The organism is Streptomyces sp. NPDC048442, from assembly GCF_040651475.1.
In the GTDB taxonomy this organism is placed as follows: Bacteria; Actinomycetota; Actinomycetes; order Streptomycetales; family Streptomycetaceae; genus Streptomyces.
This window is the reverse complement of sequence record NZ_JBEZKB010000029.1, coordinates 57,019-109,963: the sequence shown is the minus strand read 5'-3', so window position 1 is coordinate 109,963 and position 52,945 is coordinate 57,019. Positions and strand designations below refer to the sequence as shown.

Genomic DNA, 52,945 nt, shown 5'->3' with positions numbered 1-52,945 from the left:
GTGAGCTGGGGCGCCACGGCATCCAGGAGTTCCAAGAGGTCAAGTCCCTCCAGCTGCCCGCGTGACGCGCCCCTCCCCCTCGTCCCCCTCCCCCCTCGCCCCCTTCTCCCCAGGAGTGCGTACCGCCATGGCGAACTCCCGGACCGCGGCGGGCCTGCCGTGACGGACTCCTGGATCCCGGCGCACCTGCGCCGTCGCGCGCGGACCGCGCTCGTCGTCGTCGTACTCATCGCCGCCGGACGCGCGATCTCCGACGGCGGATACCCGCACGACCCCGGCCGTGCCTCCGCCCCTGGCGCCTACGCCGGAGCCCTCGGCCCGGACGCGCCGCCGCCGGCGCCCTCGCTGCCGTCCGCCGTTCCGGCCCGCCTGAAGATCCCGGCGATCGACGTGGACGCGCCGCTGACCGGGCTGGGCCGGGACGCGGACAACACGCTCGTACCGCCGCCGCCCGACGACGCGAACCTGGCCGGCTGGGACCGTGGCGGTGTCGCCCCCGGCAGCACCGGCACCGCGGTCGTCGCCGGTCACTACGACACCAGCCACGGGCCCGCGGCCTTCTACGGCCTGCACGCGCTCGAACCGGGCAGCGAGGTGCGGGTGGCGCGGGCGGACGGCCGCACCGCCGTCTTCACCGTCGGCGCGGTCGAGGAGTACGAGAAGGAGGAGTTCCCCAGCGAGAAGGTCTACCGGCACTCCGCCCGCGCGGAGCTGCGGCTGATCACCTGCGGCGGCTCGTTCTCCAAGGACGGGGGCTATTCGGCGAACACGGTCGTGTACGCGTACCTCACCGGGGTGGTCAGGACCCGGCCGTGACCACGATCCCCGCCAGGCCAGTACCGCCGGCCCAGTACCGGCGGCCCAGTACCGGCGGCCCAGTACCGGCGGTCCGCGGCGCGTACGGCCTGAGGCGCGTACGCCTGAAGTGCGGACCGCCGGTACGACGGGCGGATCGGGAAGTTGCAGCCCTTACGGCAGTGCGTGCACGTGCGGGCCGACCGCGTTCGACCAGGCGTTGCCCGCCGTGGCGTCCCAGTTGGTGGACCAGGTCATCGCGCCGCGCAGGCCCGGGTAGGTCTTCGTGGGCTTGAAGGTGCCGCAGCCGGTGCCCTTGGTGAGGCAGTCCAGGGCGTTGTTGACGATGGCCGGGGACACGTAGCCGCTGCCCGCGCCGCGGGTGGAGGCGGGGACGCCGAGGCCGACCTGGGACGGGTCGAGGCCGCCTTCCAGCTGGATGCAGGCGAGCGCGGTGAGGAAGTCCACCGAGCCCTGGCTGTAGACCTTGCCGTCGCAGCCGAGCATCGAACCGCTGTTGTAGTACTGCATGTTGACGACCGTGAGGATGTCCTTCACGGCGAGTGCCGACTTGAAGTACTCGGTGCCGGTGGACTGCATGTCGATGGTCTGCGGAGCCATGGTGAGGACCATGTTCGGCCCGGCCTTCGCGGACAGCTGGTGCAGGGCCTTCGACAGGTAGGTGGAGTTGATGCCGTGTTCGAGGTCGATGTCGACGCCGTTGAAGCCGTACTCCTGCATCAGCTGGTACGCGCTGTTGGCGAAGGCGGTCGCGGAGGCGTCGCTGTTGATGGTGACGTTGCCCTTCTCGCCGCCCACCGAGATGATCACCGACTTGCCGGCCGCCTTCTTCGCCGCGATGTCCGCCTTGAAGTCGGCGACATTGGCGTAGCCCACCGCCGGGTCGAGGTTGAAGACGATCTGGCCGGGGGTGGCCGTGGAGTCCGCGAAGGACACGGCGATGATGTCGTACGGGGACTGCACGTCGCGGAGCTTCTGGACGGTCGCGCCGTTGTTGAAGTTCTGCCAGTAGCCGGTCAGGGCGTGCTTGGGGACGTCGGGGTTCGGGCCGGGGCCCGTGCCGCCCTTGGACGTACGGCCGCTCACGACCGCCGACTTGGGGGATTCGCCTGCGGCGTTCACCGCGGTGACCTGGAAGTCGTAGGAGGTGTCGGCGGTCAGTCCGGAGACGGTGGCCGAGGTGCCGGTGGCCGACTGGAGCTTCGTTCCACCACGGTAGATGTGGTACGAGGTGGCGCCGGAGACTCCGGACCAGGCCAGGGCGAGGGAGGACGGGGTCGGCGATCCGACGGTCAGTCCGGTGGGGGCGGCCGGGATGCCGGGCTCGGGGTCGGTGCCGCCGCCACCGTCGGGGCCGAAGACGGAGACGTCGTCGACGTAGTAGGCGGCCTGGCCGTACCAGCCGTGGGTGTAGACGGTGACGGACTTGGTGTTCGGTCCTGCCTTGAAGGTGGTGGACAGCTGCTTCCAGGCGGTGGAGCCCGGCGACCAGGTCGACACGTCGGTGGCGCCGGTGCCGCTCGCGCCCAGGTAGGCGTACCCGCCCTGGGTCCAGGCGGACAGGGTGTACGTCGCGCCCGGTTTGACGGCGACGCTCTGCGTACAGCGGGCGTGGTCCTGGCCGGCCGGGGTGCCCTTGAGGGCGGACGTGCCGCCATGCACGGGCGAGTCGACCGAAGTACCGGCGGTACAGGTCCAGTTGGCGAGTCCGGACTCGAATCCGGCGTTCTTCGCCACGTTCACGTCGGCGGCCTGGTCGGCGCCCAGTGCGGTGGGTGCGGCTGCCATGCCGACGGCGGCGAGGGCTGCTGCGGTCAGCACGGCCGCGAGGGCCGGGCGACGTCTTGCGGGCAGGCGTTGGCGGTCCACGTGCTGCCTCCGGGGAGAGGAGTGGGGGCGGGGATGGGGGTGGGGACGGGGTGGGGGCGGGGTGGGGAGACGGTGGCCACCGTTGGGGGTACAAGCTGGTCCAGACCATTTGAGTTGTCAAGACCTCTGGCAGCAAAGGCGATCCCCGCTCCCGGATTCTCAGGCCTTCAGGTGGGCCAGTACCGCGTGCACCGCCCGGTGTACGGCTTCGCGTGATGCGTCGGTGCGGTCGAGGGACTCGAAGCCGTGGTGTCCTTCCGGTACGTCGACCACCTCGACGTGCGCACCGCACTCCTTGGCCGCGCCGAGGAACTCCTCGACCGTGGCGGCGATTTCGGGCGTCTCAAGCCCGACCCTGGTGAGCACGACGGGCAGGCTGCCCGCACCGGCGACCGCCTGCGCCGGGTGGAAGCGGCTGCCGGTCAGCCCCCAGTTCGGCATCGGCGCCAGGATCGGGTACGTGGCCGCCAGGCAGCGCAGCCACGACGGGGGCGAGGCCAGCCACTCGGCCGTGATCGGGCCACTGCCGGAGAAGAACCAGAGCGCGACCCGGTCCGCGTCCACCCTCGGGTCGGCCCGTACGAGTTCCACGGCGGCGGCGATGTCCGCGGCGGCGCGCGGATAGTCCGTGACGTCGTGCAGCCGGTGGTCGACGGTGACGCCCACCACCCCTTCGGCGGCCGCGTACCGGGCGTACCCCATGAGGCTTGGCCACTCGCGCGGGGTCGGCTGCACCCCGGCGGGCACCGGGCCGCCGTGCACGACGACCACTGCGGGCAACTCGCCTGACCCGTCAGCCAGTTCGGGCACGTACAGGTCGATGTTCCCGGTCCGCTCGCGGGGGATGTCGGGGAGGTCCAGCAGGAACGGCTCCAGGTGCGGGGGCGTTCCGACGGCGTCGGCCGGCTTCAGTCGGCGCCCCTCGCCCGCCGCGGCCTGCCGCAGGACCTCCGCCAGTTCGGCGGGGCAGGACAGCATCGGCCAGTGCCCGGTGGGGAGTTCGAAGAAGCTCACCGAAGGGTCGGCCAGGGCCTGCATGGCGGGGTCGCCGAGGCCCACCACCATCTGGAGCATGTCGATGCTCGCACCGTTGCTGGTGCACAGCACCCCGGTGGTGGGCACCGCGGCACCCGCTCCGGTCAGCTTCAGCGGCTGGAGCAGGGTGGCCAGCGGCTGCGGTGCGGCGAGCGAGGTGAGCCGGTCCAGTGCGGCGCCGGAGAGTCCTTCGACACTCCCCCAGCGCGACCACTCGTCACGCGCCGGTGCTGCCAACTCACCCTCCATTGCGTCCACTTCGGCCCACTCGGCGAGCTGTGCGCGCAGCGACTGGTCGGGCAGTGCGGCCAGGGCCGGGACGCCGTCCTGCGGCATGCCGGAGTCCAGGTAGACGACCCGGGTGAGGTGCTCGGCGCGGCGGTCGGCGGCACCGACCGCCGGGTGGATGCCGTAGTCGTGGCCGACCAGCACGATCTCCCGGTCGCCACCCACCCCGTCCGCCGTCGCGCGGACCGAGTCGATGACCGCGAGTACGTCCGCGATGTGCGTCTCCAGGTCGACGCCCGCTGCCGTACGGCCGGCCGTGCCGGTGAGGGCCACCGTGTGCACCTCAGCACCCGCCGCGGTCAGCCGAGCGGCCGTGGCCTCCCACACGTGTCCGCCGGTGAACATGCCCGACACCAGGATGAATGCAGTCATGGGGCCCTCCTCAGTACGTCGTCGCCGGGGCCGGTCCGTATCTTCCGGCCCCGTTCGCCGCAGGGTAGAAACTCCTCCAGGGGGAGGTTCAAGCGTTCCCCCGTATCCTGGCGCCAACGGGCCATGGCGAATCCGAGCCCGGACGGCATCGGGGGGTGCGGGTGTTCTCGTCGTACGACGGTTTGTGCAGCATCGGTGAGCTCGCCGAGCATGCGGGCGTCACCGTCAAGACCGTCCGCTTCTACTCCGAGCGCGGGCTACTGCCGGAGGCCTCCCGCAGCTCGGGCGGGCACCGCCGCTACGCCCCCGACGCACTGGACCGGCTGCGGCTGATCCGCTCGCTGCGCACCCTCGACCTGCCGGTGCGCGAAGTGCACCGCATCCTCGACGAGGACGAGGCCGGCGAGGACGGGGCCGACGCGGCGAGTGGCGCGGGCAGTGTGCTGGAGGACGCCGTCGCGGGGCAGTTGCGCGAACTGGGCTCGCAGCTCAAGGCGTTGCGCTGGCGGGAGGCCGGGCTGCGGCTGGTGCAGGAGTGCCCGCCCGGGGAACGGGCCGACCGGCTGCGGCTGGTCGGCGCGGTGACCGCCCCGCCGACCACGGACTCGCTGGCCCGGTTCTGGCGCGGCTGGCTGCCGGCCCGGATGCCGGCCGGGGCGGCCTCCGCGTTCCTGGAGGTGGCGGTCCCGCAGCCGCCCGACGACCCGCAACCGGCCCAGGTGCTCGCCTTCGCCCGGCTCCACGCCTTCGCGACGAGCCCGTGCACCGGCGCCGAGCAGCCCCAGCCCGCCGCACACCGGGCCGCGGGGGCCGGCGGGGCGGCCGTACTGTACGCGGCGCTGGCCGAGGCGTACGAACTGGCGGGCGCGCACATGCGGCGGGGGCGGGAGCCGTCCGGGGGCGAGGCGCTGGACAGCTTCGTGGACGCGTACGCGCGCGCGTACGGCAGCCGGGACACGCCGGAGTTCCGCCGGATGCTGGCCGGTCAGCTCGCGGCCGATCCCCGTATCGACTGGTACTGGGAGCTGGCCTCCCAGGTGGTCACCCCGCCGGGCGACCGTCCGGCACCGACCCCGGGGTCGGCACACGACTGGCTGTGCGCGGCCCTGGACGGACTGGCAACCGGGAACGGCGGGGCCCCTGGGGTGAACCGCATCCCAGGGGCCCCGCCCGACGCTCCGGACTAGTCCGTGCCGAATTCCATCGCGGCGCGGTCCAGCATCTCGTCGTCGCCGGAGACCTCGCCGCGCGAGGCGATGGCCTCGGCGCCGCCCTCCGGCATGTTGCCGATCAGCCCGGTGGCGGCGGCCTGGGCGGCGCCGATGGCGGGGTTGGAGGTGCCGATCAGGCCGAGGCTCGCGTACTGCTCCAGCTTGGCGCGGGAGTCGGCGATGTCGAGGTTGCGCATGGTGAGCTGGCCGATCCGGTCGACCGGGCCGAACGCGGAGTCCTCGGTGCGCTCCATGGACAGCTTGTCCGGGTGGTAACTGAACGCCGGGCCCGTGGTGTTGAGGATCGAGTAGTCCTCGCCGCGCCGCAGCCGCAGCGTCACCTCGCCGGTGACGGCGGCGCCGACCCAGCGCTGGAGGGACTCGCGGACCATCAGCGCCTGCGGGTCGAGCCAGCGGCCCTCGTACATGAGGCGGCCGAGGCGCCGGCCCTCGTTGTGGTACTGGGCGACGGTGTCCTCGTTGTGGATGGCGTTGACGAGGCGTTCGTACACGATGTGCAGCAGGGCCATGCCGGGGGCCTCGTAGATGCCGCGGCTCTTGGCCTCGATGATCCGGTTCTCGATCTGGTCCGACATGCCCAGGCCATGCCGGCCGCCGATGGCGTTGGCCTCCATGACGAGGTCGACGGGGGAGCCGAACTCCTTGCCGTTGATCGTCACCGGGCGGCCCTGGTCGAAGCCGATCGTGACGTCCTCGGTGGCGATCTCGACGGACGGGTCCCAGTGCCGTACGCCCATGATCGGCTCGACGGTCTCGACGCCGGTGTCCAGGTGCTCCAGTGTCTTGGCCTCGTGGGTGGCGCCCCAGATGTTGGCGTCGGTGGAGTACGCCTTCTCCGTGGAGTCGCGGTAGGGCAGCTCGTGGGCGAGCAGCCACTCCGACATCTCCTTGCGGCCGCCGAGCTCGGTCACGAAGTCGGCGTCCAGCCAGGGCTTGTAGATCCGCAGGTGCGGGTTGGCGAGCAGCCCGTAGCGGTAGAACCGCTCGATGTCGTTGCCCTTGAAGGTCGACCCGTCGCCCCAGATCTGGACGTTGTCCTCCAGCATCGCCCGCACCAGGAGGGTGCCGGTGACGGCCCGGCCGAGCGGCGTGGTGTTGAAGTACGCCCGCCCGCCCGAGCGGATGTGGAACGCGCCGCAGGTGAGGGCCGCGAGCCCCTCCTCGACCAGGGCCGCACGGCAGTCGACCAGGCGTGCGATCTCCGCGCCGTACGCCTGCGCACGGCCCGGCACCGACTCGATGTCGGGCTCGTCGTACTGGCCGATGTCGGCGGTGTAGGTGCACGGAACGGCACCCTTGTCGCGCATCCACGCGACGGCGACGGAGGTATCGAGACCGCCCGAGAAGGCGATGCCGACGCGCTCGCCGGCGGGGAGGGAGGTGAGGACCTTAGACATAGGAAGATTATGCATGACGTCGCATGGTCATGCAAAGTCGGAGCCGGGTGCCGTGCCCGTGGCGGGCCAACCGTTCATGGAGCGGGTGGCCTGGCCCGTGCTGGCACGATGCCCCCATGGACACTCTCTACTCCCCCGACCGGCTCGTCCGCGCCGCCAAGGCCACCGCGAGCGCCGGACTCGATGCCCTGTTGATCAGTCCCGGTGCGGATCTGCACTATCTGACGGGGTACGAGGCGCACCCCCTGGAGCGGCTCACCTGTCTCGTCGTTCCCGCGGCGGGAGACGCCTTCCTCGTGGTTCCGGAGCTGGAGCGGGCCGCCGCGCTCGCCTCTCCGGTCGCGGGCCTCGGCATCGAGGTCGTCGGGTGGGGCGAGACCGAGGACCCGTACGCGCTGGTCGCCGCCCGGCTGCCGGACCGTACTGCCGCCGTCGCCGTGGACAACCACATGTGGGCCGAGAAGGCCTTCGCCTTCCGTGCCGCACTGCCCGGCGCCCGCCAGGAGCTGGCCGGGCAGGTGCTGGGTGCGCTGCGGATCCGCAAGGTCCCGGCGGAGGTCGAGGCGTTGCGGCGGGCCGGGGCCGCCATCGACCGGGTGCACTCCCGGATGGGCGAGTGGCTGCGGGCCGGGCGTACCGAGCGCGAGGTCGGCCGGGACATCGCCGCGGCGATCGTCGACGAGGGGCACGTCCGGGTGGACTTCGTCATCGTCGGCTCCGGGCCGAACAGCGCCAGTCCGCACCACGAGCTGTCCGACCGGGCGATCGAGCCCGGCGACCCGGTCGTGGTCGACATCGGCGGCACCACGGCGGACGGCTACTGCTCGGACTCCACGCGCACGTACGTGATCGGCGAGGCGACGCCGGAGTACCTGCGCCTGTACGAAGTGCTGCTGGCCGCCCAGCAGGCCCAGACGGACGCGGTGCGGCCGGGTCTCACGTCCGGTGAACTCGACGCGGTCGGGCGGGACTTGATCACCGAGGCGGGGTTCGGCCCGTACTTCATCCATCGCACCGGGCACGGCATCGGCCTTGAGACGCACGAGGAGCCCTACATCCTGGCCGGTTCCGCGCAGGAACTGGAGCCCGGCATGGCCTTCTCCGTGGAGCCGGGCATCTATCTGGACGGCCGGTACGGGGCGCGGATCGAGGACATCGTGGTGTGCACGGAGGACGGGGGTGAGCGGCTCAATCTGACGAGCCGTGCACTTACGGTGCTGTGAGACCCGGCCCGTTCTGTCACGGGTTCTGTCACGGGCCTACGCGCGGGTCGAACCTGTTAACGGGGTACAAACGGAATGTCTCCTTGTCACCACGCAATCTGCACACCAAACCCTGCCCAACGGCCGATGTCTAGACCAACTCCCTGTTCAGGGGCGGTTATCACTCAATCTTTGGCAGGTTTTGGCTCTGTCATCAGAGGTTAATACGATGGCAAAGTGAGAGACACGGCAGTCGTCCAGGCTGTTTGCCGGGGCGGCGCGGAATCCGCTGCCAACAGCGGCCTCCGCGCCGCCCCCTCGCGACCATCGACCCGACCACACCGCGTCCCGGCCCCACGCCGAGCGGCGCAGGAGGCAGGCCACCTTGAAGTCTCTGATCGACAACGCCCGTTCTTTCGCCGCCACTCACGTGGCGGACCCCCGGAACGCAGCGGCCTTCCGGGCCCTCGGGGCCGGGCAGTCGCCCGAAGCCCTGTTCATCACCTGTTCCGACTCGCGCGTCGTACCGGCCCTGATCACCGGGGCGCGTCCCGGCGAGCTCTTCGAACTCCGTACGGCGGGCAATGTCGTACCGCGCTACCCCACCGAATGCCGCACCCGCCCCCCGCAGGGCGAGGCGGCCACCATCGAGTACGCGGTGCGGGTGCTCGGCGTCCGCGACATCGTGGTGTGCGGGCACTCGCACTGCGGCGCGGTCGGCGCGCTCGTACGGGGCGATGACCTGTCGGACGTACCGGCCGTACGCGACTGGCTGGAGCACTCCGTCGCCCCGGACGCCGCCGTCCGCTCCGTCGCACCCGCCATGCCCGACGTGGCCGAAGCCGTGCAGGCACACGTGCTCGCGCAGGTGGCGAGGCTGCACGCCTACCCCTGCGTACGGGAGCGCATAGCCGACGGCACCCTCACCCTGCACGCCTGGTACTACGAGGTCCACACGGGGACCGTCACCACGCACCGGCCGGTCTCGCCCGAAATCCAGGGCGAGCCTCAAGTCGCAGGCGTGCGGCCTGCGTTCGGTCCGCTGTGAGAGCCGCCGCGCACCACCGACCGGTCGGCTCTCCAGGACAGGACCCCCACCCTCATGCCTCCTCGCTCCGCACTCCCCTCCTTCCGCTCCTTCCGCTCTTTCCGCTCCTTCCGCGAACCCTTCCGCGCGCTGCGTGAACCCGGCGTCCTGCGCCAGGATCTGCTCGCCTCGCTCGTCGTCTTCCTGGTCGCCCTGCCGCTGTGCGTCGGCGTGGCGGTCGCCTCCGGCGTCCCGGCCGAACTCGGTCTGGTCACCGGCATCGTCGGCGGACTCGTCGTCGGCTGCCTGCCGGGCAGCGCCCTCCAGGTGAGCGGGCCCGCCGCCGGACTGACCGTGCTCGTCTTCGAGGCGGTGCGGGAGTTCGGGCTCGGCATGCTCGGTGCGATCGTGCTGCTCACCGGTGTGCTGCAGATCGCCCTCGGACTGCTGCGCTGCGGGCGGTGGTTCCGTGCCATCTCGGTCTCCGTCGTACAGGGCATGCTGGCCGGCATCGGGCTCATACTGATCCTCGGGCAGCTCTACGGAATGACCGGGGCCGAGCAGCCGCGCTCCGGCCTCGGCAAGATCGCCGGACTGCCCGCACTCGCCGTCGACACCTTCACCGACCCCGCCGCGCTGACCGCCGCGGGCATCGGGCTCGGCACCATAGCCGTACTCGTGCTGTGGCCGAAGCTGCCCGCGTCCGTGCGGCGGGTGCCGGCGCCGCTGGCCGCCGTCGCCCTCGCCACCGCGGTGGCCGCCGGGCTGCGGCTCGACGTGGCGAACGTGACCGTACGGGGGCTGATCGGGGCGATACAGCCGCCGGGGCTCGGCGACCTGGCCGCACTGGGCAGTGTCGCGGTGCTCGGCACCGTGCTGGCGTTCACCCTGATCGCGTCCGCGGAGTCGCTGTTCAGCGCGGCCGCCGTGGACCGCATGCACGACGGTCCGCGTACGCACTACGACAAGGAACTCGTCGCGCAGGGCGTCGGGAACACGGTGTGCGGCGTGCTCGGGGCGCTGCCGATGACCGCGGTCATCGTCCGCAGCTCCGCCAACGTCCAGGCGGGCGCCCGCACTCCGCTCTCGCGGATCGTGCACGGCGGCTGGCTGCTGCTGTTCGCCGTACTGCTGCCGGCCGCGCTCGGCATCATCCCGCTCGCCGCACTCGCGGGCGTCCTCGTGCACGCGGGCTTCAAGCTGCTGCCGGTGAAGGACATCGTCCCGCTCGTACGCACCCACCGGGGCGAGGCCCTGGTGCTGGTCACCACCGCGGTCGCCATCGTGGTGACCAACATGTTCGAGGGGGTACTGATCGGGCTGGGGCTCGCGGTGGCCAAGTCCGCCTGGGAAACCTCCCAAGCACAGGTGAACGTACGGGAGTTGACCGGCGGTCGGCTGATCGTCACCCTGACCGGCAACGCCACCTTCCTGCGCCTCCCCCGCATCCTGGAGACACTGGAGGCCCTGCCCAAGGACCGGCCCATAGACCTGGACCTGACCTCCGTGCACCACCTGGACCACGCCTGCCGCACGACGCTGGAGAACTGGGCGATACGGCACAACGACAGCGGGACGGAGGCGGTACGGATGAGGACGTGTCCGGTGGAGGCGGCGCCGCCCGGCTCGGCGTGACCACGCGGGCCGGGCGCAGCGACTTCACCCTTCGTTCGGCTCCACCGCCTTCGACACCTCGGCCAGCAGGGTTTCCGGGTCGGTGCCCCAGCGGGAGCTGACCACCAGGTCGCGGGCCGGATCGACCCAGAGGAGGTGGGCGCCGCCGTTGCCGCGGGCGCAGCGGCCGGTGGCGGGGGCGGTGGGCCAGACCGTGCGGTCGTCGTTGAGCCACCAGGACAGCCCGTACTGGGGTTTGACCGCGCACGGGGTCCACAATTCCTCGATCCAGCGGGCGGAGACGACCTGCCGGTCGCCCCACCGGCCGCCGCGCAGGCACAGTTGGCCGAGACGGGCCAGGTCGAGGGCGCTGATCCACAGGCCGCCGCCCCAGTGCGCACCGCCGGAGACCACGGGGGCGCGGCTCCCGTCGAGGTCCACGAAGGAATTGCGGTAGCCGTGCCAGGACCAGGCGGCCGACGCCCCGACCGGGGTCATGATCCGGTCCTGGAGGAGCTCGGGCAGCGGGCGGCGGACGAGCGCGGTCAGGGCGAGCGCGGCGAGATTGACGCGTACGTCGTTGTAGGCCCAGCCCTCCCCCGGCGGGCCGCCGGCCGACTCGGTGCCCTCCCGGGTGCTCTGCGCGTCGACGGAGGTCGGCTTGGACCAGAGTTCGCCCTCCCACTGGCTGGTCTGGTCCAGCAGGTGGCGCCAGGTGATCGCGCGCCCGTGCGCACCCTCGAACTGGGGCAGGTCGACAACGGCGGACACCGGTTCGTCGAGGTGCAGCAGCCCGTCGTCGTACGCGGTCCCGGCGACCAGCGACAGCACGCTCTTCGTCGCGCTGTACGCCATCTCCTCGCGGGCCGGGTCGCCCCACGACGCGACGACCGTCCCGCGCCGTACGACGACGCCGCTCGGGTCCTTCCCGCCCAACAGCGGCCCCAGGACGCCCCGGTGGGTGTCGTCGGCGACCTGGGCGGCGAGGTAGCCGGCCATGTCCTCGATGCCGGGGACCGGTCGCGCGAACTGTTCGCGGGCGGCACGGGCCAGCGCTTGCGGGTCCACGCCTTCCCACGGATCAGCCGGGGCGGGGCTGCCGTCGAGGAGCTGATCCGTGGTGTGCATGGTGCTGTTCCTCCGAAATCGCCGGGGTCGTACGCCATGGTGATCATCCCCTGGCGCCGCTCGGCGCGACAGAGCCGCCACAGAGCCGCGACAGAGCCCTGAATCTGTCCGAATTCGCCGTCGCGCCGGGCACACACGTTCTACGATGCTTCGCATGCTGCGTCGCCGAGTACTGCAACTGGCCGTTGTCCCCGCCGTCGCTCTCACCGGAGTGGCCCAAAAGAGTGCGCTGGCCGCCCCGGCCGGGAAGGAGCAACCGCCTTCCGGACAGCGGCAGTTGCTGCTGTACAACCACGCTTACGGCGTGTTCGACCGAGCCACCGCCGACGCCGTCGAGCACTCCGCCTATCTGCGCGAGTTCGCCAACTTCCAGGTCCGTACGACCACGGGCTCCGGCGGCGAGACCTGGACCGGCCGCTATCTGCTGGGCCGGGAGACCTACCTCGAAGTCTTCGGGGTGGGCGACGTGCCGGGCCAGGACGGCACTCTCGGCGCCGGCGGGATGGGCGTCTCGGTCGAACGGAGCGGCGAGCTGGCGGAGGTGATCCGGCGGATGCGGGAGCTGGGCATCGAGCACCCGGTCGAGTTCGCCCAGACGCGCGACTTCGGCGACGGGATCCCGGTGCCGTGGTTCGACGCCGTGTTCACCACCGACGCCTACGACGCCTTCGGGGCCTGGGGGATGGAGAACCGGCAGGAGTACTTCGCCGACCCGCGCAGCAAGACCGAGCCCGCCAGCTACCCCGGCGACGTGGGCCGCGAGCGCGTGCTGGCCGACACCTACCAGGACCGGCTGATGCGCGACGTGACCTCCATCCGCCTCGCGGTCACCGCACGCGACCTCGCCAATACGGTGCCGCTGCTGAAGGCGGGCGGGTTCGCCGTACGAGACGTGGCGGGCGACGGCATCGTCGCGCAGGGCGGCGGCACCACCATCCGGCTCGACGCCGTGCCACGGGAGCGGGCGGGGCTGCGGCAGGTCGGGATGGCGCTCAACCGGCCCGTCAAGCAGCGCCACGAAGAACGCCTCGGCAACTCGACGCTGACCGTCGGCCCCGGCCTCCGCGCGGTGTGGAACTTCGACAGCCCGAAGCCCTGAACAGCCCGGGACACACTTCTGCTCCCTGAATCTCCCGCCGCCCACTTCCCGCGTACGGACGGGGCCGTCATCCTGTCCCTGTGACCGAGGACTCGAGAACCGGCCCCTCCACCGGCCCCCCGAACGACGCCTTCCACTGGGAGATGTTCCGCAACCCCCACCCCCGGCAGCGCGACTGGAGCGACGGCGTCGTCGTGACGGGGATGCACCTGATCGGCGTGGGCGCGGCCTGCGTCGCCGCCCCGCTCATCGGGCTGGCCCTGGGCACCATTTTCGCGGTCTTCTGGGGGAGCCTCCTGATACCGCCGTGGCTGCGCGACAGGCGCTCCGTCGTCTCGGTCGACATCCGGCCGGGCCCGCCGGCGGTCCTGGTGCTGCGGCAGCGTCGCGGCACCGAGACCACGCGCCCGCTCTCCTCGGTGACGGAGATGCGGCCGCTCACCGTCGGCTACCGGTCGACGGACAGCAGGGGCGACAGCATCCTGGAGCTACGGGTGGGCCGCAGGACCTACCGCACCCGGGCGGCCTACAACCCGCCGGCGAACGACGTCCAACTCCTGGCCGACGCACTGCGCCTGGCCTGCCCGCAGATCGTGGCCGGCAGGCACGAGAACAAGACGACCTGGGTGACGGACGCCGGGTAGGCCCGGCGCCACCACGATCGCCCACCTCCCACCTCCCACCTCCCGTCTACTGCCGCGCTGACCGTGGTGCGACGTGGAAGTCGAAGGCGACGGTCCCCGGGTCGACCGCCGTCACCCCGCCGTCGACGGTGAGCACCGCCCCGTTGACGAACGAGGCTGCGGGCGAGAGCAGCCACGCGACGGCCTCGGCGACCTCCTCCGGTTCGCCGGGCCGGCCTGCGGGGACGAGCCGGGTCGCCTCCTCGTACGCGGCGTCCGCCGCCGTACGTCCGTCGCTCCCGGCCCCTCCGGTCAGCCCCGCCTCGTCGGCGAAGCGCGCCATCCGCCGGTCCGCCATGTCGGTACGCACCCAGCTCGGGCACACGGTGTTGGCCCGCACTCCGCGCGCCCCGTAGTCGACGGCCACCGAACGGCACAGCTGGAGCAGCGCGGCCTTGGACGTGGCGTACACCGCGTTGCCGACACCGTTGCGCAGTGCGGAGACCGAGGCGACGGCGACGACGGATCCGCGTGCTTCGAGCAGGTGCGGGAGCGCGGCGCGCAGCAGCAGGAAGGGTCCTGTGAGGTTGGTGCGCATCACCAACTCCCAGTCGTCGAGGGAGATTTCACCCACGCCGCCACCCCGCCCGATGCCCGCGTTGAGGACGATCCCGTCGATCCGGCCGTACGCGGCGACGGTGGCCTCCACCAGTCCCCGTACGGCTTCGGGGTCGCCGGTGTCGGCCGGGTGGGCCAGGGCCCCGGTCTCCTCGGCGACGGCGTGCAGCGGTTTGGGGCGCCGCCCCGACACGACGACCTGGTGCCCGCCGGCGCTCAGCAGCCGGGCGGTGGCGGCCCCGATGCCCGTCCCGCCGCCGGTGACGATGACAACTCGCTGAGCGGACATGGCAGTTGATCCTCCGAGGACGGCCCGGTGGCCGGTGGTGGGGTGAAATGCGGTGATGCGGTGATGCGGCGATGTCGATCGTATGCGAGGCCCGGCTAACGGACCGAGGCGCCCCGTACGGCGCCGAGTTCGGGCGGCAGCACCGGCGGGTTGCCCTGCGTCCAGGCGATGTGCAGGTCCGCGCGGCTCAGCCGCCAGCCCGCGGCGGTGCGGACGAGTGCGTTGTCGGTGCGGCCTGCGGAGAGGAACAACTCCCCGTCGGAAGCCAGGACATGGGTGCTGAGCTGGTTGCCGTGCAGGGTGGCCCGGTCGCCCTTGACCTCGATCACGTAGTTCGAGCCGAAGTGCACGGTGCGGGTGAAGAGCCGCATCGCCGTCGCCAGGTTCGTACGGACCGCGGCGGCCCCGCGCACCTCTCCTGCGGGCGTCGCGGTGCTCGCGTCCGCCGTGAAGAAGGAGGCGGCCCAGCGCGCGTCGTACTCCTGGCCGGGGTCGTCGAGGGAGCGCAGGTAGCGGTCGAAGAGGTCGGTGATCTCGGCCCGGTCGGTCAGGGAACGGATCTCGGTGTGCGGTGCGTCGCTGTTCATGAGCAGGATCCTGGGTCCTCAAGCGCGCTTGAGGTCAAGCGCCTCGTCCCGCCCGGTTACCTGTGAGTTCCGCACGGTCGGATGGTGACAGCTGTGACTGTCCGGCCCCTGCGGCCGCGTGACAGATTCGGTCCGTCAGCAGGTCGGAGAGCAGCCGAAGGAGAGCGCGTGAACAAGGGGTATGCCGTGTTCTGCGACGCGGATCGGCACTTCTACGACGCGCCGCACCGGATGAGCGCCGAGGCGCAGGGCGGCAGGGGCGCCCTGTACACGGCGGCCACGCTTCCGGTGCCCGAGGGCTGGCAGCGGCACCGGTCGGGGGACTGGCTCGCGCTGCGGCCCGTGGAGAGCCGGCTGCCCTACCAGGGCTGGAAGATCCACGTGTCGGCCACGCTGGACAACGCGGAGTCGGTCCTTGAGCAGGTCATGGCGTACTGCGTGCCGCGCTCCATCGCCTTCAAGTTCGTACCGAGCCGGTACCTGCTGCACAACCGCAACGCCAAGTACGCGGACCGCGCGGCCAGCGGCAAGTTCATCACCGTCTATCCGGCCGACGACGAGGAGTGCCGTACCGTCGCCGCCGACCTGGACGCGGCCCTTGCCGGATCGCAGGGGCCGTACGTCCTGAGCGACCTGCGCTGGGGCGCGGGTCCGGTGTACCTGCGGTACGGCAGCTTCACCCTGCGGAACTGCTACGACGAGAACGGCGAACTGCAGCCGGCCCTGGAGAACGCCGAGGGGGTGCTCGTGCCCGACGTGCGCGGGCCCGCCTTCCGCATACCGGAGTGGATCGAGGCGCCCGAGTGGCTGCGGCCGCACCTGGACGCGCGGGCCGCCGCGACCGTCGCGGACCTGCCGTACGTGATCGAGCAGGCGCTGCACTTCTCCAACGGCGGCGGGGTGTACGTCGGGAAGGACCGCAGGACCGGGGCCAAGGTGGTCCTCAAGGAGGCCAGGCCGCACGCGGGGCTCGCGGCCGACGGGGCGGACGCGGTGGCCCGGCTGAAGCGCGAACAGGACGCGCTGGAGCGGCTGTCCGGGCTCGGCTGCACGCCCGAGGTGCTGGACTCCTTCGTGCTGGGCGACCACCACTTCCTGGTCCTGGAGTTCGTCGAGGGCAAGCCGCTCAACTCCTTCTTCGCCCGCCGCCATCCGCTGATCGAGGCCGATCCGGGGCCCGAGCGGCTCGCCGAGTACACGGCGTGGGCGCTGCGCATCCACGCGCTGGTGACGGAGGCGGTGGCCGCGGTCCACTCGCGCGGGGTGGTCTTCAACGACCTGCACCTGTTCAACATCATGGTGTCCGAGGACGAGTCGTCCGTGGTGCTGCTCGACTTCGAGGCCGCCGCGCCGGCCGTCGAGAACCGGCGGCAGACCGTCGCCAACCCGGCGTTCGTGGCACCCGCCGACCGGCGCGGCTTCGACGTCGACCGGTACGCGCTGGCCTGTCTGCGGCTCTCTCTGTTCATACCGCTGACCAGCCTGCTCGTACTGGACCGTGCGAAGTCGGCCCATCTGGCCACGATCGCGGCCCGGCAGTTCCCGGTCGCGGAATCCTTTCTGCGGGAGGCGGTCGAGGAGATACTGCGCGATCCGTCGGCGGAACGGCCCGTCCCCGGCTCGTACGCGAAGGCAGGCGCGGAACCGTATCTCCCCGTCGCCCCCGGCGACTGGCCGGACAGCCGCGACTCCCTCGCGGGCGCGATCCTGGCCTCTGCGACGCCCGGCCGCGAGGACCGGTGTTTCCCCGGCGACATCGCCCAGTTCGCCACCGCCGGCGGCGGCCAGAGCTTCGGGTACGGCACGGCCGGGGTGCTGTACGCGCTGGCCGAGAGCGGTGCCGGTCGCTCCGCGGCGGGCGAGGAGTGGCTGCTGGCCCGTACGAAAGAGCCGGAGTCCGGTACTCCGCTCGGCTTCTACGACGGCCTGGCGGGCGTCGCCTGGACGCTGGACCGGCTCGGCCACCGCGCCCGCGCCCTGGAACTGGCCGAACTCGCCCTCGCCCAGCCGTGGGAGGTCCTCTCCCCCGATCTGCACAGCGGCCTTGCCGGCCTCGGCCTCGCTCTCGACGCGCTCGGCACGGCGACCGGCGAGCGCGCCCTGCACGACGCGGCGCTGCGCTGCGCCGACCTGATCGCCCGGCCGCACGACGGCACACCCGGCGGGAAGGCGCAGCGCGCCGGGCTCCTGTACGGGGCTTCCGGGCGCGCCCTCCTCTTCCTGCGGCTGTACGAACGCACCGACGACGCCGCCCTGCTCGATCTGGCCGCCGACGCGCTGCGCCGTGACCTCGGCCGGTGCGTGCGCAGTGCGAGCGGCACCCTCCAGGTCGACGAGGGCTGGCGCACGATGCCGTACCTCGGAGCGGGCAGCGTCGGCATCGGGATGGTCCTCGACGACCTCCTCGCGCACCGCCCCGACCCCGGCGGCCGGGACGGCGACTTCGAGCGGGCGCGCCGGGACATCGTGGCCGCCGCGCAGGCCACCTTCTACGCGCAGCCCGGACTGTTCCGGGGCGCCGCCGGCATGGTGCTCCACCTGAGCCGCACGACGACCGGCGGACCCGGCACCCGGCCCGCCGACGTACGGCGCCAGATCGACGCGCTCGCCTGGCACGCCGTGCCCCACCAGGGCCGGCTCGCCTTCCCCGGCGAGCAGATGATGCGCCTTTCCATGGACCTGGCGACCGGCACCGCCGGTTGCCTGCTGGCACTCGCCGCCGCCTCCGGTCTGCCGACCGTCGAGGACCGGCCCGCGCAGCTGCCCTTCCTGCCGCCGCTCCGGCGGCCCACGAACCGGTCCCGTCAAGGGGCCGTACCGCAAGAACACCGTCCCCAATGAGAGGAAACACCATGAGCATTCTCGACCTGCAGTCGCTGGAAACCCCGAAGGAAGAGGCCACGGGCGGCGGCGGTGGCGGCAGCCGCGCGAGCCTGCTGCTCTGTGGCGACAGCAGCCTGAGCCTCACCACCTGTAACTGACGCAGGCTCGTCAGTAGTGCGGGCCCCGGGCGGAACACCTCGCCCGGGGCCTGCACTACGTGGGGCTCGGAGCACGTGGGGCTCGGAGCACGCAGGGCCCGGCACCGCGTAGAGCCCGGACCACGCAGGGCCCGGACCACGTAGAGCCCGGACCACGCAGGGCCCGGACCACGCAGCGCCCGGACCACACGCACATACGTACGTACGAGGGAGTGGGACGCCGCCCGTGACGACCCTGACACGCAAGCACCTGTCCTCCCCTGCCGACCGGCTGCTGCTGGCCGTGGCCCGGCGCAACAAGGGGCGCGCGGCAGGTGTGTTCACCGCTTCCGCGCTCTCCGCCGGGGCGGCCGTCGCGCTGCCCGCCGTCGTCGGGCGCACCCTGGACCTGCTGCTCTCGCGCGACCCCGCGGCCACGGACTGGCTCGTGCTCTGTGCCGTTCTGGTGTGCGCCGAGGTGCTGCTGGAAGCCGCCGAAGCCCTCTTCACCGGGACCGCGCAGGCCCGGTCGACCGCGTGGCTGCGGGGCCTCGGCATGGCGCGGCTGCTCGGTTCGGCCCCCAGGGACGCCGCCCGCTTCTCCCCCGGCGACACCGCCACCCGGCTGTCGGCCAACGCGACCGAGGCCGGTGCCGCACCGGGTGCCGCGGCCGGTCTGGCCGCGGCGCTGATCGCCCCGGTCGGCGGTCTCGTCGCGCTGGCCCTCGTCGATCCCTGGTGCGCGCTGGCGTTCGCGGCGGGCCTGCCCCTGCTGCTGCTGGTGCTGCGTGCCTTCGCCGTCGGGTCGTCCGACAGCATCGCCCGCTACCAGCAGGTCCAGTCCACCCTCGCGTCGCTGCTGACCGAGGCGCTGGCCGGGGCGCGCAGTATCGCCGCCGCGGGCACCGTGGACCGCGAGCGCGCCCGAATCCTGGCTCCGCTGCCCGAACTGGGCGTCCAGGGACGCCGGATGTGGGTCGTGCACGGTCGCGCCGTGGCGCGCAGCGGTGTCCTGCTCCCGCTCCTGACGACCGCCGTCGTGCTGGTCGGCGGCCTGGGCGTGGTCGCCGGGCGGATGACCGTCGGCGAGCTCCTCGCCGCGTCCCGGTACGCGGCGCTCGCCGCCGGGGTCGGAGCGGTGGCGGGCCTCCTCGGCACGCTGGTGCGCAGCCGCAGCGCCGCCCACCGGGTGGCCGAGGTACTGGCGCTGCCCGGCCTCGCGCACGGTGCGTACGGGCTTCCGCCCGGCGGCCCCGGCACCCTCGAACTGCGCGGGGTCGATGTCGTGCAGGACGGAAAGTTCCTGCTGCGCGGGGTGTCGCTGGTGCTCCCCGGCGGTACGACCACGGCCGTGGTCGGCCGCAGCGGGGCGGGCAAGTCGACCCTGGCCGCGGTCGCGGGGCGGCTGTGCGACCCGGACGCGGGGACCGTACTGCTGGACGGAGTGCCGCTGCGTGACGTCGGGGCGCGGGAGTTGCGCCGCGAGGTGGGGTACGCGTTCGAGCGCCCGGCACTCTTCGGGGACACCCTCGGGGACGCACTCGCCTCGGGTGCGCGCACGGCGTCGCCCGCCGAGGTGCGGGCGGCGGCCGGAGCGGCGGGCGCCGACGACTTCGTACGGCTGCTGCCGCAGGGGTACGACACCGCGCCGGGCGACGCGCCGTTGTCCGGCGGGGAGTTCCAACGCCTGGGCCTGGCAAGGGCGTTCGCGCACGCGGGCCGGCTCCTCGTACTCGACGACGCGACCTCCAGCCTGGACACGGCAACAGAGCGTCGCGTCGAGGAGGCACTCGCCCGCGACGTCGGCCCCGGCACCCGTCTGTGCGTCGCGCACCGGCTGTCCTCGGCCGTCCGCGCGGATCTGGTCGTCTGGCTGGACGAGGGGCGGGTACGGGCGGTGGGACCGCACCGGCAACTGTGGCAACAGCGGTCCTACCGCTCGGTCTTCGCCGCCGCCGAGGGCGGACCGGAGGGCCGGGAATGAGCGCAGGGAAGGCCGCCGGACACGGTCGAAATGGTTCCGCCCGCGCCGGGCTGCGGCGGGACGGAAGACGATTCTTCGCCCGGCGGAAGGCGGTGCTGGTACGGATCACCGCGTGGTCGCTGGTGGAGTCGGCGCAGACGTTCCTTGGCGGCTACTGCCTCGCGCAGGCCCTCGACCGTGGCTTCCTGGCGGGGAAGCCGGGCACGGGCACGGCATGGCTGTCTCTCGCCGCGCTCGCGATCCTCGCTGGCGGACCGGTCGCCCGCGGCGTCTTCACCCAACTGGCAGCCCTGGTCGAGCCGTTCAGAGACGCACTGGTACGACGCGCGGTGGACCAGGCCCTGCACGGGGCCGTGACCGGCCGGGACGGGGCGGGGCCCAGCCGGGGTGCCAACGGGTCCGGCAGCGCGGTCTCGCGGGTCGCCCAACAGAGCGAGATCGCCCGGGACAGCTTCGCCGGGCTGGTGCTCACGGCGCGGTCGTTCGTGTTCACGGCGGTGGGCGCGCTCGCCGGACTGTTCGCGCTGGCACCGGAGTTGCTGGTGGTCACGACCCCGCCCCTGGTGCTGGGGATCGGTCTCTTCCTGGCGACGCTGCGACCGATGGCCGCCGCGCAGCGGGCCTTTCTGGACGCGGAGGAGGAGTTCACCGACCGTACACGCGCGGCGGGTGCCGGCCTGCGCGACGTGGTGGCCTGCGGAGTACAGGCCGAGGTGGGCATGCGCACCGCGGCGGCGGCGCGGGCCGCGGAACGTGCGTCGGGGGTACTGGCACGCTGGTCCGCGGTGCGGGTACTCGCGCTCGGAGTAGCTGGCCAACTCCCCCCAGTGCTCCTCCTGTTGGCCGTCCCGTGGCTACTGGACCGAGGCCTCACCGCGGGCGCACTGACGGGTGCGCTCACCTACCTCGTACAGTCGCTGCTCCCTGCCCTGCACACGCTGATGACGGCCCTGGGCGCGGCGGGCACCCGACTACTGGTGGTCCTGGACAGGTTCACGCACGCCGGAGAGCCGGACGGGCCCCCTGCCGGGGATGCAGACAGCCGGAGCGGAACAACGGGCGACACCCGCGACCCGAGCGACGTGGCGGTCGACGCCGGCGACCCAAGCAGCACGGCCAACGGCGCGCGTGCCGTGAGCGACGCGGCGAACAACGCAGGCACCCCGATCGCCGTGGCTGCCGGCGCCGGCCACCCGAGCAACGTGGCCAGCGGCACCGGCTGCCCTAGCCGCGCGGCCGACCGCGCAGTCAGGCCGAGCGGCGTGGTCGACGGCACCGGCGGCTCCGGCGGCACCGGCGGCACCCGCAGTCCGAGCTGCACCGCCCACGATGCAGGCAGCCCGCGCCGCGTGGCCGATGGTGCTGGTGGCCCCGCAGTGGTGCCGTCTCCTCGGTCGGCTCTGCCCGTCCGCCCGGCCCTCCGGCCGGCCCCGGCGGCCCCGCCGCGCGCGGTGGCCGGTGTCGAGGCGTCTCCCGCCGCCGAGTTGCGCGGTGTCAGCCTTGCGTACGGGCCCGGCGCCCGGCCCGTACTGGACGGCCTCCATCTGACCATCGGGCCCCGGGAGCACCTCGCGGTGGTGGGGCCCAGTGGCATCGGCAAGTCCACGCTGACCAACGTCCTCGCGGGGCTGCTGCCCCCCGACCGGGGCTCCGTCCTCCTCGGCGGCCGGTGCGTCCGGGGGCGTACCCCTGCGGCGCTGGCGCGGCTGCGTGCGCTCGTACCCCAAGAGGCGTACGTCTTCACCGCGAGCGTCCGCGACAACCTCGCCCACCTCCGCCCCGGCGTGAGCGACGCCGAGGTCACGGAGGCGGCCGCCGCGCTGCACCTGGGGCCCTTGATCGCCCGGCTCGGCGGCCTGGACGCCCTCCTCGCCCCCGGCGAACTCTCTCAAGGGGAAAGGCAGTTGCTGACCCTTGCCCGTGCCCATCTGTCGCCCGCCCCGCTCCTCGTACTGGACGAGGCGACCTGCCACCTGGACCAGGAGTCGGAGGACCGGGTCGAACGGGCCCTGGCCGCACGGCCGGGGGCGCTGGTCGTGGTGGCGCACCGGATGTCCTCCGCACTGCGCGCGGACCGGGTGCTCGTACTGGACGGCATCCGGGCGGACTGCGGGACGCACGCGGAACTGCTGGAACGCTCCGCCCTCTACCGGGACCTGACGGGCCACTGGCACGACAGCGGGACGCACCGGGCCACCGCCACCGACGGCACGGCGGCGGCGTCCTGAACGGGCCGGCGCCCCCGGCAGCCCCGCTCACACCCAGCCCGCGCCGTGCGCGATGCGTATCGCGTCGACCCGGTTGCGGGCGCCGGTCTTGCGGATGGACGCCGCCAGGTAATTGCGCACGGTTCCCCGGGACAGGTGCAGAGCCAGCGCGATCTCGCCGACGCAGGCGCCTTCGGCGGCGATGGACAGCACGGTCAACTCCCGCGGGGTCAGGGGAATCTCCGTGGCGCGCAGGAGACCGACGGCCAGTGACGCGTCGACGTACCGCTCTCCTTTCGCGACCGCGTGGATTCCCTCGACTAATCGCCCCGGCGAGCCCTCCTTGTCGACGTACCCGAGCGCACCCGCGTCGAAGGCACGGCGCAGCACACCGGGCCGGTGGGCGGTGGCCAGCACCAGTAACCCGGCGCCTCCCGTCCCGCCGGGACAACCGGGCCGGCCCGGCACGAGGTCCCCCGACGCCAGGTCCTCCGCATCGGCCACCCGGACCTCGGCCGGGTCCGGGCCCTCCACGACGGGCCCCGACGGACAGCACGACACGTCGAGGTCCGCTTCGACACGCAGCAGAGCCACCAGGGCGGAGCGGAAGAGACCTGCCCCGTGGGCGACTTGGACATGTATCACGCTGCACTCCTTCAACAGGGGACCCGGAGAGCTCCTCCACACCAGGGAGGCTCCGGGACCCCAGGGGGTTTCGGGTGGATACCGCAACACCAGTTCCCATGAAGCGGAGGAAGGAACGCTCTGCCACCCACCGCGGGAAGCACAGGGGGCTCATTGCCCCTTACCGTGCGCCATCATGCGCCCCAGACAGGTGTACGAAGAAGTGGGAGGCGACCGGCTTCACGATCGTCGACCTCGGCACACAGAAGGACGCAAACGACGCGCTCTGACACTGGGAGCGGGCCGAGCGGGTGAGCGGGCCGAGCGGGTGAGCGGGTGAGCGGGTGAGCGGCCGACCGGGCCGCAAGTCCCGCCCGCTCGGGCCCAACGGTCCGTCCGGATCGCGGCCCGCGTCACTAGCGTGGACATCATGGATCAACAGCGCATTCTGGACCTCGACCGTGAGCAGCTCGCCGCCCTGCGCGGCAGCGCCCTGACCCGTGCGGTGGCCGCCGCCGAAGGCCGGACGATGATCGCCGAGGTCTTCGCCGAACGCGCCGCACTCTCCCCGCACCCCGACGGGCGCGGGGTGCACAACGCGGAGCTGATGGCCGCGTTCGGTGCGGACATCGTCATCCTCAACCTGATCGAGCGGGCCTGGGACGGCGAGCGGCTCACGCTCCCCGGCCTCGGCACGTTCCGTTCGTTCGCCGACCTGGCCGGCGCGATCGGCTGCCCGGTCGGCGTCAACCTGGAGCCCGGCGACGTACCGGAGATCCGGCGGGCGGCGCCCGAGCACGCGAAGCGGCTCGTCGACATGGGTGCGGCGCTGCTGTGCATCACCGCGAACCCGGGGACGGGCGGCTCGTACGACGCGATGGCGCGCGTCACCGGGGAGGTGCGGGCGGGAGTGGGCGCGGACGCGGCCGTGTGGTCGGGGAAGATGCACCACGCCGGGCACCCGGAGCGGGTCACCACCGCCCGCCTGACCGCACTGGTCGACGCGGGCGCGGACGGCGTGGTCATGCCGCTCCCCGGCACGCTGCCCGGGGTGACCAGGGAGCTGGCCGCCGAGGCGGTGGCGGCGGTGCAGGACGCCGGGGCCGTCGTCATGGGCGCGATCGGCACCAGCCAGGAGGGCGCGCACGTCAATGTGGTGCCGCAGCTCGCCCTCAACGCGAAGGAGGCGGGCTTCGACGCACACCACTTCGGCGACTCGTACATCCCGGGAATGTGCGACCCGGAGGTCATGGACGCCTACTCGGTGGCGATCCGCGGCCGGCGGCACACCTGGAACAGGATGGCGCTGTCGGGGCGCCGGGCCGTCTGATCCGCCTTCTCGATCACACAGAGCCCGGCTCGGGCGCTACTTGCCCAACTCCTCTGCCCTGGCCGCGCGTCGGGCGTACACCTCGTCCTGGGACTCGGCCATCTCACGGAGGGCCGTCTTCCGTTCCCGCTGGGCGAGCCGGTCCAGATAGAGGTGGCCGTGCAGATGGTCCGTCTCGTGCTGCAGGCACCGGGCGAAGTAGCCCCTGCCCTCGATCACCAGGGGGTTGCCGTCCTTGTCACTGCCTCGTACGACAGCGCGGTCCGGGCGGGACACCACACGGTAGGGCCCGGGAACGGACAGGCACCCTTCCGGTTCGTCGACCAGCCTGCGGTCCTCGGCCGGCACGTCGTCCAGGACGGGGTTGGCGATGTGCCCGACGTGCCGCACTCCCCACTCGTCCGTGATGTCCCACACGAACAGCTGCAGGTCCACGTCGATCTGGTTGGCGGCGAGTCCCGCGCCGTCCGCCACCTGGTTCGTGGCGAACATGTCGTCGATGAGCCGCGAGAGTTCCGGCGTCCCGAACCGGGTGACCTCCCGGCACCGGCGCCGCAGGATCTCTTCGCCGACGACGGTGATGCGGCGCACCGTACCCCGCTCGACCTCGGGCGCGAACCTCGGGAAGGAATCGACGAGTTCACCCTGCACGCGTACAGCCATGGCCTGCTCACACCTTCTACTTGACCGAATGCTTTGCAAAGTAGCACCCTTTGCAAATGAGCGACGAGAGTACCCCTGCAGCTGTCCCCGAAGCTCCCTCCGCAACTGCCCAAGGGGCCTTCACGGGAGCGCCTTTGCACCGCGCCCGGCGACTTCTCCCGGACCATCCCGTGCGCGTGGCCCTGCTGGACCTGCTCGCCGAGGTCGGCACCGTCACGTCCACAGAGGCGGCCGCCCGTCTCGGCCACAGCTCGGGTCTCTGCTCGTTCCACCTGCGTCAGCTCGCCCGGCACGGCCTCATCGAGGAAGTGCCGCACACGGGCGGGCGGGCACGGCCGTGGCGGCTCCGCTGGGAGTCGTCCGGGGGGCCCGGCCAGGAAGCGGCGGCCGGTTTCAGCGCGCTCGCCCGGGGTCTTGAGGACGAGAGTTACCGGCACTGGCTGACCCACAGGGACCAGGCTCCGGCCGAGTGGCAGCAGGACGAGTCCTTCTCCGCCGTGGTCCACCTCACCCCGGCGGAGACGGCCGAACTCGCCGCCTCCGTCCGCCTCCTGCTGGCCGGCTACCGCGAACGGGACCGCCTGCCCGGCACGCGCCCCGCGGGAGCCGTGCCCGTGGCCGCGGTCGCCAGGCTGTTCCCCCTGCTGCCCGAGAACCCCGCACACCGATGAGCGAGCAGACGAGCGGGCAGACGAGCGAGAGCCTGACCGTGGGGCGGACCGCGGCCCTCGTCGGGGTCAGTGTGAAAACGCTGCACCACTGGGACGCGATCGGTCTGGTGCTGCCGAGCGGGCGCACTCCCGCCGGGTACCGGGTGTACTCGGGCGAGGACGTCGCCCGCCTGCACCGGGTGCTCGTGTACCGGGAACTCGGGCTGCCCCTCACCGAGATCGGCCGCATCCTCGACGACCCGGCCACCCCGGTCCGCCACCATCTGCGCAGACAGCGCTCGGAGCTGCTTGACCGGATCTCCCGGCTGCAGGAGATGGTCGGCGCCGTCGACAGCATGCTGGAGGCCTCGCGCACCGGTATGCGGTTGACCATCCAGGAACAGGCCGAGCTCTTCGGCGACGACTGGCAGCCCGGATGGGTCGAGGAGGCGGAGGAGCGCTGGGGCGACACCGCGCAGTGGGCGCAGTACGCGGAGCGCGCCGCCGGGATGACACCGCAGGACTGGCAGCGGGTCGCGGCGTCGACCGAGGCCCTGGAGGCCGACCTCGCCGCTGCCGGGCGCGCCGGTGTCGCCCCCGGGTCCGACCCCGCGAACGCCCTCGCCGAACGGCACCGCGCGCAGCTCTCCACGTACTTCGACTGCACTCATTCGATGCATGTGTGCATCGGCCGGAGGTTCGTCGACGAGCCCGGGTACTCGGACCACTACGACGGGCTCGCGCCGGGACTGACCGGCTGGCTGCGCGACGTGATCTTCGCGAACGCCGAGGCCCACGGCGTGACCCCGGAGTCCGCTGTCTGGGAATGAGCTGTCTGGGAGTGAACTGTCTGGGAGTGAGCTCGCCGGCCCGGCCTCTCCACAGCCGCACCCTCACCGACCCGCCGCACCCCTGATGACCTGCGGAGACGTAGCGACCTCAGGCCGGGTTGCAGGCCAGGTGCACCACGTCCGGCGCACCCCGCGCCACCACCACTTCCTCGGTCCGCACGGCCTCGAACCCGGCGTCCCGCAGCGCCTGTTCGAAACGCGCCGAGGGCTGCGCGGACCACACGGCGAGGACGCCGCCGGGGTTCAGCCGGGCGCGGCAGGCGGCGAGGCCGACGGGGGCGTAGAGACTGCGGTTGTCGTCCGTGACGGTCCAGTCGGGCCCGTTGTCGATGTCCAGACACAGCACGTCGTACGTCGGCGCCCCGTACGCCTCCCGCACGGGCGCGCACAGATGGGCCACCAGGTCCGTACACAGCACGGACACCCGCGGATCGGCCAGCGCGGCACCGGAAATGCCGCCCAGCGGCCCGGCTCTGTGCCAGTCGACGATCGCCTCTTCCCGCTCGACGACGGTGATCGCTCCCCAGTGCTCCTGCGCGGCGGCGTGCGCGAGGGAGAATCCGACGCCGAGTCCGCCGATCAGCAGCGAGGGCCGCCCCGGCCCGTGCACACCGGCGGCCGCGTGAGCGGCATGGGCGGCGTCGACGAGCAACCGCTCGGAACGGCCGTCCGAAGTGTCCATCAGGAAGCAGCCGTTCACGATGATCTCGTACGTCGCCTCTCCACGCCGGCGCAGCACGACCTCACCGTGCGCACCTTCCCGGCGGTCGAGCGGAACGGGAGCTTCAGTGGGGGCTGACATGAGCAACTCCTCTCCGTGACCGAACGGCCCGGTCACTCACCGGCTCAACGACGCCCCGCCGCAAGGGGTTCCAGTACGCCTTCCCGGGCCGCCCCCGCCCCTTCCGCCCAGCGCGCCACCGGCCCCATGGCGTACGACACCACCAGGAACAGCACACCGAGGAGCACCCACCCCAGCACCCCCGCCCCCATCAGCAGCGTGGTGAGCACGAGCGGGCCGAGGGTGCGGGCCACGGGCACCCCGGTGCCGAAGAAGCCCTGGTACTCGCCGGTCCGGCCGGGCGGTGCGAAGTCGAAGCCGAGCTGCCAGGAGCCGGCCGACTGGAGCATCTCGGCGACGACCAGGAGCACGGAGCCGGCCAGCAGGGCGGCGAGCGCGACCCCTGTCGGGGCTGCGCCGGACAGGGCGAAGACCGCGCACGTGGCGAGCATGAGCGCCCCCGAGCGGCGCAGCGCGCGGACGGCCGTGGCCGGGTCGCGGACCGTGCGGGCGGTACGGACCTGGAAGAGCATCACCGCACCCGTATTGAGGACGAACAGCGCGGAGACCAACCAGGCGGGGGCCTGCGTGCGTTCGGTGATCCACAGCGGCAGGCCGAGGCTGAGCAGCGGCATCCGCAGCAGCAGCACCGTATTGAGGAGCGTGAGGACGGTGTACGGGCGGTCCCGCAGCACTTCGAGCTTCGCACCCGGCAGCGCGGGGGCCGGGGGCACGGCGGGCAGCCGGAGCAGGACGAGGGCGCAGAGCAGGAAGCTGAGGGCGTCGACGGCGAAGACCGCCTGGTAGGCGGTACGGGTGCCTGCGGCGAGGGCGAGTCCGCCGAGTGCGGCGCCGAGCGCCAGGCCGGCGTTGAGCGTCGACTGGAGGTGGGCGAGGGCGCCGGTGCGCTCCTCCTTGGCGACCAGTCCCGCCAGAAGCGCCTGCCGGGCGGCGGCGAGGCCGGACTGTGCGGTGGCGTAGAGGCAGGCGGCCGCGACGAACGGCAGGAAGTCCCGTACGACGAGGAACGACGCGACGGCGGCCGCGGTCGCCAGCGCGAGCAGCACCGCCGTGCCGCGCGGCCCGCGCCGGTCCGCGAGCCGCCCGAGCGGCACCCCGACGACCGAGCCGACCGCCCAGGCCACGGCGAGCCCGAGGCCGATCCGGGCGGGGGCGAGGCCGACGACCTGGGTGAAGTAGAGGGCGGAGGTGACGTAGAACGCGCCGTCGCCGACGGAATTGCTCAACTGGGCGAGGGAGAGGGTCCGTTGGGGCCCGGCGGGCGGCAGAAGGTTCGACATGCCCTCGACAGTAGGCGGCCACTGGCCCTCCTCACTGGGACAATCAAGGGCCATTCCAGTGGGCCACTTCACGCATGGAACGGCCACCGCCCCGCCCGGCCAACGATCACCGTCCCGCCCGGCCAAAGACCCCTGAGCACCGGAAACGGACCGCCTGCAGAGCCCCCTGCATGATCAAAACATCCGAGGGTTAGCATATGAGCGCCGCCTAGCTCGAAAGAGAAGCCCTGTGACTGTCAACGACGACTCGTTCACCAACTGGAAGAACCGCGAGGAAATCGCGGAGTCGATGATCCCCATCATCGGGAAGCTGCACCGGGAGCGTGATGTCACGGTCCTGATCCACAGCCGCTCCTTGGTGAACAAGTCGGTGGTCAGCATCCTGAAGACCCACCGATTCGCCCGCCAGATCGCCGGCGCGGAGCTCTCGATCACCGAGACGCTGCCCTTCCTCCAGGCGCTCACCACGCTCGACCTCGGCCCGTCGCAGATCGACATCGGTCTCCTGGCCGAGGCGTACCGGGCCGACGACGGCGGTCTCTCGGTGGAGGAATTCACCGCCGAGGCCGTCTCCGGCGCCACGGGCGAGAACAAGATCGAGCGCAACGAGTCCCGCGACGTCGTGCTCTACGGTTTCGGCCGCATCGGCCGCCTGCTGGCCCGGCTGCTCATCGAGAAGGCCGGCTCCGGCAACGGTCTGCGACTGCGCGCCATCGTCGTCCGCAAGGGTGCGGGCCAGGACATCGTGAAGCGCGCCTCGCTGCTGCGGCGCGACTCGATCCACGGCCAGTTCCAGGGCACGATCACCGTCGACGAGACGAACGACACGATCATCGCCAACGGCAACACGATCAAGATGATCTACTCCGACGACCCGACCAAGGTCGACTACACGGAGTACGGCATCAAGGACGCCATCCTGATCGACAACACCGGCCGCTGGCGCGACCGCGAGGGCCTCTCCAAGCACCTGCGCCCCGGCATCGCCAAGGTCGTACTGACCGCCCCGGGCAAGGGCGACGTCCCGAACATCGTGCACGGTGTCAACCACGACACGATCAAGCCGGACGAGCAGATCCTGTCCTGCGCGTCCTGCACCACGAACGCGATCGTGCCGCCGCTGAAGGCGATGGCCGACGAGTACGGCGTCCTGCGCGGCCACGTGGAGACCGTCCACTCGTTCACGAACGACCAGAACCTGCTGGACAACTACCACGGCTCCGACCGCCGCGGCCGCAGCGCCCCGCTCAACATGGTCATCACGGAGACGGGCGCCGCCTCCGCCGTCGCCAAGGCACTGCCCGACCTGGACGCCCGCATCACCGGCAGTTCGATCCGCGTCCCGGTCCCGAACGTCTCGATCGCGATCCTCAACCTGCGCCTGGCCCGCGAGACCACCCGCGAGGAGGTCGTCGACCACCTCCGCGACATCTCGCTGAACTCGCCGCTCAAGCGCCAGATCGACTTCACCAGCGCACCCGACGCGGTCTCCAGCGACTTCATCGGCTCGCGCCACTCGTCGATCATCGACGCGGGCGCGCTCAAGGTCGAGGGCGACGACGCGATCCTCTACCTCTGGTACGACAACGAGTTCGGCTACTCCTGCCAGGTCATCCGCGTGGTCCAGCACGTCTCCGGCGTCGAGTACCCGACGTACCCGGCCCCGGTGGTCTGACCTCAGATCCGCAGTTCCCCTGACCACGGCTACGTTCGGCAGCGGTCCTCCGGGGCTCCTTCGATCGCCGCGATTGTGCACCGCCCGCTCTCCGTACCGTCTCCAGCACGGCGGTACGGAGAGCGGGCGGTACCCGTTTGCACGTGCTCCATTGATCAGAAATGGTTCGTGAGGACGCGGCCCCTGGTCGGGGACTGATCGGTGCCCCAACAGAGCGCCCGGCAAACGGAATTGCGCTTTGCCGAGCGGGGCTGGATCACCATGGGGCACGCTGGGCACAGAGCCTCCCGCCGGGAGGCCGGGAGGGAGCTGCGCACATGGCATATCTCGTGGAACTTCCGCTCAGCAGGCCCGGCGGACAGCCGGGGGAGACGGTCAAAGTGGCGATCGAGGAGCAGCCGGGGGACGGTCTGGTCCAGGTCGCCCGGCCCGGTCAGGTGGTGGCACGCGCCACCCGCTCCCTGGGTGAACTGCTCTCCGGCGTACGGCCGGTGGCCGAGAACTTCGTGGACACCTTCAGCGGGATGGCGCGTGGACCCGATGAGATCACCCTTGAGTTCGGACTCTCGTTGTCCGCCGAGGCCGATGTGGTGATCAGCAGCACCTCGGCCCAGGCCAACTTCGCAGTACGGCTGACGTGGGACCGCCGTGCTCCGCAAGACGGGGCACCGGACGGGCCTCCCGGCGCCCCCGGCGGACAAGTGAGGGTGCCGACGCCCGTCGCCCCCGCGTGAACGTCGCCGGTCGGCAGGCGGACAGTACGGGGCCGGGGCCGGCCGGGCTGACCGCTGCGCTGCTGCGGATTGTCGACGCCCACGGCAGCCCCCGCGGCGTAGGATTCCTCGTCACCGACGATCTCGCCTTCACCTGCGCCCATGTCGTCTCCGCCGCGCTCGGCCTGACGGCCGGCAGCCGGCCGCCCGCTGCGGCCGAGGTCACTGTCGACCTGCCGCTGGCCCGTGTTCCCGCAGCCCCCCAGCCCGCGGACTCCGATGCGCCTGCCGCCTCCTGCCCGCTGCCCCGGACCCAGGTGAAAGCCCGTATCGCGCATTGGGTGCCCGCGCACGACGCCGGTGCGGGAGACATCGCGGTACTGCGGCTGTTGTCGCCGTTACCGGGGGCGCGAGCGGTTCGTCTTGTCGAGGCGGGCGACCCCTGGGGGCATGCGGCGCGGGCCTTCGGGTTCCCCGTCGGGCGGCCGGGCGGTGTATGGCACTCGGGCGTGCTGCGCGACCGGCAGGCCAACGGATGGGTGCAGGCCGACCTTGCGTCAAGTGGTGGCTACCGGGTCACCGGCGGGTTCAGCGGCGGCCCCGTGTGGGACGACCAACTCGGCGGCGTGGTCGGCATGATCACCGTGGCCGAAACGGGTGATCCCCCGGCCAGCTACCTGATCCCGACCGGTACGTTGCTCGCGGCCCGGCCCGAACTGCGGGCGCTCACCCTGCCGCCGTCGCCGTTCCGGGGCCTGGCCGCCTTCCGCGAGGCCGACGTCGGCCTCTTCTACGGGCGGACGGCGGAGAGCGCGGAGCTGGTGGAGCAGGTCCTCAGTCAGCAGTGGACCTGTCTGGTCGGCCCTTCGGGCTGCGGCAAGTCCTCGCTCGCGTTGGCCGGAGCCGTACCGCAGCTGCGTGCCGAGGGTTTCGCGGTGGCGGTACTGCGGCCCTCCGCCGGGAGCAGCCCCGCCGCGGCGCTCGCCGCCGCTCTGCTGCCGTTACTGGAACCGGGCTTCTCCGAGAGCGCCCGGCTCGCCATCCTTCCGAACATCACCGCCCTCCTCACCGGCGGCACCTTGTCCGATGTCGTCGCCCGGGTCCTCCACCGCCAGGAACGCGACCGCCTGCTGATCGTCGTCGACCAGTTGGAGGAGGCGTTCGGGCCCACTACCGAGGCCGCGGACGTACTGGGCGCTCTGCTCTTCACCGACCGGCTCCCGGAACCCGTGCACGTCCTGACCACCCTGCGCGCCGACTTCCTCGAACCGGTCCTCGCCCACCCGGCGGCGGGGCCCTCCCTGCGCCGCTGCCTGTACGCACTCGGCCCGCTGGAACCCGGGCAGTTGCGGGAGGTCGTCGCGGCCCCGATCGACGCGGTACCCGGCGTCGGATACGAGTCCGGGCTCGTCGAACGCATTCTCACCGACACCGGCGACGCTCCGGGTGCCCTCCCCCTGCTCGGTTTCACTCTCGACCAGCTCTGGCTGCGGCAGACCGGCGGCCTGATCACCCACCGGGCGTACGGGCAACTCGGCGGCGTCACCGGCGCCCTCGGCCGGCACGCCGACCGGGCCTGGACCACGCGGGTGCCCGCGGCGGACGCGGCCGCGGGCCGGCGTCTGCTCACGGCACTGATCCGGGTGCCGCTCGGTTCGACCGCGGCCACCCGCCGTACGGCACTGCGCCCCGAACTCGACGACGTCCAGTGGAGCATCGCGCAACGGCTCGCGGCCACCCGGCTGTTGGTGACCGGCAACAGCCCCGAGGGAACCGAAACGGTGGAGCTCGCCCATGAAGCTCTGCTCAGCGGCTGGGAACTGCTGGCCGCTCAGGTGGCCGAGGACCGGGCGTTCCTCGTCTGGCGGGAGGCGCTCCGGCACGATCTGGACCGCTGGGAGAGCGGCGGGCGGGCCGTCGACCTGCTGCCGGGCCCCGCCGCGCTGGACACCGCCGCCCCCTGGCTGCGCGATCGGCCCGCCGACCTCAGCGCCGCGGAACGCGCCTACCTCGGCGAAGGAAGCGCGCACCAGCGCTCCCGCACCCGCAAGCGGCGCACGTTGCGGTCGGGCATCGCCGGCATCGCTGTCGTCGTGCTCGTCCTCGGTTCGCTCTTCGGCTACTACCGGCAGGTCAGTATCACCCGCTCCGAGGAGTCCTCCTCCCGCGAGCTCGCCCGGTACTCATCCGACCAGGCCGAGAGCGATCCCGTGCTGTCGGCACAACTCGCGCTTGCCGCCTACCGCAGGTCCCACACTCGCGAGGCGCGGGACGCACTGCTGCGGGCATACCTGGCGAACAGCTTCTCCGACCGCGTCCTGACCGGGCCCCAGGACGCCCCCATCGGGGCCTCGTCCACGACCAGCATCCTCACGGGCGACGCGGGTGCCATCCGGACCAGCCTCAACGGTGATGTGCTGGTCGCCAACTCCGGCGGCGGCCGGGCCACGGCCTTCACGCACGCCACCAGTGGCCGCGTACGCAGCCAGCGCATGGACGCGGGCGTGCAAGTCGCGCAGCCGCTGGTCTCCGGCGACGGAAGGAAGGCCGGGTTCCTCGCCCTGAACGGTGGCCTGATCTGGTACGACGTGCGCTCGGGCACCGAGGGGCCGCTGCTCGGGTCCACGCCGCACCGGCTGAAGCCGGTACCCGGGGCGATCGGCAAGACCGGCCTGTACGACGGCTACCGCGCGGTGATGTCGCAGGACGGCCGTTTCGCCGCCGCCCTCGGCAGGGAGGAGCTGCTCTGGTGGGACCTGAACGCCAGGGGCGGCTCCAGTGCCAGCGGCCGGGTGGCCCTCACCCACGACGTGGCCCATGACATGCAGTTCGCACCCGGCGGCGGCAGCCTGCTCATCCGGGTCTCCCGGCCGTTCGAGGCCGATTACGCCACAGGGGTGCTGGCAGTCGACCGCATCACGGGCAGGACCCGGATGGTCGTGGACGGCAAGGACATCAAGGGGGCGCAGATCTCCGGGGACGGCTCGGCCGTGGTGGCCTGTACGGAGCTCGGCAACAGCAGCAGCGACGGCGTCACCATCTGGCGGCAGCCCGTCACGGACGGGCCGACCAGGAACAGACCGCCTGGCTACACGGAGAAGGAACTCAGGTGCGACGCGATGCAGAGTGTCGACACCACAGGCCGCCACGTCGCGCTCAAGGAGAACGGCTGGACCAATCTGATCGATCTGGACCGCCGCACCATCGCGGCCAGTACGGGGCAGTCCCGCTCGGGAGCCTCGCTGAGTGCGTATCCGCTGCTCGGCACCGTCGGCGGCAGGCCCGCATTGATCGCCGTGGGGAAGAACCGCGTGGTCTACTCCCGGCTCGCCCCGCACAACCGCGTCATTCCGACCCGCACCGTGGAACTCACCGGCGACGGCAGCAAGGTGATCGTCGTGCTCTCGGACGGTTCACGTATCGGGATCGTGCCCGTCGGCGCCTCCGAGCCCACGGTCCGGGTCCACCGCCCCAAGCCGTACTGGCCGCCGAAGAGCGGCGACTTCATCACGTTGGACCGCGCGGAGAAGAATCTGGCGGAACGGGTCGGCAGCAACCGAGTCATGATCCGGACGATCGCCACGCTCCGGCCGGTGCACGAGATCACCACAGCTCCCCTGCCGACCGGCTTCAGCGGCGACCTCACCTACTTCTTCGACGGGTCGGGGAACCTGGTCACGGTCTCCGGCACGGTGATCCAGCGCTGGGAGACGGCCAGCGGAAGGCAGTTGGCACGCTACGACGCCAAAGTCCTGCATCCGTCCGGAGGACAGAGCTCACCGGGGCTGATGGTGGCGAACCACCCCGAGCCGGGCCGGGTCGCGGTCACCGTATGGGGCGAGCCGACGGTACGCGTCATCAACCTGGCCGAGGGCCGCACGGAATCCACGCTGGCCACGGGCACGGACACCAACACCGTGGCATTCGGCAAGGGCGGCCGGTACTTCGGACTGCTGCGCAGGGGCGGTGCGGTGGAGCTGTGGCGCCACGATCCGCTGAGGAAGGTGATGGGCCCCGTGGGGCTGGGGGACGACAACTCACAATTCGCGATCGCCTTCCCCAGCGAGACGTCGTTTCTCCTTGCCAGTCATGGCTTGGTACACCTCTACCGGCTCGGGGAACCAGCCAGGGAGCAGGACGTCTACAACCTCGGGTCGCCGCCCTCCAGATCCAGCCCGTACAGGTTCAAGGCCGTCTCGCGAGACGGCCGGACCGTGCTGTACACCGACGGCGGAGGCAACAGCGCCCCTCTCCGGCTGGACCCCGACGTATGGCGCCAAGCGCTGTGCAGCGCCATCGGTTACCGCGAGTTGACCGCCGAGGAGCGCGAGGGGCTGCCGGTCGAGGTGCCGGGCGAGCCTCTCTGTCCGGAGCCGGGGCCACGTACCGGAGAGCCGGATCCTGGCCGACCGGAACTGATGGGTTGAGCGATCTTGAGGACCATGACAGTGAACATCGGTACGGGGCGGGCGAGTTGATGCATACGGGATCGGCAGACACGGCGCCCGCCGAGAGCGGCGTGGGATTCGGGGACTTCTACCGGGCGCATGCGGCGCCGCTCGTCGCACTGTTGCTCCTGCGGGGCACCGACCTGGTGGAGGCGGTGCGCCTGGCCCAGGACGCGATGACCGTGGCGCGGCGCTGGACGGAGCTGCTCGGCACAAGTGCCGGGGTCGATGCTCAGGGGCTGCGGGCATGGACGCTCCGGATGGCGGCAGCCGGTGGGACGGGGGCGACCACCGCGCCGAGCCCCCTCCTGGGGGCAGGTGCCGAGAGTCTGCCCCTGCATGCACGTACCGCAGCAGTACATGCCCCGGTTGGGGAGCTGAATGAGCGTCAGCTCGACGTACTCGCCTGCAGGTTGACCGGCTGCCCACCCGGAGCGATCGGGTACGAGCTGGGGCTCTCGATGCCCAAGGTGCACCGGACTCTGCGCCATATCGGCAAGCTGCTCGGGGCGGGGCCACAAGAGGGCGAGCGGGACGACTGCTTCGTGGGTCTGCTGGCCGAGCTGGTGGCCGCACTGGATCCCGTACTCGATCTGGAGGCCGGGCTCGACCAGGTGAACGGTGAGACCGGAGCATCCACCGAACTCCCGCCGCTGATGGCGGACTTCGGACCGATCCCTGTGCCGCCGTACGGTGTGCCCCTGCTGCACACCTTCGCCGAGCCCGTCCCTTCCGGTGTACGGGCGTACGCCGCCGATCTCGCGGTGCGCGACGCTCCGTACCGTGACGCCGAACGGGAGCGGTTTCCCGTGGCGGAGCTGGCGGCGGTGCGGCTCGGGGCGGTGTTCGCCCTCCAGGTGGAGCGGTTCCGGCGGGAGTCCGAGCTGTCCGGGTTCCGTACCACCCGCGACGACTTCACGATGCCGGACGCCCATGCCTTCGCGCGGGCACTGGCGCAGGACGCCCTGCGCGCCGCACCGATGTTCGACGCCGTGAAGAACCTCGACGTACCGCGCCGGGCCGGTTTCCTGGCGAAGGGCCTCGCCCATGACGACCCTTACACGATCGAGGTGTCCTACGACGGCATCGAGCTGTCCTCCGCACTGGCCCAATTCCGGCGCGCGGCGCTGGAGTTGGCGCTCCGCGCAATGCGGCGCCCCGGTGTGGACACCCGGCACGAGGCTGAGGGGCCCCTCGCCGACACCCTGCGGAACTCCTTGCTCGACACCCACCGGATGCTCCACCAGCTCGACGCCCTGGGCTCCGACCTCTCCCTCGCCGAGTCGACCCTGCCGGACGGCTACTACGTCGACATGAACCGGGACTTCGATCTCCACCAGGCCTTCCACGCGGACCTGGCCCTTGGCATCGAGGCCGCTTTCCGGGCGGGATAGGCTCACCGGCACGCTCCCGGCGCCTTCTGATGCCTCCCCTCCAGGCACCGGCGGCCTGACGGGATCCGGGGCCGTTCCGTTCCCTCGTCGGTCCGTGGCAAATTCCACTTCCCGATCACGTCCGACGCGTCGTTCGCACCTCATCGGCTGCGATACGTTCGGGCGATGCGTCCCTCTATATCCCCGCAGGTCCGGCGCGGGTTCGTGGCCCTGACCGCGACTGCGGTCAGCGCCTTCGCCGGGGTCTCCCCCGCCCTCGCGAGCACGCACCACATGCCGGCGCCGGCCGCCCCGGCGACCACTGCACCGGACGCCGGAGGGACGAAGGGCAAAATGCCGCCCGCGCAGATGTCGACTGTCGGCGGCGAGCGGCTGGGCAGGCCGGGCCCGCAGGTCGGCGCGGGGGCGCCCGCACTGCCCGCGAAGCTCTCCGCGCTGTCGTGGATCGTCTCGGACGCCGACACCGGGGACGTCCTCGCGGCGTCGAACGCCCACTGGGCGCTCCCGCCTGCCAGCACCCTGAAGATGCTCTTCGCCGACACCGTGCTGCCCGCCCTGCCGCACGGCACCAGCCACAAGGTCACCGACGCCGACCTGTCGGGAATGGGCTCGGGAAGCAGCGCGGTCGGCATCGTGCCGGGGCAGCAGTACAAGGTGGCGGACCTGTGGCGCGGAGTGTTCCTGCGCTCGGGCAACGACGCCGTGCATGTGCTCGCCGCGATGAACGGCGGAGTCCCGAAGACCGTCACCGACATGCAGAAGCGGGCCGTGGAGCTGGGCGCGAAGGACACCCACGTCCTCAGCCCCGACGGTTACGACGCCCCGGGGCAGGTCTCGTCGGCGTACGACCTGACGCTGTTCCTGCGCGAAGGGCTGAAGAACAAGGATTTCAAGGAGTACTGCTCCACGGCCGACGCCAAGTTCCCCGGCGGCCCGCAGACCAAGGGCAAGCCGTTCGGCATCTCCAACACCAACCGGATGCTGTCCGGGCTCGGCGGGGTCACCAAGTACCCCGGTCTGATCGGCGGCAAGAACGGTTACACCACCCATGCGGGCAACACCCTCGCCGAGGCCGCCCAGCGCGACGGCCGTACGCTCCTGGTCACGGTGATGAACCCGCAGGAGCAGAAGCACGACGAGGTCTACAACGAGATGCGCCAGCTCCTCGACTGGGGCTTCGCCGCGGCGGGCAAGGCCACCCCGATCGGCACCCTGAACCCCACCGCCGCGGCCCACGGGCCGAACCCCGCCACGGGCAGCGCCGCGACCAGCGAGGCCGGTACGGCCACCGGCTCGGCGTCACCGGGCGCACTCGGCTGGACCGGAATCGGCGCGGCGGTGCTGGTCGCGGGTGGCGCGGTCGCCTTCGCCCTCAAGCGGCGCAAGGACAGCGGCAGCACAGAGAAGAGCAAGAGCGACAACGAGAACAGCACCGAGGAGAGCGGGAACGAGAGCGAAGGCGAGGGCGACGGCGACGGCGGGGACGGGAACGGGGACGGGAGCGGGAACGTCACCGCATCAGCGAAGTGAGGGAGAAGCCCTCCGCTGTCACCTCGTCCGGGCTCAAGTCGACCTCCTCTCGCAGGAGTTGACGAGACACCAGATGGTCGACGGGGCTGTTGAGCGACTCCACTGCCAGCAGTCTCGTCCCTCTGAGGAGGAGCACCGAGAACGCTTCGGGGTCGTCACCGAGCACCACCTCCGTGTCGTGTCCTTCTGCACGTCCCGCGATCTGCAGGTTCGTTGAGAACTGGTCGCTCCAGAACCAGGGCAGTTCGTCGTACGCACGGAACGTCCCGGTCAGCCGTTCGGCGACCAGCCGGGCGTGGCCGACGGCGTTCTGGACCGATTCGAGCCGCAGCCGGTTCCCGGACCGTACCTGCGGGAACGCCGCGCAGTCCCCGATGGCTGAGATGTACGGATCGGCTGTCAGCAGGCGGGAGTCGACGGTGATGCCGCTGTCGCCCACCGGGAGGCCGGCTGCGGCGGCCAGCTCGGTGCGCGGGGTGACGCCGACGCCGATCAGGACCAGGTCGGCGGGCAGCCGTCGGCCGTCGGCCAGCTCCACCGCCCGCACGGCTCCGCGCCGGTCGCCGTGCAGGGCGGCGACGCTCCGGCCGAACAGCAGCCGGCTGCCTCTCCGCTCGTGCAGCCGGGTGAAGTACTCGCCCGTCCGTACGGAGACGGCCCGCGCGAGCGGTCGCCCCTGCGCTTCGACGACCGTCACCTCGCAGCCGAACTCCCTTGCCACCGCTGCGAATTCGAGCCCGATGAACCCGGCTCCGACCACCACCGCACGCCGTGCGGCAGCCAACGAAGCCCGCAGCGCGGCGGCGTCCTGCGCGGTGCGCAGGGTGTGCACGCCGCGCAGCGCGCTGCCCGGCACTCCGCGCAGTCCGGCCCCCGGCACGTCGAGGGTGCGCGGGCGGGCACCGGTGGCCAGGACGAGATGGCCGTAGTCGTACTCGGAGCCGTCGGCGAGGCGGACCGTACGCGCGGCCGGGTCGATTCCGGTCACCGTACCGTTGACCAGGTCGATCGACTGGCGTACGTAGTAGGTCACGGGCCGCAGCCACAGCTGTGTCTCGTCCGCCGTGCCCGTGAGGTATGCCTTGGACAGCGGCGGGCGTTCGTACGGGAGCGCGTCCTCGGCGCTGATGAGCGTGATGCGCCCCGGGTAGCCGAGTTCGCGCAGCGACGCCGCGGTCTGGTAGCCGCCCTGCCCGGCCCCCACGACGACCACGGACGCGGGCCGGGTGTCGTGCGCCGGCCGGGTGTCGTACGCCGTCGGGGTGTCGCGCGCCATCAGAGCTGCTGCTCGGGGAGGTGGACGGTCAGGCCGTCCAGGCTTTCGGTCACCGGGAGTTGGCAGCTCAGCCGGCTGTTGGGCAGACGTGGGGAGGCGGCGAGGCCGAGCATGTGGTCCTCGTTCGGCCGAGCCGGTTCCAGCTTGTCGAGGGTGGCTTCGTCGACGTAGACGTGACAGGTGGCGCACAGCGCGTTGCCGCCGCAGAGGGCGAGGATGCCGTCGATGTCATTGAGGACGGCGCCGCGCATGATGCTCGTGCCGACGGGGACTTCGGTCGGGTGCGCGGTCCCGTCGACGGTGACGTACGTGATTTTGGGCATGGCAGAACTCCTCGATGCAACCGGAGCAACCGGAGCATCAGGTGGGAAGTGGAAGGCGCGGAGGGCGCGGAAGGTGTGGAGGGCGCCGCCGGTGGCCGGCGGGGGACGCGACACCCCTGCCGAATCGGCCTCACCGACCGGCCGTTCGGACACACGACGTCCTGGGCCGGGGATGCGGCAGCACGTGGGAACGTACCAGAAGGAGTTCCCGGCGCGCCAGGTTCACGAGGTGGCGTCAGGCTCCTCGCGCCAGGTTGACGTAGTGGCGTCAGGCTCCTCGCGCCAGGTTCACGAAGTGGCGTCAGGCTCCGGCATGCGGTGGTGCATGAAGGGGGTGCCGGTGACGAACTCGCGGAATTTCAGCGCCGCTTCGGACAGGTGGGCCTCGCCGTTCCACACCAGGGTGAGCACGCGGTGGCAGTCGGGCGCGGCCAGGCGCACCCAGACGACGGGAACGCTCGCGGTCGTACCGAGCTGACGCGACATCCCCGGGATCAGGCCGATGCCGAGGCCCGCGCTGATCATGTCCTGGCTGGCGCCCGGTTCGTCGCCCTCGCAGGACAGCAGCGGTGTGAGCCCCTCGGAAGCGAACAGCCGGTCGAGGAGGGTGCGTTGCCAGTTGCCCGGGCGGGTGGAGACGAAGGGTTCGTCGGCGATCTCGGGGACCGTGACGCTCTCCCGCCCGTCGAGCCAGTGACCGGGCGGTACGGCGAGCAGCACTTCCTCGCGGAAGAGCTCGACCGTTTCGAGGTGGGCGCCGGTCAGCGGCTGTGAGGCGACACAGAAGTCGACCTCCCTGGCGCGGAGTTGGCGGCCCATCTCCACCACGTTCGACTGGAAGAGCCGTACGTCGGCACGGGGGTGCGCGGCCCGGAAGCTGCCGAGGAGGTGAGTGACCGTCAGAAGGGTCTCGGAGGCGACGGCGACCCGGCCGAGCCCGGTGTCGCGGGCCTCGCGGACGGCCCTGCGGCCGTCGTCGAGCTCACTCAGGGCGCGGTCGACGTGGCGCAGGAAGATCGCGCCGTACTGGTTGAGCTTGATCCGGCGGCCCTGCCGGTCGAAGAGCGGTGAGCCGAGCTCGGCCTCCAGACGCGCGATGGTGCGGCTGAGCGAGGGCTGGGCGACTCGCAGCTCATCGGCGGCGCGGCTGATGTGCTCGTAACGGGCGACGGCCTGGAAGTAGCGCAACTGCAGCAGGTCCATGGCCCGCCTCCCGTGGGTCGGTCTTCGCTTATGCCTTCAGAGTCATCTTCACATTGCAGAACAAGTCTTGGAACGCATAAGCAATTCTCTCTACGGTCGTCCTCATCGGGTCACCGCACAGGTGGACGGGTCACGACGCCCGGCGCCTGCACACGCGAAGCGAGAGCCCGGTGCACACCACCGCCCCACGCCCAGAAAGGTCACCTCATGAGCGCTGCGGATCTGGCCCGGCTCCAGTTCGCGGCCACGACCGGCATCCACTGGCTGTTCGTGATCCTCACCATGGGGCTCGTCCCCCTCGTGGCGGTCATGCACACCCGGGCCGCGTTCACCCGCGATCCCGCGAAGCGAGCCGTCCGGGAGCGTGCGACCCGCTTCTGGGGACAGCTCTACGTCATCAACTACGCCGTCGGCATCGCCACCGGCCTCGTCATGGAGTTCCAGTTCGGGCTCAGCTGGAGCGGGCTGAGCAAGTTCGCGGGCAATGTCTTCGGCGCCCCGCTGGCTCTCGAAACCCTCATCGCCTTCTTCGCCGAGTCCACCTTCCTCGGCATGTGGATCTTCGGCTGGGGCCGGCTGAGCAAGGGCGTACACGTGACGCTCATCTGGCTGGTCGCCCTGACCGCGTACGCCTCCGCGTACTGGATCCTGATCGCCAACGGCTTCATGCAGCATCCCGTCGGGTACGAAGTCCGGGACGGCGCCGCGTACTTGACCGACTTCGGGGCGCTGCTCACCAACCCCAACGCCCTGCTCGCGTTCGCCCACATCACGCTCGCCGCGCTGACGACGGGTGGCGTCTTCGTCGCCGGGATCAGTGCGTACCACTTCGCGCGCAGGACCACCGAGACCGAACTCTTCCGCGGTTCCCTGCGGACAGGGGTCGTGGTCTCCACCGTCGCCTCCTTCTTCGTCGTCATCGTCGGCGACCTGCAGTTTCCGCTGATCCGTGAGAACCAGCCCGAGAAGGCGGCCGCCATCGAGGGCGGTGGCTGGCTGCAGTTCTCGTTGGACTCGATGACGGTCATCGGCAACACCGTGTCCACCATCACGCTCGTCGCTCTCCTCCTGCTACGGAAGGACCGGCTGGTGCGTTGGCGCCCTCTCGCGTACCTGATGACGGCGATGATCCCGTTCCCCTTCATCGCTTCCGTGGGCGGGTGGGTCTTCCGCGAGGTCGGACGTCAACCCTGGCTGGTCTACGGCGAGTTGACTGTCGAGGACGCGCTCTCCCACGTCAGTACGGCCTTGTTCGCCGTGTCCTGCGTGGTGTTCATCGCCCTCTTCCTCGCGCTGGCGGCAGTGAACTGGACCTTGATCGTTCGCTTCGTCCGCCGTGGTCCGGGCGCGGTACAGCTCGGGGTTACGGAGCCGCTCGCGGACGAGAGGGAGCAGGAGACGGTCCCGGCCTACTGACGGAGTCCACTCCCGCACATGGCCGCGTATGGCCGCGTATGGCCGCGTATGGAAAGAAAGTTGAGCGAAATGAGTCTGGAGACACTGTGGCTGGCTCTCCTCGGGCTGCTGCTCGGCGGGTACTTCGTGCTCGGCGGCTACGACTACGGCGCACAGATGCTGCACCCGTTCCTCGGCGGGGGCCAGGAGGACCGGGACGGCAGGGACGACAGGCGCGTACGCCACCCCGGCCGGAACGCCGCCCTCGACGCCATCGCACCGTTCTTCCTCGGCAACGAGGTCTGGCTGGTCGCCTTCGCCGGCGTCCTGTTCGGAGCCTTCCCGCACCTGGAGGGCGCCCTCCTGCCCGGTCTGTACCCGCTGATCGCGGCGATCCTCGTCGGCCTGGTGCTCGGCAATGCCGGAGTCCAGCTGCGCGGCCGCGCCCGCAGTGTCGGTGGCCGGCGGTGGTGGGACGCCCTGATCGTGTTCGGCGGCGCAATGCCCGCCGTGTGCTGGGGACTTGTCGTGGGTCTGCTGCTCCACGGGGTGCCGCGCCGGGCGGACGGGAGCTTCCACGTCGGGTTCGGCGAAGTGTTCACGCCGTTCGTACTGGCCTGCGGTGCGACGTCCGCGCTGCTGTTCGCGGCGCACGGGGCGGCCTTCGTCGCGCTGCGTTCCGCCCCTGACCTCGCCGCATCTGCCCGCCAGTTGGGCGCGGGCCTGCTGCGTGCGGCGGGCGCCGCAGGCGCCCTCGCGCTGCTGCTGACGCTCTTCGGTGCGGGCGCCGCCATGACGAACCGCGCGACCTCGGCGGTTCTTGCCCTCCTGTGCGCGGCGGCGCTCGCCGGTGCCTGGTGGTGCCTCGTGCGCGGGCACCGCGTCCGGGCGTTCGCCGCGACCTGCTGCACGGTACTGCTGCCCGTGCTGCTCGTGGGGGCAGGCCACTACCCGTACGTACTGATCGACTCGGCCGGCGATGGGATGACGATCCATCAGGCGGTCACGGACGGGGCGACGTTGAAGATCCTGACCGTGTTCGGGGTCGTACTGATCCCGGTGATCCTCGCGTACCAGTCGTGGAACTGGTGGGCCTTCCGGGGGCGGACGGGCCGCCGACACCCCAGCTACTTCTGATCCGAAGGGCCCTGAGATGAAGCCGGCCGAACGCCGACTGCTGCGCGAACTCCCCTTGCTGCGACACCACATGACGTACTCCGCGGTACTGGCGCTGCTGGGTGCCGGGCTCATCGTCGCCCAGGCGTGCCTGCTGGCGACAGTGCTCGCGGACGGCTTCCGCGGACTCCCGAGCGCCCCGCTCACCACCCCGCTCACCACCCTGCTCACCGGCCTGGGCTCCGTCATGGCGCTGCGCGCGCTGCTGGCCTGGGCCCGTGGGGCACTCGCGCAGCGCGCCGCGGCCGACGCCAAGCGTGCGCTGCGCGACCGGATCACCGGCAGCCTGCGGCACACCGGCCCCCTGCGGCTCACAGCCCTCCGGCACGGCGAAACGGCGACGCTGCTCACCCGGGGCCTCGACGCCCTCGACCCGTACGTCGTCGGCTACCTGCCCACGAGGACGGCCACGGTCGTGGTACCCCTCGTGGTCGTCGGCTGGCTTGCGTGGACCGACTGGACATCGGCGTTGATCGTTGTCGTGACGCTGCCGCTGATCCCGGTGTTCGGTGCGCTGGTCGGTATGCACACCGCTCAACGCACCGCCAGGCAATGGCAGTTGCTGTCCCGGCTCGGCGGGCACTTCCTCGACGTGGTGGCCGGGCTGCCGACGCTGCGCGCGTTCGGCCGCGAACGGCACCAGAGCGGGGTGGTGGGCGAGATGGCGGACGCCCACCGGCGGGCCACCATGCGGACGCTGCGCGTGGCGTTCCTCTCCTCCTTCGTCCTGGAGACGGTCGCCACCCTCTCGGTGGCGCTGGCCGCCGTCCCGGTCGGGCTGCGGCTGCTCGGCGACACGACGGATCTCCGTACGGCGCTGATCGTCCTGTTCCTCGCCCCCGAGGCGTATCTGCCGCTGCGCGCGGCGGGGGCGGCATTCCACGACAGTGCGGAGGGGATCGCGGTGGCGGAGCGGGTCTTCGCGCTGGTCGACGACACCAGTGGGGGTGACTCCCCCGACCGCGGACCGGCACGCAGGCCTACCCCCGATGCCCGCACGTCGCACCTGCGTCTCGACGGGGTCAGCGTCCAGTACCCGGGCCGGGCCGCGCCCGCGCTCCGGGACGTCTCCCTCTCCGTACACCCCGGCGAGCACGTGGTCCTGGTCGGGCCGAGCGGCGCGGGCAAGTCGACGCTGCTCGCGCTGCTGCTCGGCTTCGTGGCTCCCGCCTCGGGCCGGGTCACGGTCGGCGGCGCCGACCTCGCGGACCTGGACCCGGACGAGTGGCGAGCGCAGGTGGCGTGGGTGCCGCAGCGGCCGCACCTGTTCGCGGCTTCCGTACGGGACAACATCCGGCTGGGGCGCCCCGGGGCGAGCGACGCCGAGGTACGGGAGGCGGCCCGCGCGGCGTCGGCGGACCGCTTCGTCGAGGCGTTGCCGCAGACGTACGACACGGTGCTCGGGGAGCACGGCGCGGGGCTCTCGGCGGGCCAGCGGCAACGGATCGCACTGGCCCGCGCATTCCTCAAGGACGCCCCCGTCCTGCTCCTCGACGAGCCGACCGCACATCTGGACGCGGAGAGCGAGGCGGTGGTCACGCGGGCGACGGTCCGGCTGATGCGCGGGCGGACGTCGATCGTGGTGGCACATCGGGCGGGGTTGCTGCCGCATGCGGATCGGGTGGTCACGGTACGTGGGGGGAGCGTGGGTGTTCCTCAACTCGCGGTTACGGAAGGGGTGATGGGCTCGTGAGGGCGTGGTGGGGTGCGCGGGGCCGGAGAGGAATCGATCCGGCGAGCCGAGGCGGAGGCGGCGTTCGGAACGGGGGTACGGGCGGTGCGGACGAGCTCCTGCCCGGAGCGAGGGGTTCCGCTGTGCCCACCCTTCCCCAAGCTCTCAACTCCGTTCGAGCAGGGGAGACCCCACTCGCCCCAGCGGAACAGTTGCCCACAGCGTGGGGGGAGCCAATGCCCACAGCGTGGGCGGAGCGAACGTCCACGGCCGAGCAGGAGCGGGTACCCTCGGCGGTGCCGGAGCCGGAACGCGTGCGCGCAGCGGAGCCGGAGCGGTCGCCGTCAGCAGGACCGAAGCACGTGCCCTCAGCAGGGCCGGGGCGCGTACGCACGGCCAGGCCGGAGCACGTCCCCGCAGCGGAACCGGAACGCGTGCTCACAGCGGGGCCGGAGCATATGCGGACAGCCGGGCCTCCACACGTTCCTGCAGCGGAGCCGAAGCGCGTACACAAAGCCGGGCCAGAGCGGGTGGGATCGCCCGCAGCCGAGCCGAAGCGCACACCCCCAGCGGAGCCGAGTCCCGTGTGTGCACCCAGGCCTGCGCACGTGCCCTCGGCTGCCCCCGAGCGCGTGCGCCCAGTCGGGCCCGAGCACGTACTCCCCACCCGGCCCGAGCGTGTACGTCCAACCGGGCCCGAGCATGGACGCCCAACCGAGCCGACGCATGTCCGTGCAGCCGGGCCAGTGCACTTGTGTGCAGCGCAGTCGGAGTGGGGGTCTGCGGTGGGGCCCCAAAGGGGCCCGCACGGGTGGGGGGTGGGGGATCGGCCCGCCCTTTGGGTTCTTCGGCAGTTGCTTCCTCACTGGCGGCGGCTGTTGCCCGGGGCTGTTGCTGCCGCCGGGAGTGAGCTTGCCGGGGTTTCGCTCATGGCTGTCGCTGCCTGGCTCATTACCCGGGCCGCCGAGCAGCCGCCGATTGCCTCCGTGGGGCTGGCGATCGTTGCCGTGCGGGCGCTGGCGCTGGGGCGTGGGGTGCTGCGGTACGGCGACCGGCTGCTCGGGCACGACGGTGTGCTGCGGGCCGTCGCCGGGTTCCGTACCCGGGTGTACGAGGCACTGGTGCCCCTCGCTCCGGCCGGCATCCCTGCGTTCCGCAGTGGTGATCTGCTGACCCGGCTGGTGGACGATGTCGATGCCGCCCAGGATCTGCTGCTGCGAGTTCTCATTCCGGTGGCCGCCGCCTGCGTGGTTGGCGCGGCTGCCACCTCAACGGCGGCGGTGCTGTTGCCGGGGGCGGGTGCCGTGCTCGGGGTGGTGCTGGTCGTGGCGGGGGTCCTCGTTCCCGTTCTGGTGCTCGCGCTGTCCCGTCGGGCGGGGCGGGAGGAGAAGGCGGTGCGCGCTGAACTCGCCGCGTACGCAGTGGATTTGGTCCAGGGCGCGGCGGACCTCGCCGCGTACGGTGCGCAGGGTCGTGCCGAGGAGCGGGCCCGTCGCGCCTCTGCCCGGATCGGCGTACTGGAGCGCCGCAAAGCCCTCACCACCTCGCTCGCCTCTGCCGTCGTACTGCTGCTCCAGGGCGGGGCGGTGGTCGGCGTCACCCTGCTCGCGCTGCGTGCCCACGCGGCCGGTGAGCTGCCTGTCGTGCATCTCACCGTGCTCGCGGTCCTCGCACTGGTCTCCTTCGAGGCCCTCGCACCGCTGCCCGCGGCGGCCCGCCGGCTCGCCGAAGTACAGGCCTCCGCACGCCGGTTGGCGGGCGTACTCGACACGCCTCCGCCCGTGGCCGAGCCGGCCGTTCCCGTTTCACTTCCGGCCGGGGGTCCGCCCGGGGGTCCGCCCGGGGATCCGCTCGGGGGTCCGCCCGGGGGTCCGCTCGGCGGTCCACTCGGTGTGGAGATCACCGGGCTGCGGGTACGCCACCGCCCCGACGTGCCTCCGGCCCTGGACGGGGTGAACCTGCGGCTGCCGCCCGGCCGACGGGTGGTGCTCCTCGGCGCCAGCGGTTCCGGCAAGTCGACGCTGATCGCGGCGCTCATGCGGTTCGTACCGTACGAAGCGGGAAGCATCCGCGTCGGCGGGCGCGAACTGCGCGACTGCGCGGGCGCGGACGTACGCCGGGCGATCACCGGCATGACCCAGGACGCCCACGTCTTCCACACCACGATCCGCGCCAACCTGGTCCTGGCCCGCCCCGACGCCACCGAGGCCGAACTGCGCGAGGCCGCCGGGCGGGCCCGGCTCCTCGACTGGATCGAATCGCTGCCCGACCGCTGGGACACCCTCCTCGGCGAGGACGGTGCCGCGATGTCGGGCGGTCAGCGCCAACGCCTGCTGCTGGCACGCGCGTTGCTCGCCGATCCGCCCGTACTGGTCCTGGACGAGCCCACCGAGGGGCTCGATCCGGACACCGCCGCCGCCGTACTCGCCGACATCCTCGACGCCACCCGGGGCCGCACCACGCTCCTCGTCACCCACGAGCAGTCCGGGCTGGCGGCCGCCGACGAGATCGTGACCCTGGACAAGATCGTGCCCCTCGACGAGATCGTGACCCTCGACCGGAACTGACCCGCCACACCGGCGCCTACCCGGTACCCGACCGGTTCGCCGACGCGGCCTCCGCGAGCAGTGCGTCGACGAACGCGCGCAGTCCCACGGGGTAGATGTCCCGTGCGACCTGCGGGCCCCACCGGGTGCCGATGGCGGCCAGGTGAGGCACCTGGGACGTGTCCAGGTCGTCACGGTAGGCGAAGGGTTCGCCGGCGGCCTGTCGGCGGGCGGAGCGGGCGCGTACGAGGACCTCGCCGACCGTGTAGAACCAGATGTTGCGGAACACGTCGATGCTCTGTTCGACCGTACATCCGGAGCCTTCCGCGCCGGCCACGACGGCTTCGACCATCCACATCGCCGATTCGTCGAGCAGGCCGACGAAACCGTCTGCCGAGAGGACTTCCGCGGCCCACGGCCAGGCCGCGAGGGCGTCGCGCAGCGCGGTGGCGGCCGTGACGATGCGCTCGCGCGGCTCACCGGGCAGTTCGGGGCGTTCGATCTGGCCGACGTGGTGATTGAGCAGCAGGACCACCAGATCGTCCTTGTTCCGGATGTGGTGGTACAGCGTCGTCGCCCCGATGCCGGCCTCGGCGGCCAGCCGACGGATGGTCAGCTTCTCCCAGCCGTCCTCGTCGATGATCCGGCGGGCCGCCACCAAGATCTCCGCGCGGGAGGTCACGGGCGGCCGGCCGGTGCGGCCCTGCGGCGCGGGTGAGGCGGGTGAGGCGGACAGTCGCGACATCACCCCATCATGCCGCGCTGCTGCTCCCCGCCCCGAAGCGGGTGCGGCTTTCCCGTTCCCGCCGGACGACCTCGATGGTACTTTCGGAACATGTTCCGAAACTTAATCACGAGTGCACGCAACGGAGTTGGAGAACGATGACTGCCACCGACCTCGCCGCGACTCCGGCTCCGGCTCCGGCTCCGACCCCGGCGCAAGAACAAGAACAAGAACTGGGGCAGAGCATCGCGGCGCTCCTGCGCCCCCACGCCGGCAGCTTCGCCGCCGTCGTGATCCTGCAGGTCGTCGGCGCGCTCGCGGGCCTGGCGCCGCTGCTGGCCGTCGTCGAACTGGGCCGTGCGCTGCTGCTGCCGGGGCCGGTCGATCACGGCCACGTCTGGACCACGGTGACCGCCGGTACCGTCGGCCTGTTCGTCCGGCTGCTGTTCGCCGCCGCGTCGACCGGCATCGGCCATGTCCTGGACGGCCAAGTGCAGTTGTCGTTCCGCCGGCAGCTGGCCGCCCGGCTGGGGCGCGTACCGATCGGCTGGTTCTCCCGGCGCAGGACCGGCGAGCTGGCGAAGGTGGTGGGCGAGGACGTGAGTGCCGTGCACCCGTTCATCGCCCACGCCCCCGGTGAGCTCGTCTCCGCGTTCGTCGTGCCGCTGGTGTCGCTGATCTATCTGTTCACCATCGACTGGCGGCTGACGCTGATCACGCTGATTCCGGTGGCGCTGGCGGTGGCGCTGGTTCCGCTGATGATGACGCAGGACCGGCTGCGCGAGCAGCGGGAGTTCGACACGGCCATGGGGCGGATTTCGAGTTCCGTCATCGAGTTCGTGCAGGGCATCGCGGTGGTCAAGGCGTTCGGCGGGGCGGGGCGCGCGCACCGCAGGTTCCTCGACGCCGCGGACGGTTTCGTCGCCACCTTCAACCGGTGGGTGCACGGCATGGCCGGGCCGGCCGCGGGGATGCAGCTGGCGCTGTCTCCGCCGTTCGTACTGCTGGTCGTACTGATCGGCGGCGCGGCCCTGATCACGGGTGGCGGCCTGGCCCCGGCCGATCTGCTGCCCTTCCTCCTTCTCGGTCTGGGCCTGACCGCGCCCGTGGCGGCCCTCGGCCACGGCTTCGACGACATGCAGAACGCCCGGCGCGCGGTCGGCCGGATCCGGGACGTACTCGCAGTGCGGTCGTTGCCGGAGCCCGTGCACCCGGCCGCACCACAGGGTCACCGGGTGGAGCTGCGCGGCGTGCGCTTCGGGTACGAGGACGATCATGAGGTGCTGCGCGGCATCGACCTGGTGCTTGAGCAGGGGACGACGACCGCGGTCGTCGGTCCTTCCGGAAGCGGAAAGTCCACGCTGGTGCAGCTGTTGCCGCGGTTCTTCGACCCGACCCGCGGTTCAGTCACCGTCGGCGGTGTCGATCTGCGCGACCTCGGCAGCCGGGAGCTCTACCGGACGGTCTCCTTCGTCTTCCAGGACGTACGGCTGCTGCGCACGTCGATCGCGGAGAACATCGCACTCGCGGTGCCGCATGCCGACCTCGACGACGTGGTGCGCGCCGCCCGGCAGGCGAACATCCACGACCGCATCCTCGAACTGCCCCGCGGATACGAGTCGGTGGTCGGGGAGGACGCCGGTCTTTCGGGCGGCGAGGCCCAACGGATCTCGCTCGCCCGCGCACTGCTCGCCCACACGCCCGTACTGGTACTCGACGAGGCGACCTCCTTCGCCGACCCGCAGACCGAACAGGCCGTACGCCGGTCCCTGGCGGCGCTGAGCGACGACCGGACGGTCCTCGTCATCGCCCACCGGCTGGAGACGGTCGCCGACGCCGACACCGTCGTGATGCTGGAGAACGGGACGGTCGTCGAGCGCGGTCGGCCCGCCGAACTCCTGGCCCGGGGTGGGAAGTTCGCCGCCTTCTGGCAGTCCCACCGATCAGCAGCAGCCGACGCGACCACCAGCAGCGGCACCACCAGCATCACCAGCAGCGACACCACCAGCACTTCCAGCGGCGTACCGCAAGGAGACGATGCCCGATGATCCGAATGCTGCTGCGCGTACTGGGAAACGAGTACGCCCGGCCGGTGCGCCGCACCGTGGCCCTGATGACGACGACCGCCGTGGCGGAGGGACTGTCCTACGCCCTGCTGGTGCCCGTGCTGCGGGCGCTGCTGGGGCCCGCGCCCGCAGAAGCGTGGCCCTGGCTGATCGCCTTCGGTTCCGCCGTCGCGGCCTACGCGGTGCTGCGCTACCTCAGCGACCTGTCCGGTTTCCGCGCCGGAACCACGCTGCTGCGCGGCATGTACCACCGGCTCGGCGACCATCTGGCCCGGCTGCCCATCGGCTGGTACAGCGCCGGCCGCGTCGGGGAGGTGTCCGTGCTGGCCAGTCGTGGCGTCCTGGAGGCGATGAGCGTGATCGCGCACATCCTGGCGCCGCTGATCTCGGCCGGTGTGACGCCCCTGGTGATCGTTGCCGTGATGCTCGCCTTCAGCTGGCAGCTGGGGCTGGCCGCGCTGGTCGCCGTACCGCTCGTCGCGGTGATCCAGGTGCGTACGGGACGCTCGATGGCCGCGGGCGACGCGGAACGCGCCGCACGCGACCACGAGGCCACCGGGCGGGTCATCGAGTACCTCCAGGCCCAGCCGGTGCTCCGGGCCGGCGGCCGGACCGCCGAACGCTTCCGGCTGCTCGACCACTCGCTGCAGGAAGTCCAGCGCGCGTCCCGCCGTTCCGCGCTGGCGGCGCTGCCCGGGGTGCTGGCTCTGACGCTCGTGGTGCAGGCGATGTTCACCGTGCTGCTGGTTCTCGGTGCCTACCTCGCGCTCGGTGGGAACGTCGGCGCGGTGGAGGTACTGACGATCCTGGTGCTCGCGGCCCGCTGCGCGGAGCCGCTGCTGTCACTGGCGGACATGGGCGGCCAACTCCGTTCCGCACGCGCTGAGTTGACGCGGCTCGACACGGTGTTGCGCACCGAGCCGCTGCCGGAGGCCCCCGATCCGGTCCTCCCCGTCCGCCATGACCTGGAGTTCGACTCCGTCACCTTCCGGCACGGCGAGGGCACCCGTACGGTGGTTGACGGCCTGTCGCTGACCGTCCCCGAGGGGCAGCGGCTTGCCGTCGTCGGCCCCTCGGGCGCGGGCAAGAGCACGCTGCTGCAACTGCTCGCCCGTTTCTACGACGTGGACGCGGGCGCGGTGCGCATGGGAGGCGTGGACGTACGCGCCGTCAACACCGAGGTGCTGATGGCGCAGATCGCCATCGTCTTCCAGAACGTCTACCTCTTCGACGGCACGATCGAGGAGAACGTACGCCTGGGCCGGCCCGACGCCACCGAGGCCGAGGTGCGCGCGGCAGCGTCCGCGGCGCGCCTGGACGACGTGATCGAGCGCCTGCCCGGTGGCTGGGCGGCGAACGTCGGCGAGGGCGGCGCACTGCTCTCGGGCGGCGAACGCCAGCGCGTCTCGATCGCACGGGCGCTCCTGAAGGACGCGCCCGTCGTCCTCCTCGACGAGGTGACCTCCGCACTGGACCCGGTCAACGAGGCCGCCGTCCACGAGGGCATCGAGCGCCTGATGGCGGGCCGGACGGTGGTGATGGTCGCGCACCGGATGCGTACCGTACGGGACGCCGACCGCGTGGTCTTCCTGGACGGCGGCCGGATCGTGGAGGACGGCAGCCACGACGAGCTGCTGCACGGCGGCGGCCGCTACGCCGACTTCTGGAACATGTCGCTGACGCCGGCGCCGGGCAGCTGAGCCGATCGGGACGGCAGACACCTGAGCCGATCGAGGTGGCCGGCACCTGCGCCGATCGAGGTGGCCAGCACCTGAGCCGATCGAGACGGCCGGCCCGCTCCCGGCGACCTACTCGGGCACCGTGGCGATCTGGATCAGATTGCCGCAGGTGTCGTCCAGTACGGCGACGGTCACCGGGCCGGCCTCCATCGGCTCCTGCGTGAACCGCACCCCGAGCGCAGCCAGCCTGCGGAACTCCGCGTGGACGTCGCCCACGGCGAACTGGGCCACCGGGATGCCGTCGTCGGCCAGTGCGCTCCGGTACGGCTTGACCGCGGGGTGCGCGTCTGGTTCGAGGAGGAGCTCCGTGCCTTCGGGGTTCTCGGGCGACACGACGGTCAGCCACCGGTACTCGCCCAGCGGAACCTCGTGCTTCTTCACGAAGCCCGGGACGCCTGCGCCGGGGGTGAGTCAGCATCCCATGACGCGCTCCAGCGGCCGGGTGTTCAGGTCGTGGAACTTGTAGCGGCCCTCGCGCCTGACCCGGACCAGGCCGGCCGCCTCCAGCCCCGCCCGCC

General features: G+C 71.9%; 39 protein-coding genes and 2 pseudogenes. 25 read left to right on the top strand and 16 right to left on the bottom strand.

The window, feature by feature from the left end; translation table 11 throughout:
• Nucleotides 1-159 precede the first annotated feature (159 nt).
• Nucleotides 160-816, top strand: a complete 657-nt coding sequence (locus tag AB0D18_RS33275) for a class F sortase (protein WP_362427162.1) — start codon at nt 160-162, stop codon at nt 814-816.
• 153 nt (nt 817-969) lie between these two features.
• Here AB0D18_RS33275 and AB0D18_RS33270 read toward each other — a convergent pair whose 3' ends face one another.
• Both AB0D18_RS33270 and AB0D18_RS33265 read right to left on the bottom strand, forming a co-directional pair.
• Entirely contained in the window at nt 970-2,685 is a 1,716-nt protein-coding gene (locus AB0D18_RS33270; RefSeq protein ID WP_362427160.1) for a glycoside hydrolase family 18 protein, read from the bottom strand.
• Between the two features lie 159 nt (nt 2,686-2,844).
• Nucleotides 2,845-4,380, bottom strand: coding sequence for an alpha/beta hydrolase (locus AB0D18_RS33265; protein ID WP_362427158.1), 1,536 nt, complete (start codon nt 4,378-4,380; stop codon nt 2,845-2,847).
• A gap of 161 nt (nt 4,381-4,541) precedes the next feature.
• On the opposite strand from AB0D18_RS33265, the gene AB0D18_RS33260 reads away from it, so the two are divergent.
• The gene (locus AB0D18_RS33260) at nt 4,542-5,567 is read left to right on the top strand and encodes a MerR family transcriptional regulator (RefSeq protein ID WP_362427177.1); all 1,026 of its coding nucleotides are present in this window, start codon (nt 4,542-4,544) and stop codon (nt 5,565-5,567) included.
• On the opposite strand, the gene argG is transcribed toward AB0D18_RS33260, so the two are convergent.
• Entirely contained in the window at nt 5,564-7,009 is a 1,446-nt protein-coding gene (gene argG, locus AB0D18_RS33255) for an argininosuccinate synthase (RefSeq protein ID WP_362427155.1), read from the bottom strand. The two genes, AB0D18_RS33260 and argG, sit on opposite strands and share 4 nt — an antisense overlap.
• 116 nt (nt 7,010-7,125) lie before the next feature.
• Between argG and AB0D18_RS33250 the strand changes: the two genes are divergently transcribed.
• The 3 genes from AB0D18_RS33250 (at nt 7,126) to AB0D18_RS33240 (ending at nt 10,873) form a co-directional block, all read left to right on the top strand.
• Nucleotides 7,126-8,232, top strand: a complete 1,107-nt coding sequence (locus AB0D18_RS33250) for a Xaa-Pro peptidase family protein (protein ID WP_362427152.1) — start codon at nt 7,126-7,128, stop codon at nt 8,230-8,232.
• 409 nt (nt 8,233-8,641) lie between these two features.
• Nucleotides 8,642-9,259 carry a carbonic anhydrase gene (locus AB0D18_RS33245; RefSeq protein WP_362427174.1) on the top strand — a complete coding sequence of 206 codons (618 nt, stop codon included), beginning with the start codon at nt 8,642-8,644 and terminating at the stop codon, nt 9,257-9,259.
• 54 nt (nt 9,260-9,313) lie between these two features.
• Nucleotides 9,314-10,873 carry a SulP family inorganic anion transporter gene (locus tag AB0D18_RS33240; RefSeq protein WP_362427149.1) on the top strand — a complete coding sequence of 520 codons (1,560 nt, stop codon included), beginning with the start codon at nt 9,314-9,316 and terminating at the stop codon, nt 10,871-10,873.
• Between the two features lie 24 nt (nt 10,874-10,897).
• On the opposite strand, the gene AB0D18_RS33235 is transcribed toward AB0D18_RS33240, so the two are convergent.
• On the bottom strand, nt 10,898-11,980 hold the full coding sequence (locus tag AB0D18_RS33235; protein WP_362427146.1) for a serine hydrolase: 1,083 nt from the start codon (nt 11,978-11,980) through the stop codon (nt 10,898-10,900).
• 145 nt (nt 11,981-12,125) lie between these two features.
• Between AB0D18_RS33235 and AB0D18_RS33230 the strand changes: the two genes are divergently transcribed.
• Both AB0D18_RS33230 and AB0D18_RS33225 read left to right on the top strand, forming a co-directional pair.
• Nucleotides 12,126-13,079, top strand: coding sequence for a DUF5829 family protein (locus AB0D18_RS33230; protein WP_362427143.1), 954 nt, complete (start codon nt 12,126-12,128; stop codon nt 13,077-13,079).
• 80 nt (nt 13,080-13,159) lie between these two features.
• On the top strand, nt 13,160-13,723 hold the full coding sequence (locus AB0D18_RS33225; RefSeq protein WP_362427140.1) for a hypothetical protein: 564 nt from the start codon (nt 13,160-13,162) through the stop codon (nt 13,721-13,723).
• A 46-nt stretch (nt 13,724-13,769) separates the two neighbouring features.
• On the opposite strand, the gene AB0D18_RS33220 is transcribed toward AB0D18_RS33225, so the two are convergent.
• Both AB0D18_RS33220 and AB0D18_RS33215 read right to left on the bottom strand, forming a co-directional pair.
• Nucleotides 13,770-14,609, bottom strand: a complete 840-nt coding sequence (locus tag AB0D18_RS33220; RefSeq protein ID WP_362427137.1) for an SDR family oxidoreductase — start codon at nt 14,607-14,609, stop codon at nt 13,770-13,772.
• A 95-nt stretch (nt 14,610-14,704) separates the two neighbouring features.
• A complete protein-coding gene (locus AB0D18_RS33215) occupies nt 14,705-15,196 on the bottom strand; it encodes a nuclear transport factor 2 family protein (RefSeq protein ID WP_362427134.1) in 492 nt (163 codons plus the stop codon).
• Nucleotides 15,197-15,364: 168 nt separating this feature from the next.
• Here AB0D18_RS33215 and lanKC point away from each other — a divergent pair, with 168 nt between their 5' ends.
• The 4 genes from lanKC (at nt 15,365) to AB0D18_RS33195 (ending at nt 22,368) form a co-directional block, all read left to right on the top strand.
• Nucleotides 15,365-18,037 carry a class III lanthionine synthetase LanKC gene (gene lanKC / locus AB0D18_RS33210; protein WP_362427131.1) on the top strand — a complete coding sequence of 891 codons (2,673 nt, stop codon included), beginning with the start codon at nt 15,365-15,367 and terminating at the stop codon, nt 18,035-18,037.
• Nucleotides 18,038-18,048: 11 nt separating this feature from the next.
• Complete coding sequence (locus AB0D18_RS33205; protein WP_362427128.1) at nt 18,049-18,177, top strand: SapB/AmfS family lanthipeptide; 129 nt, start codon at nt 18,049-18,051, stop codon at nt 18,175-18,177.
• 226 nt (nt 18,178-18,403) lie between these two features.
• The gene (locus tag AB0D18_RS33200; RefSeq protein ID WP_362427125.1) at nt 18,404-20,140 is read left to right on the top strand and encodes an ABC transporter ATP-binding protein; all 1,737 of its coding nucleotides are present in this window, start codon (nt 18,404-18,406) and stop codon (nt 20,138-20,140) included.
• On the top strand, nt 20,137-22,368 hold the full coding sequence (locus AB0D18_RS33195; protein ID WP_362427122.1) for an ABC transporter ATP-binding protein: 2,232 nt from the start codon (nt 20,137-20,139) through the stop codon (nt 22,366-22,368). The genes AB0D18_RS33200 and AB0D18_RS33195 overlap by 4 nt, the downstream gene beginning before the upstream one ends.
• A gap of 27 nt (nt 22,369-22,395) precedes the next feature.
• Here AB0D18_RS33195 and AB0D18_RS33190 read toward each other — a convergent pair whose 3' ends face one another.
• Nucleotides 22,396-22,992 (bottom strand): response regulator transcription factor, encoded by a 597-nt coding sequence (locus AB0D18_RS33190; protein ID WP_362427119.1) that lies wholly within the window; start codon nt 22,990-22,992, stop codon nt 22,396-22,398.
• A 409-nt stretch (nt 22,993-23,401) separates the two neighbouring features.
• Between AB0D18_RS33190 and AB0D18_RS33185 the strand changes: the two genes are divergently transcribed.
• The gene (locus tag AB0D18_RS33185) at nt 23,402-24,301 is read left to right on the top strand and encodes a hypothetical protein (protein WP_362427116.1); all 900 of its coding nucleotides are present in this window, start codon (nt 23,402-23,404) and stop codon (nt 24,299-24,301) included.
• Nucleotides 24,302-24,337: 36 nt separating this feature from the next.
• Here the strand turns inward: AB0D18_RS33185 and def are convergent, their stop codons facing one another.
• Nucleotides 24,338-24,964: a peptide deformylase gene (gene def / locus AB0D18_RS33180; RefSeq protein WP_362427113.1), complete on the bottom strand. Its 627-nt coding sequence runs from the start codon at nt 24,962-24,964 to the stop codon at nt 24,338-24,340.
• Nucleotides 24,965-25,020: 56 nt separating this feature from the next.
• Here def and AB0D18_RS33175 point away from each other — a divergent pair, with 56 nt between their 5' ends.
• Together AB0D18_RS33175 and AB0D18_RS33170 are read left to right on the top strand one after the other, a co-directional pair.
• Nucleotides 25,021-25,635, top strand: coding sequence for a helix-turn-helix domain-containing protein (locus tag AB0D18_RS33175; protein ID WP_362427111.1), 615 nt, complete (start codon nt 25,021-25,023; stop codon nt 25,633-25,635).
• Nucleotides 25,632-26,444: a MerR family transcriptional regulator gene (locus AB0D18_RS33170; protein WP_362427108.1), complete on the top strand. Its 813-nt coding sequence runs from the start codon at nt 25,632-25,634 to the stop codon at nt 26,442-26,444. Before AB0D18_RS33175 ends, AB0D18_RS33170 begins: the two co-directional genes overlap by 4 nt.
• Nucleotides 26,445-26,553: 109 nt before the next feature.
• Here the strand turns inward: AB0D18_RS33170 and AB0D18_RS33165 are convergent, their stop codons facing one another.
• Together AB0D18_RS33165 and AB0D18_RS33160 are read right to left on the bottom strand one after the other, a co-directional pair.
• Nucleotides 26,554-27,267, bottom strand: coding sequence for a spermidine synthase (locus tag AB0D18_RS33165; RefSeq protein ID WP_362427105.1), 714 nt, complete (start codon nt 27,265-27,267; stop codon nt 26,554-26,556).
• Between the two features lie 44 nt (nt 27,268-27,311).
• Nucleotides 27,312-28,547, bottom strand: a complete 1,236-nt coding sequence (locus AB0D18_RS33160; protein ID WP_362427102.1) for an MFS transporter — start codon at nt 28,545-28,547, stop codon at nt 27,312-27,314.
• 229 nt (nt 28,548-28,776) lie between these two features.
• Here AB0D18_RS33160 and AB0D18_RS33155 point away from each other — a divergent pair, with 229 nt between their 5' ends.
• The 5 genes from AB0D18_RS33155 (at nt 28,777) to AB0D18_RS33135 (ending at nt 38,307) form a co-directional block, all read left to right on the top strand.
• Nucleotides 28,777-30,222, top strand: a complete 1,446-nt coding sequence (locus tag AB0D18_RS33155; protein ID WP_362427099.1) for a glyceraldehyde-3-phosphate dehydrogenase — start codon at nt 28,777-28,779, stop codon at nt 30,220-30,222.
• Between the two features lie 317 nt (nt 30,223-30,539).
• Nucleotides 30,540-30,956 (top strand): CU044_2847 family protein, encoded by a 417-nt coding sequence (locus AB0D18_RS33150; protein ID WP_362427096.1) that lies wholly within the window; start codon nt 30,540-30,542, stop codon nt 30,954-30,956.
• Nucleotides 30,953-35,362, top strand: coding sequence for a trypsin-like peptidase domain-containing protein (locus tag AB0D18_RS33145; RefSeq protein WP_362427093.1), 4,410 nt, complete (start codon nt 30,953-30,955; stop codon nt 35,360-35,362). The genes AB0D18_RS33150 and AB0D18_RS33145 overlap by 4 nt, the downstream gene beginning before the upstream one ends.
• Complete coding sequence (locus AB0D18_RS33140; RefSeq protein ID WP_362427090.1) at nt 35,359-36,777, top strand: hypothetical protein; 1,419 nt, start codon at nt 35,359-35,361, stop codon at nt 36,775-36,777. Before AB0D18_RS33145 ends, AB0D18_RS33140 begins: the two co-directional genes overlap by 4 nt.
• Nucleotides 36,778-36,942: 165 nt before the next feature.
• Complete coding sequence (locus tag AB0D18_RS33135) at nt 36,943-38,307, top strand: D-alanyl-D-alanine carboxypeptidase (protein ID WP_362427087.1); 1,365 nt, start codon at nt 36,943-36,945, stop codon at nt 38,305-38,307.
• Here AB0D18_RS33135 and AB0D18_RS33130 read toward each other — a convergent pair.
• The 3 genes from AB0D18_RS33130 to AB0D18_RS33120 all read right to left on the bottom strand — a co-directional run bounded on the left by AB0D18_RS33130 (nt 38,288) and on the right by AB0D18_RS33120 (nt 41,109).
• Entirely contained in the window at nt 38,288-39,583 is a 1,296-nt protein-coding gene (locus AB0D18_RS33130; RefSeq protein WP_362427084.1) for an FAD-dependent oxidoreductase, read from the bottom strand. The genes AB0D18_RS33135 and AB0D18_RS33130 overlap by 20 nt on opposite strands.
• Entirely contained in the window at nt 39,583-39,906 is a 324-nt protein-coding gene (locus AB0D18_RS33125; RefSeq protein ID WP_362427081.1) for a 2Fe-2S iron-sulfur cluster-binding protein, read from the bottom strand. The genes AB0D18_RS33130 and AB0D18_RS33125 overlap by 1 nt, the downstream gene beginning before the upstream one ends.
• A 288-nt stretch (nt 39,907-40,194) precedes the next feature.
• Nucleotides 40,195-41,109 (bottom strand): LysR substrate-binding domain-containing protein, encoded by a 915-nt coding sequence (locus AB0D18_RS33120; RefSeq protein ID WP_362427078.1) that lies wholly within the window; start codon nt 41,107-41,109, stop codon nt 40,195-40,197.
• 207 nt (nt 41,110-41,316) lie between these two features.
• Here AB0D18_RS33120 and AB0D18_RS33115 point away from each other — a divergent pair, with 207 nt between their 5' ends.
• The 4 genes from AB0D18_RS33115 to cydC all read left to right on the top strand — a co-directional run bounded on the left by AB0D18_RS33115 (nt 41,317) and on the right by cydC (nt 47,919).
• The gene (locus AB0D18_RS33115; RefSeq protein WP_362427075.1) at nt 41,317-42,525 is read left to right on the top strand and encodes a cytochrome ubiquinol oxidase subunit I; all 1,209 of its coding nucleotides are present in this window, start codon (nt 41,317-41,319) and stop codon (nt 42,523-42,525) included.
• Nucleotides 42,526-42,594: 69 nt separating this feature from the next.
• Complete coding sequence (locus AB0D18_RS33110) at nt 42,595-43,641, top strand: cytochrome d ubiquinol oxidase subunit II (RefSeq protein ID WP_362427072.1); 1,047 nt, start codon at nt 42,595-42,597, stop codon at nt 43,639-43,641.
• Nucleotides 43,642-43,657: 16 nt separating this feature from the next.
• Nucleotides 43,658-45,373: a thiol reductant ABC exporter subunit CydD gene (gene cydD, locus AB0D18_RS33105; protein ID WP_362427069.1), complete on the top strand. Its 1,716-nt coding sequence runs from the start codon at nt 43,658-43,660 to the stop codon at nt 45,371-45,373.
• A 764-nt stretch (nt 45,374-46,137) separates the two neighbouring features.
• Complete coding sequence (cydC, locus tag AB0D18_RS33100; protein WP_362427066.1) at nt 46,138-47,919, top strand: thiol reductant ABC exporter subunit CydC; 1,782 nt, start codon at nt 46,138-46,140, stop codon at nt 47,917-47,919.
• Nucleotides 47,920-47,935: 16 nt separating this feature from the next.
• Here the strand turns inward: cydC and AB0D18_RS33095 are convergent, their stop codons facing one another.
• Nucleotides 47,936-48,643, bottom strand: coding sequence for a TetR/AcrR family transcriptional regulator (locus AB0D18_RS33095; protein ID WP_362427063.1), 708 nt, complete (start codon nt 48,641-48,643; stop codon nt 47,936-47,938).
• A gap of 137 nt (nt 48,644-48,780) precedes the next feature.
• Between AB0D18_RS33095 and AB0D18_RS33090 the strand changes: the two genes are divergently transcribed.
• Together AB0D18_RS33090 and AB0D18_RS33085 are read left to right on the top strand one after the other, a co-directional pair.
• A complete protein-coding gene (locus AB0D18_RS33090) occupies nt 48,781-50,670 on the top strand; it encodes an ABC transporter ATP-binding protein (protein ID WP_362427060.1) in 1,890 nt (629 codons plus the stop codon).
• Entirely contained in the window at nt 50,667-52,388 is a 1,722-nt protein-coding gene (locus AB0D18_RS33085) for an ABC transporter ATP-binding protein (RefSeq protein WP_362427058.1), read from the top strand. Before AB0D18_RS33090 ends, AB0D18_RS33085 begins: the two co-directional genes overlap by 4 nt.
• A 108-nt stretch (nt 52,389-52,496) precedes the next feature.
• Here AB0D18_RS33085 and AB0D18_RS33080 read toward each other — a convergent pair.
• A pseudogene (locus tag AB0D18_RS33080) lies at nt 52,497-52,814 on the bottom strand (VOC family protein); the annotation flags it as partial.
• Between the two features lie 24 nt (nt 52,815-52,838).
• Nucleotides 52,839-52,940, bottom strand: a pseudogene (locus AB0D18_RS33075) (transcriptional regulator); the annotation flags it as partial.
• Nucleotides 52,941-52,945: the final 5 nt, after the last annotated feature.

What these genes read in the sequence shown, in the direction of transcription:
- AB0D18_RS33265 (WP_362427158.1), bottom strand. Translation starts at nt 4,380, where the DNA reads ATGACTGCATTCATCCTGGTGTCGGGCATGTTCACCGGCGGACACGTG.
- argG (WP_362427155.1), bottom strand. Translation starts at nt 7,009, where the DNA reads ATGTCTAAGGTCCTCACCTCCCTCCCCGCCGGCGAGCGCGTCGGCATC.
- AB0D18_RS33250 (WP_362427152.1), top strand. Translation starts at nt 7,126, where the DNA reads ATGGACACTCTCTACTCCCCCGACCGGCTCGTCCGCGCCGCCAAGGCC.
- AB0D18_RS33240 (WP_362427149.1), top strand. Translation starts at nt 9,314, where the DNA reads ATGCCTCCTCGCTCCGCACTCCCCTCCTTCCGCTCCTTCCGCTCTTTC.
- AB0D18_RS33235 (WP_362427146.1), bottom strand. Translation starts at nt 11,980, where the DNA reads ATGCACACCACGGATCAGCTCCTCGACGGCAGCCCCGCCCCGGCTGAT.
- AB0D18_RS33230 (WP_362427143.1), top strand. Translation starts at nt 12,126, where the DNA reads ATGCTTCGCATGCTGCGTCGCCGAGTACTGCAACTGGCCGTTGTCCCC.
- AB0D18_RS33220 (WP_362427137.1), bottom strand. Translation starts at nt 14,609, where the DNA reads ATGTCCGCTCAGCGAGTTGTCATCGTCACCGGCGGCGGGACGGGCATC.
- AB0D18_RS33215 (WP_362427134.1), bottom strand. Translation starts at nt 15,196, where the DNA reads ATGAACAGCGACGCACCGCACACCGAGATCCGTTCCCTGACCGACCGG.
- AB0D18_RS33205 (WP_362427128.1), top strand. Translation starts at nt 18,049, where the DNA reads ATGAGCATTCTCGACCTGCAGTCGCTGGAAACCCCGAAGGAAGAGGCC.
- AB0D18_RS33195 (WP_362427122.1), top strand. Translation starts at nt 20,137, where the DNA reads ATGAGCGCAGGGAAGGCCGCCGGACACGGTCGAAATGGTTCCGCCCGC.
- AB0D18_RS33185 (WP_362427116.1), top strand. Translation starts at nt 23,402, where the DNA reads ATGGATCAACAGCGCATTCTGGACCTCGACCGTGAGCAGCTCGCCGCC.
- def (WP_362427113.1), bottom strand. Translation starts at nt 24,964, where the DNA reads ATGGCTGTACGCGTGCAGGGTGAACTCGTCGATTCCTTCCCGAGGTTC.
- AB0D18_RS33175 (WP_362427111.1), top strand. Translation starts at nt 25,021, where the DNA reads ATGAGCGACGAGAGTACCCCTGCAGCTGTCCCCGAAGCTCCCTCCGCA.
- AB0D18_RS33170 (WP_362427108.1), top strand. Translation starts at nt 25,632, where the DNA reads ATGAGCGAGCAGACGAGCGGGCAGACGAGCGAGAGCCTGACCGTGGGG.
- AB0D18_RS33165 (WP_362427105.1), bottom strand. Translation starts at nt 27,267, where the DNA reads ATGTCAGCCCCCACTGAAGCTCCCGTTCCGCTCGACCGCCGGGAAGGT.
- AB0D18_RS33160 (WP_362427102.1), bottom strand. Translation starts at nt 28,547, where the DNA reads ATGTCGAACCTTCTGCCGCCCGCCGGGCCCCAACGGACCCTCTCCCTC.
- AB0D18_RS33150 (WP_362427096.1), top strand. Translation starts at nt 30,540, where the DNA reads ATGGCATATCTCGTGGAACTTCCGCTCAGCAGGCCCGGCGGACAGCCG.
- AB0D18_RS33135 (WP_362427087.1), top strand. Translation starts at nt 36,943, where the DNA reads ATGCGTCCCTCTATATCCCCGCAGGTCCGGCGCGGGTTCGTGGCCCTG.
- AB0D18_RS33130 (WP_362427084.1), bottom strand. Translation starts at nt 39,583, where the DNA reads ATGGCGCGCGACACCCCGACGGCGTACGACACCCGGCCGGCGCACGAC.
- AB0D18_RS33125 (WP_362427081.1), bottom strand. Translation starts at nt 39,906, where the DNA reads ATGCCCAAAATCACGTACGTCACCGTCGACGGGACCGCGCACCCGACC.
- AB0D18_RS33120 (WP_362427078.1), bottom strand. Translation starts at nt 41,109, where the DNA reads ATGGACCTGCTGCAGTTGCGCTACTTCCAGGCCGTCGCCCGTTACGAG.
- AB0D18_RS33115 (WP_362427075.1), top strand. Translation starts at nt 41,317, where the DNA reads ATGAGCGCTGCGGATCTGGCCCGGCTCCAGTTCGCGGCCACGACCGGC.
- AB0D18_RS33110 (WP_362427072.1), top strand. Translation starts at nt 42,595, where the DNA reads ATGAGTCTGGAGACACTGTGGCTGGCTCTCCTCGGGCTGCTGCTCGGC.
- cydD (WP_362427069.1), top strand. Translation starts at nt 43,658, where the DNA reads ATGAAGCCGGCCGAACGCCGACTGCTGCGCGAACTCCCCTTGCTGCGA.
- AB0D18_RS33095 (WP_362427063.1), bottom strand. Translation starts at nt 48,643, where the DNA reads ATGTCGCGACTGTCCGCCTCACCCGCCTCACCCGCGCCGCAGGGCCGC.
- AB0D18_RS33090 (WP_362427060.1), top strand. Translation starts at nt 48,781, where the DNA reads ATGACTGCCACCGACCTCGCCGCGACTCCGGCTCCGGCTCCGGCTCCG.
- AB0D18_RS33085 (WP_362427058.1), top strand. Translation starts at nt 50,667, where the DNA reads ATGATCCGAATGCTGCTGCGCGTACTGGGAAACGAGTACGCCCGGCCG.